Source organism: uncultured Pelagibacterium sp., assembly GCF_963972885.1.
In the GTDB taxonomy this organism is placed as follows: Bacteria; Pseudomonadota; Alphaproteobacteria; order Rhizobiales; family Devosiaceae; genus Pelagibacterium; species Pelagibacterium nitratireducens.
In genome coordinates this window covers 1-55,676 of the sequence record NZ_CAXAXY010000006.1, presented here as the reverse complement: position 1 = coordinate 55,676, position 55,676 = coordinate 1, and the positions used below count along the sequence as shown (strand labels likewise).

Annotated in this window: 57 protein-coding genes and 1 riboswitch (1 of these 58 running past the window's edge); of the genes, 18 read left to right on the top strand and 39 right to left on the bottom strand. The window is 61.4% G+C overall.

The genetic code is table 11. The features are described 5' to 3' along the window. The 5 genes from AACZ55_RS02335 to AACZ55_RS02315 all read right to left on the bottom strand — a co-directional run. Positions 1 to 441, bottom strand: the 5' portion of a protein-coding gene (locus tag AACZ55_RS02335; protein WP_338607981.1) for a type II and III secretion system protein family protein. Its footprint begins 888 nt before the window's first position; only the first 441 of its 1,329 coding nucleotides appear in the window; its start codon is at positions 439 to 441; its stop codon lies beyond the left edge, outside the window. A 45-nt stretch (positions 442 to 486) separates the two neighbouring features. After that, entirely contained in the window at positions 487 to 1,392 is a 906-nt protein-coding gene (cpaB, locus tag AACZ55_RS02330; protein WP_339642623.1) for a Flp pilus assembly protein CpaB, read from the bottom strand. A gap of 279 nt (positions 1,393 to 1,671) precedes the next feature. After that, the gene (locus AACZ55_RS02325; protein WP_339642620.1) at positions 1,672 to 2,217 is read right to left on the bottom strand and encodes a prepilin peptidase; all 546 of its coding nucleotides are present in this window, start codon (positions 2,215 to 2,217) and stop codon (positions 1,672 to 1,674) included. Positions 2,218 to 2,233: 16 nt separating this feature from the next. Next, on the bottom strand, positions 2,234 to 2,410 hold the full coding sequence (locus AACZ55_RS02320; RefSeq protein WP_339642618.1) for a Flp family type IVb pilin: 177 nt from the start codon (positions 2,408 to 2,410) through the stop codon (positions 2,234 to 2,236). Between the two features lie 128 nt (positions 2,411 to 2,538). Beyond that, entirely contained in the window at positions 2,539 to 2,739 is a 201-nt protein-coding gene (locus AACZ55_RS02315; RefSeq protein ID WP_339642616.1) for a Flp family type IVb pilin, read from the bottom strand. Between the two features lie 303 nt (positions 2,740 to 3,042). On the opposite strand from AACZ55_RS02315, the gene AACZ55_RS02310 reads away from it, so the two are divergent. From AACZ55_RS02310 to AACZ55_RS02295, 4 genes are all read left to right on the top strand, one after another. After that, positions 3,043 to 3,522: a pilus assembly protein N-terminal domain-containing protein gene (locus tag AACZ55_RS02310; RefSeq protein WP_339642614.1), complete on the top strand. Its 480-nt coding sequence runs from the start codon at positions 3,043 to 3,045 to the stop codon at positions 3,520 to 3,522. Positions 3,523 to 3,654: 132 nt separating this feature from the next. Then, on the top strand, positions 3,655 to 4,209 hold the full coding sequence (locus tag AACZ55_RS02305; RefSeq protein WP_338607986.1) for a TadE/TadG family type IV pilus assembly protein: 555 nt from the start codon (positions 3,655 to 3,657) through the stop codon (positions 4,207 to 4,209). A gap of 2 nt (positions 4,210 to 4,211) precedes the next feature. After that, positions 4,212 to 4,982, top strand: a complete 771-nt coding sequence (locus tag AACZ55_RS02300) for a TadE/TadG family type IV pilus assembly protein (protein ID WP_339642612.1) — start codon at positions 4,212 to 4,214, stop codon at positions 4,980 to 4,982. Between the two features lie 139 nt (positions 4,983 to 5,121). After that, positions 5,122 to 5,739, top strand: a complete 618-nt coding sequence (locus AACZ55_RS02295; protein ID WP_339642610.1) for an HAD family phosphatase — start codon at positions 5,122 to 5,124, stop codon at positions 5,737 to 5,739. Here the strand turns inward: AACZ55_RS02295 and upp are convergent. The 13 genes from upp to AACZ55_RS02230 all read right to left on the bottom strand — a co-directional run bounded on the left by upp (position 5,736) and on the right by AACZ55_RS02230 (position 19,466). Next, positions 5,736 to 6,365 carry a uracil phosphoribosyltransferase gene (gene upp / locus AACZ55_RS02290; RefSeq protein WP_338607989.1) on the bottom strand — a complete coding sequence of 210 codons (630 nt, stop codon included), beginning with the start codon at positions 6,363 to 6,365 and terminating at the stop codon, positions 5,736 to 5,738. The two genes, AACZ55_RS02295 and upp, sit on opposite strands and share 4 nt — an antisense overlap. Before the next feature lie 21 nt (positions 6,366 to 6,386). Next, positions 6,387 to 7,604 (bottom strand): phosphopentomutase, encoded by a 1,218-nt coding sequence (locus tag AACZ55_RS02285; RefSeq protein WP_339642607.1) that lies wholly within the window; start codon positions 7,602 to 7,604, stop codon positions 6,387 to 6,389. Next, positions 7,604 to 8,923, bottom strand: a complete 1,320-nt coding sequence (gene deoA, locus AACZ55_RS02280) for a thymidine phosphorylase (RefSeq protein ID WP_339642605.1) — start codon at positions 8,921 to 8,923, stop codon at positions 7,604 to 7,606. The genes AACZ55_RS02285 and deoA overlap by 1 nt, the downstream gene beginning before the upstream one ends. A gap of 6 nt (positions 8,924 to 8,929) precedes the next feature. Further along, on the bottom strand, positions 8,930 to 9,220 hold the full coding sequence (locus AACZ55_RS02275; protein ID WP_339642603.1) for a hypothetical protein: 291 nt from the start codon (positions 9,218 to 9,220) through the stop codon (positions 8,930 to 8,932). 3 nt (positions 9,221 to 9,223) lie between these two features. Then, complete coding sequence (locus AACZ55_RS02270) at positions 9,224 to 11,593, bottom strand: aldehyde dehydrogenase family protein (RefSeq protein ID WP_339642601.1); 2,370 nt, start codon at positions 11,591 to 11,593, stop codon at positions 9,224 to 9,226. 154 nt (positions 11,594 to 11,747) lie between these two features. Continuing rightward, on the bottom strand, positions 11,748 to 12,737 hold the full coding sequence (deoC, locus tag AACZ55_RS02265; RefSeq protein ID WP_338607993.1) for a deoxyribose-phosphate aldolase: 990 nt from the start codon (positions 12,735 to 12,737) through the stop codon (positions 11,748 to 11,750). Beyond that, positions 12,734 to 13,528: a purine-nucleoside phosphorylase gene (locus AACZ55_RS02260; protein ID WP_339642654.1), complete on the bottom strand. Its 795-nt coding sequence runs from the start codon at positions 13,526 to 13,528 to the stop codon at positions 12,734 to 12,736. Before AACZ55_RS02260 ends, deoC begins: the two co-directional genes overlap by 4 nt. 164 nt (positions 13,529 to 13,692) lie before the next feature. Beyond that, entirely contained in the window at positions 13,693 to 14,106 is a 414-nt protein-coding gene (locus tag AACZ55_RS02255; protein WP_339642599.1) for a cytidine deaminase, read from the bottom strand. Next, positions 14,106 to 15,068 (bottom strand): ABC transporter permease, encoded by a 963-nt coding sequence (locus AACZ55_RS02250; protein WP_339642597.1) that lies wholly within the window; start codon positions 15,066 to 15,068, stop codon positions 14,106 to 14,108. Before AACZ55_RS02250 ends, AACZ55_RS02255 begins: the two co-directional genes overlap by 1 nt. A 3-nt stretch (positions 15,069 to 15,071) precedes the next feature. Further along, entirely contained in the window at positions 15,072 to 16,181 is a 1,110-nt protein-coding gene (locus tag AACZ55_RS02245; protein WP_338607995.1) for an ABC transporter permease, read from the bottom strand. A gap of 8 nt (positions 16,182 to 16,189) precedes the next feature. Then, positions 16,190 to 17,782, bottom strand: a complete 1,593-nt coding sequence (locus tag AACZ55_RS02240; protein ID WP_339642594.1) for an ABC transporter ATP-binding protein — start codon at positions 17,780 to 17,782, stop codon at positions 16,190 to 16,192. Between the two features lie 31 nt (positions 17,783 to 17,813). After that, positions 17,814 to 18,821: a BMP family ABC transporter substrate-binding protein gene (locus tag AACZ55_RS02235; protein ID WP_339642592.1), complete on the bottom strand. Its 1,008-nt coding sequence runs from the start codon at positions 18,819 to 18,821 to the stop codon at positions 17,814 to 17,816. Between the two features lie 177 nt (positions 18,822 to 18,998). Further along, positions 18,999 to 19,466, bottom strand: a complete 468-nt coding sequence (locus tag AACZ55_RS02230; RefSeq protein WP_339642590.1) for a carbon monoxide dehydrogenase subunit G — start codon at positions 19,464 to 19,466, stop codon at positions 18,999 to 19,001. A 158-nt stretch (positions 19,467 to 19,624) separates the two neighbouring features. On the opposite strand from AACZ55_RS02230, the gene AACZ55_RS02225 reads away from it, so the two are divergent. The 5 genes from AACZ55_RS02225 (at position 19,625) to AACZ55_RS02205 (ending at position 24,264) form a co-directional block, all read left to right on the top strand. Next, positions 19,625 to 20,830: a cell surface protein gene (locus tag AACZ55_RS02225; RefSeq protein ID WP_339642588.1), complete on the top strand. Its 1,206-nt coding sequence runs from the start codon at positions 19,625 to 19,627 to the stop codon at positions 20,828 to 20,830. Between the two features lie 17 nt (positions 20,831 to 20,847). Further along, positions 20,848 to 21,798 (top strand): DUF6384 family protein, encoded by a 951-nt coding sequence (locus AACZ55_RS02220; protein ID WP_338608000.1) that lies wholly within the window; start codon positions 20,848 to 20,850, stop codon positions 21,796 to 21,798. Positions 21,799 to 21,805: 7 nt separating this feature from the next. After that, positions 21,806 to 23,302, top strand: a complete 1,497-nt coding sequence (locus tag AACZ55_RS02215; protein WP_339642585.1) for a hypothetical protein — start codon at positions 21,806 to 21,808, stop codon at positions 23,300 to 23,302. Between the two features lie 107 nt (positions 23,303 to 23,409). Beyond that, positions 23,410 to 23,757, top strand: coding sequence for a metalloregulator ArsR/SmtB family transcription factor (locus AACZ55_RS02210; protein WP_339642583.1), 348 nt, complete (start codon positions 23,410 to 23,412; stop codon positions 23,755 to 23,757). A gap of 15 nt (positions 23,758 to 23,772) precedes the next feature. Then, positions 23,773 to 24,264 carry an SRPBCC domain-containing protein gene (locus AACZ55_RS02205; protein ID WP_339642580.1) on the top strand — a complete coding sequence of 164 codons (492 nt, stop codon included), beginning with the start codon at positions 23,773 to 23,775 and terminating at the stop codon, positions 24,262 to 24,264. An 81-nt stretch (positions 24,265 to 24,345) separates the two neighbouring features. Here the strand turns inward: AACZ55_RS02205 and AACZ55_RS02200 are convergent, their stop codons facing one another. The 3 genes from AACZ55_RS02200 to AACZ55_RS02190 are packed head-to-tail and all read right to left on the bottom strand — an operon-like array spanning position 24,346 to position 27,328. Then, a complete protein-coding gene (locus tag AACZ55_RS02200) occupies positions 24,346 to 25,383 on the bottom strand; it encodes a histidine kinase dimerization/phosphoacceptor domain -containing protein (protein WP_339642577.1) in 1,038 nt (345 codons plus the stop codon). Positions 25,384 to 25,388: 5 nt separating this feature from the next. After that, entirely contained in the window at positions 25,389 to 25,832 is a 444-nt protein-coding gene (locus AACZ55_RS02195; RefSeq protein ID WP_338608005.1) for a response regulator, read from the bottom strand. Continuing rightward, complete coding sequence (locus AACZ55_RS02190; RefSeq protein ID WP_339642574.1) at positions 25,829 to 27,328, bottom strand: ATP-binding protein; 1,500 nt, start codon at positions 27,326 to 27,328, stop codon at positions 25,829 to 25,831. Before AACZ55_RS02190 ends, AACZ55_RS02195 begins: the two co-directional genes overlap by 4 nt. 137 nt (positions 27,329 to 27,465) lie before the next feature. Between AACZ55_RS02190 and AACZ55_RS02185 the strand changes: the two genes are divergently transcribed. The 3 genes from AACZ55_RS02185 to AACZ55_RS02175 all read left to right on the top strand — a co-directional run bounded on the left by AACZ55_RS02185 (position 27,466) and on the right by AACZ55_RS02175 (position 31,051). Further along, a complete protein-coding gene (locus AACZ55_RS02185) occupies positions 27,466 to 28,191 on the top strand; it encodes a VWA domain-containing protein (RefSeq protein ID WP_339642572.1) in 726 nt (241 codons plus the stop codon). Continuing rightward, complete coding sequence (locus AACZ55_RS02180) at positions 28,188 to 28,928, top strand: DnaJ domain-containing protein (protein WP_338608008.1); 741 nt, start codon at positions 28,188 to 28,190, stop codon at positions 28,926 to 28,928. The genes AACZ55_RS02185 and AACZ55_RS02180 overlap by 4 nt, the downstream gene beginning before the upstream one ends. 122 nt (positions 28,929 to 29,050) lie before the next feature. Continuing rightward, positions 29,051 to 31,051, top strand: coding sequence for a BCCT family transporter (locus AACZ55_RS02175; RefSeq protein ID WP_339642568.1), 2,001 nt, complete (start codon positions 29,051 to 29,053; stop codon positions 31,049 to 31,051). A gap of 33 nt (positions 31,052 to 31,084) precedes the next feature. Here AACZ55_RS02175 and AACZ55_RS02170 read toward each other — a convergent pair whose 3' ends face one another. From AACZ55_RS02170 to AACZ55_RS02150, 5 genes are read right to left on the bottom strand one after another with little or no spacing between them, the layout of a single operon-like run. Continuing rightward, the gene (locus AACZ55_RS02170) at positions 31,085 to 31,522 is read right to left on the bottom strand and encodes a GNAT family N-acetyltransferase (RefSeq protein WP_339642565.1); all 438 of its coding nucleotides are present in this window, start codon (positions 31,520 to 31,522) and stop codon (positions 31,085 to 31,087) included. Continuing rightward, the gene (edd, locus tag AACZ55_RS02165; RefSeq protein WP_339642562.1) at positions 31,522 to 33,336 is read right to left on the bottom strand and encodes a phosphogluconate dehydratase; all 1,815 of its coding nucleotides are present in this window, start codon (positions 33,334 to 33,336) and stop codon (positions 31,522 to 31,524) included. Before edd ends, AACZ55_RS02170 begins: the two co-directional genes overlap by 1 nt. Positions 33,337 to 33,387: 51 nt before the next feature. After that, on the bottom strand, positions 33,388 to 34,086 hold the full coding sequence (pgl, locus tag AACZ55_RS02160; RefSeq protein WP_339642559.1) for a 6-phosphogluconolactonase: 699 nt from the start codon (positions 34,084 to 34,086) through the stop codon (positions 33,388 to 33,390). Between the two features lie 18 nt (positions 34,087 to 34,104). After that, complete coding sequence (gene zwf, locus AACZ55_RS02155; RefSeq protein WP_339642556.1) at positions 34,105 to 35,586, bottom strand: glucose-6-phosphate dehydrogenase; 1,482 nt, start codon at positions 35,584 to 35,586, stop codon at positions 34,105 to 34,107. A 24-nt stretch (positions 35,587 to 35,610) separates the two neighbouring features. Then, on the bottom strand, positions 35,611 to 36,486 hold the full coding sequence (locus tag AACZ55_RS02150) for a BadF/BadG/BcrA/BcrD ATPase family protein (protein WP_339642553.1): 876 nt from the start codon (positions 36,484 to 36,486) through the stop codon (positions 35,611 to 35,613). Between the two features lie 169 nt (positions 36,487 to 36,655). Here AACZ55_RS02150 and cobU point away from each other — a divergent pair, with 169 nt between their 5' ends. Beyond that, positions 36,656 to 37,186, top strand: coding sequence for a bifunctional adenosylcobinamide kinase/adenosylcobinamide-phosphate guanylyltransferase (gene cobU / locus AACZ55_RS02145; protein WP_338608015.1), 531 nt, complete (start codon positions 36,656 to 36,658; stop codon positions 37,184 to 37,186). Here cobU and cbiB read toward each other — a convergent pair. The 4 genes from cbiB to cobA all read right to left on the bottom strand — a co-directional run bounded on the left by cbiB (position 37,183) and on the right by cobA (position 42,136). Further along, complete coding sequence (gene cbiB / locus AACZ55_RS02140; protein ID WP_339642549.1) at positions 37,183 to 38,139, bottom strand: adenosylcobinamide-phosphate synthase CbiB; 957 nt, start codon at positions 38,137 to 38,139, stop codon at positions 37,183 to 37,185. The genes cobU and cbiB overlap by 4 nt on opposite strands. Further along, a complete protein-coding gene (locus AACZ55_RS02135; protein ID WP_339642546.1) occupies positions 38,136 to 39,602 on the bottom strand; it encodes a cobyric acid synthase in 1,467 nt (488 codons plus the stop codon). Before AACZ55_RS02135 ends, cbiB begins: the two co-directional genes overlap by 4 nt. Continuing rightward, positions 39,599 to 41,002, bottom strand: a complete 1,404-nt coding sequence (locus AACZ55_RS02130; RefSeq protein WP_339642543.1) for a cobyrinate a,c-diamide synthase — start codon at positions 41,000 to 41,002, stop codon at positions 39,599 to 39,601. The genes AACZ55_RS02135 and AACZ55_RS02130 overlap by 4 nt, the downstream gene beginning before the upstream one ends. Positions 41,003 to 41,278: 276 nt before the next feature. Beyond that, on the bottom strand, positions 41,279 to 42,136 hold the full coding sequence (gene cobA / locus AACZ55_RS02125; protein ID WP_339642540.1) for a uroporphyrinogen-III C-methyltransferase: 858 nt from the start codon (positions 42,134 to 42,136) through the stop codon (positions 41,279 to 41,281). 33 nt (positions 42,137 to 42,169) lie between these two features. On the opposite strand from cobA, the gene AACZ55_RS02120 reads away from it, so the two are divergent. Then, on the top strand, positions 42,170 to 42,934 hold the full coding sequence (locus tag AACZ55_RS02120; protein ID WP_339642537.1) for a cobalt-precorrin-6A reductase: 765 nt from the start codon (positions 42,170 to 42,172) through the stop codon (positions 42,932 to 42,934). Here the strand turns inward: AACZ55_RS02120 and AACZ55_RS02115 are convergent. Then, on the bottom strand, positions 42,909 to 43,898 hold the full coding sequence (locus tag AACZ55_RS02115; protein WP_339642534.1) for a cobalamin biosynthesis protein: 990 nt from the start codon (positions 43,896 to 43,898) through the stop codon (positions 42,909 to 42,911). The genes AACZ55_RS02120 and AACZ55_RS02115 overlap by 26 nt on opposite strands. A 386-nt stretch (positions 43,899 to 44,284) precedes the next feature. After that, complete coding sequence (locus AACZ55_RS02110) at positions 44,285 to 45,304, bottom strand: LacI family DNA-binding transcriptional regulator (protein ID WP_338608022.1); 1,020 nt, start codon at positions 45,302 to 45,304, stop codon at positions 44,285 to 44,287. A 120-nt stretch (positions 45,305 to 45,424) separates the two neighbouring features. Here AACZ55_RS02110 and AACZ55_RS02105 point away from each other — a divergent pair, with 120 nt between their 5' ends. Then, positions 45,425 to 45,916, top strand: coding sequence for a hypothetical protein (locus AACZ55_RS02105; protein ID WP_339642530.1), 492 nt, complete (start codon positions 45,425 to 45,427; stop codon positions 45,914 to 45,916). A 159-nt stretch (positions 45,917 to 46,075) separates the two neighbouring features. On the opposite strand, the gene cobO is transcribed toward AACZ55_RS02105, so the two are convergent. From cobO to AACZ55_RS02075, 6 genes are read right to left on the bottom strand one after another with little or no spacing between them, the layout of a single operon-like run. Further along, positions 46,076 to 46,720 carry a cob(I)yrinic acid a,c-diamide adenosyltransferase gene (cobO, locus tag AACZ55_RS02100; protein ID WP_339642527.1) on the bottom strand — a complete coding sequence of 215 codons (645 nt, stop codon included), beginning with the start codon at positions 46,718 to 46,720 and terminating at the stop codon, positions 46,076 to 46,078. Next, positions 46,717 to 50,436, bottom strand: a complete 3,720-nt coding sequence (cobN, locus tag AACZ55_RS02095; protein WP_339642524.1) for a cobaltochelatase subunit CobN — start codon at positions 50,434 to 50,436, stop codon at positions 46,717 to 46,719. Before cobN ends, cobO begins: the two co-directional genes overlap by 4 nt. Next, complete coding sequence (locus tag AACZ55_RS02090; protein WP_339642521.1) at positions 50,436 to 50,882, bottom strand: hypothetical protein; 447 nt, start codon at positions 50,880 to 50,882, stop codon at positions 50,436 to 50,438. The genes cobN and AACZ55_RS02090 overlap by 1 nt, the downstream gene beginning before the upstream one ends. Before the next feature lie 4 nt (positions 50,883 to 50,886). Further along, positions 50,887 to 51,939 (bottom strand): cobalamin biosynthesis protein CobW, encoded by a 1,053-nt coding sequence (gene cobW, locus AACZ55_RS02085; protein ID WP_339642518.1) that lies wholly within the window; start codon positions 51,937 to 51,939, stop codon positions 50,887 to 50,889. Further along, positions 51,936 to 52,625, bottom strand: a complete 690-nt coding sequence (locus tag AACZ55_RS02080; RefSeq protein WP_339642516.1) for a CbtA family protein — start codon at positions 52,623 to 52,625, stop codon at positions 51,936 to 51,938. Before AACZ55_RS02080 ends, cobW begins: the two co-directional genes overlap by 4 nt. A gap of 23 nt (positions 52,626 to 52,648) precedes the next feature. Next, positions 52,649 to 52,828, bottom strand: a complete 180-nt coding sequence (locus AACZ55_RS02075) for a CbtB-domain containing protein (protein ID WP_338608029.1) — start codon at positions 52,826 to 52,828, stop codon at positions 52,649 to 52,651. 45 nt (positions 52,829 to 52,873) lie between these two features. Beyond that, positions 52,874 to 53,096: riboswitch (cobalamin riboswitch) on the bottom strand. A gap of 89 nt (positions 53,097 to 53,185) precedes the next feature. Between AACZ55_RS02075 and AACZ55_RS02070 the strand changes: the two genes are divergently transcribed. After that, positions 53,186 to 54,163, top strand: coding sequence for an aldo/keto reductase (locus tag AACZ55_RS02070; RefSeq protein WP_339642512.1), 978 nt, complete (start codon positions 53,186 to 53,188; stop codon positions 54,161 to 54,163). Between the two features lie 15 nt (positions 54,164 to 54,178). Here AACZ55_RS02070 and AACZ55_RS02065 read toward each other — a convergent pair whose 3' ends face one another. Next, positions 54,179 to 54,844: an alpha/beta hydrolase gene (locus AACZ55_RS02065; RefSeq protein ID WP_339642509.1), complete on the bottom strand. Its 666-nt coding sequence runs from the start codon at positions 54,842 to 54,844 to the stop codon at positions 54,179 to 54,181. 80 nt (positions 54,845 to 54,924) lie between these two features. Here AACZ55_RS02065 and AACZ55_RS02060 point away from each other — a divergent pair, with 80 nt between their 5' ends. Together AACZ55_RS02060 and AACZ55_RS02055 are read left to right on the top strand one after the other, a co-directional pair. After that, complete coding sequence (locus AACZ55_RS02060; RefSeq protein WP_339642506.1) at positions 54,925 to 55,341, top strand: helix-turn-helix domain-containing protein; 417 nt, start codon at positions 54,925 to 54,927, stop codon at positions 55,339 to 55,341. A 111-nt stretch (positions 55,342 to 55,452) separates the two neighbouring features. Beyond that, on the top strand, positions 55,453 to 55,676 hold a 224-nt coding region (locus tag AACZ55_RS02055; RefSeq protein WP_339642503.1), incomplete at its 3' end, for a DMT family protein.

Genomic DNA, 55,676 nt, shown 5'->3' with positions numbered 1-55,676 from the left:
CATGTCATCGCCGGACTGAACATCGCCCGAAAGAATGACAGAATTGGCAAAGGACTGCACCTGAACGCGAGAGCCAGGCAGCAGCCGATTGATGGTTGCCGCAAGGCCCGAGGAGTCCTGGGCAACCGAGATCTCGATCACCGCAATGCCTGCACCCGAGGAATCGAGGAACAAAATATTGGTTTCGCCGGGGGCCATGCCCTGAATGACGGCACGGGTCCGTGTCCGCATCAGGGCGTTAGCCACGTTTGGCTGGGAGACGATAACCTCTCCGGCCTCAACCGGCAGATCGATGATGATCGATTTATTGACCCCGATTTCCACGTATTGGGTGCGCCCCAGCTCGCTCTGGGCAATTCGCAGATGCGGCGAAGTGGCCCCCAGGGCCTGTGTGGCACCAAACAGGGTGGCCAGCAGCAAGCCTGCAAACAGGGCTCGCATCAGATCAACTCGAGCGGCGAAAGGCTGTTTCGGAACGAAGAGCATCTATCTGACCTCGATGACGGGCGACAACGGCTGGGCCGGCACCGTTGGATCGGCTGGATTGTCCAGAGCCGAGACCGACGTGCCGGAGGACGGAGTAGTACGTTGCGCGCTGGATGTAACGGATTGGGACTGTCCGTAGCGGACGAGCCGTACGGTCTGGCTGCCGCCATGATCGTCCGCTGCGGTCTGCCCGAAATCGACAACCGAGCGCAGAACAAGCGCCAGCCGCCCCACGGACCCGGACTGCAAAATGGTTTCCGACTGGGCAGGCGTGAGCTCGAGCGTGGCGATCTCGGCTTTTTCAAAGACCTGGGAAGAGGGGTTATCGGGATCGACCTGCCCGCCGGTCGTACCGACCTCACCGAGCCGTGTTCCAATTGCCAGAACGCGAACATTTGAAAGGATGGTTTCGGAGTAATCGCCGCCCGAAGGGGTGAGAACGACATCGACACGGTCGTTGGGCACGATGTATCCCCCCGACGCCGAATCAGGGTTTACCGAGACCGACACGGCCCGCATGCCTTGTCCGATGACCGCCGAGAGATAGCCTTGGGTCGAATTGACGAGTTTGGCTTCGCGGATCGGTTCGCCGGCGAAAAATTCGAAGCGGGCCACAGAGCCCGTCACCTGCTGGGGCGCATCGGGTACGGTACCGGCTGTGATGAATTCGGAGCGCACCCCGCCTTCGGGCCAATCCTGCCAGCCCACGTCCGCTTCGGTCAGGCGCTGTCCGAGGCCGATTGCCCGCGTCGCGACCAGAACCTGGGCGCGCGCCTCGGTTTGCACTTCGAGCGCCGCGGATTCGGTCTCTTGCGGTCGGGGATTGTTGCCGCGTGTCGCCAGGAACGCCGCGAGCCCGCCCGCGACGATGGCAACCACGATGAGCAGAATACGCGCCGGTTTCATCTGACCCTACACTCCCACTAGCCCATGCCTGTCGCGGCACCTGCATTGTTTTCGGGAGACAGCACGCCTCAGCGCTTTGAGCCCCCGCAACGATCAGCCTTGGCGCGCCATATTTTGGATGCGCTTACGGCCTGATGGGGCAACTATTGCCGGTAAAGGGTCAAAACTTGGTTAATTGATGCTTTTTTGCAAAGGTTAACCAATGGTTTAGAGGAAGAGCTTCCTGCCCAACGCGAAACCTTGTGCTCAACGAGCGCACGGCGACGGCCCGGCAAGACTTCAAAGTGTGCCCAGTTGATCGAGCAGGGTCTGCTGGACAGCCTGATTGGTGACCAGACGCTCATAGATCAGGGTCTGGGGATAGATCAGCATGGCACCGATCGCCAGAGCAATACCATAGGGCACCCCGGTCTTGGGATGGTGCAGGCGCTGTATCCAGCCAACACTCAGGAGCGGGGCCGGTAGCACCCAGCGGCGACCGATGACAAGGGCCAAGGTCAAAACACCGCCCAGAACGGCCGCGTAAAGAAGAAAGGGCAGCATGAACTCAAAGCCCATCCACATGGCGATCCCAGCCGCCAGCTTTGCATCCCCGCCACCGATCCAGCCCAGAGCAAACAGGGTGAAAGTGACGGCCAGTACCAGTGCGCCGGCGGCCAGATGCATGCCGATCAGGGTCGGGCTCATGCCCACAATCAGGGCAACGATGATGAAGCCGACAACGACAGCGGCCACGAGCACGTTGGAAATGCGCATCGTGAGCAGATCTGAACAGGCAGCCAACGCCATAAGTGTTGGGAAGATGAGGGCGAGTGTCGTGTTCATTACAGCAACAAATCTGCTAACCGTTGGATGCTAGACTGGACGTGATACTATCCGAAATATACTGGAACATGCCGCTCATTGAGCCTTGGAATGCCAATAAAGCTCCGATAATGGCAATCGAAATCAGAGATGCGATCAAGGCATACTCGATTGATGTCGCCCCTCTCTGATCGGATATGAACCTATCAAACATGGTCGGCGCCCTCTTCGACCCCAAGTTACATCTATGCGTCAGCCTAGTGCAGTCGACTTAACAAACCCAAAAGAAGAGGGCCCGAAATTCGGGCCCTCCAATGTTTTTCAAATGCCAGTAACGGTGGCTTATCCCTCTGCCGCGCAATCTCCGCCGGCCCCGCCTTCGCCAGCAAGGCTATCGGCAATGCTACAGAAGGTGTCCGTCAGTTGCCCGCCGAGCAGTGTCAGGGCCGCAATGACCACAACGGCAACGAGCGCCGCGATGAGGCCGTATTCGATGGCAGTAGCGCCGGAATCATCGGCGATGAATTTCTTAAAAAGGTTCATGACTAAGCTCCTTGTTCGTGCGTCCTCAAGTGACTGCATCGTTCGACGCGTCACACATCGAACATGGGGCAAAGCTAGTCCCGGCCAGTTGAAATAGAGTTAATCTCAAGGCTCAAAACCGGCCGTTCAAAGCCAATACTCAATATGACTAGCAAATGGTTTAACTGACTTGTAAATCGCTAACTATTATCGCCGCAATCAACTCAATATATATACCGACGCCGGACCCGCTCACGTTTGCCAAATCGTAACCATTGCCGTCCATGATCGGGTAACCATGCCAATCGGGACGGGAAGCCAGTCATGCCGGGTCAATTGCGCAGCACCCTGATTGCTGCAGTATTATTAATCAGTGGATATGGCCTTGGTCCCGCCATCGCTCAGGACCAGGATGCCATTTCGGCTGACGCCATTACGGTTACTGTCAATACCAACATGGCCCGGGTGCTTCGTATCAACGCGCCAGCTGCCACGGTGATTATCGGCAACCCGGCAATCGCCGATGTCACCATACAGGACCCCCAGACCCTGATTCTGACCGGCAAGAGCTTTGGCCGGACCAACATGATCATCCTCGATTCCAATGGCGACCCCATAGCCGATACCATTGTCGAAGTGGCCCAACTCACCTCCGACACCGTTACCGTGTTTATGGGCGCCCAGCGGACATCTATGGCGTGCGCACCCAATTGCCAGCCCGTTATCATGCTGGGCGACGACACCAGCTATACCTCGGACGTGGTCTCTTCGAGCACCATCATCGACAGCGCGGCCAGCCGATAGGTCGAAATCTCCCCAGCTCCTTAAGGTCCGGTTTACCGTGGCCTCAGATGCGCGGTCACGCGATCCAAACCCTAACTATTGGTTAGGAGAGCTTTGCGTATTGTGCCCAGCGATTTCAGACGGAGCGCGGGCATGGGGACTACCGCAACACGATTATCGAGACGGAAATGGCTGGCCCGCAGGTTGGCGCGCCGTTTTGCCCTGTCCGATCGGGGAGTGACAGCCATCGAATTTGCGATTGTCGGTCCGGCGTTTCTTGCCTTGATTGGGGCAACGTTGGAAACCGCCCTCGCCTTTTTTGCAGGTTATGCCCTCGACACAGCGGTTATCGACTCCTCGCGGCTGATCCGTACTGGGCAATCGGCCTATATTTCCTCGGAAGCCGACTATAGGGAAGCGCTCTGCGGGCGCCTGTATGGCATCTTCGATTGCGAACAGGTGCGTATGTCGGTGCGCCCTATCGACGATTTCGCCAGCTTTTCGATGTCCGGACCCATCGACACCGACACGGGCGAATGGACGATGGACAATTTTTACACCGAAGCAGGGCCGCTCGAAACCATGATGATTGAGGCCTATTACAAATGGCCGACATTCTTCAATATTCCGGGCCTGAATGCCGGACAGACAGCCGATGGCAAGCGCCTTCTGGCCGCGACGCACGTCTTTCGAACGGAGCCCTTCTGATCATGTACGAACCGCGACAGGGCATAGCCGGGGCATTGGCCAGATTACTCCGCAACCAGAAGGGAATAGCGGCAGTCGAGTTCGCGCTGATCGTGCCCATCCTGTTGCTGAGCTATCTGGGGGCAACAGACGTAACGCAGGGCCTGGCCATTGACCGTAAACTGGGCCAGGTCGCCTCCACCGTATCGGATCTGGTGGCCCAGGAAGGTTCAATCACACGCGACGAGGTTCATGCGTTCTTTCAATCCGGAATCGCAATCATGCGCCCGTTTGACTTCGAGAACACGAAGCTTCGGCTGACCATCGTCGAAGTGAACGGCAGTTCTACCGAAGTAACCGGCGCGACCGCGCGCAATTGGGAGATCGACGCCAGCAACGGAGAGACATATGAGTTGCCAAGCGACCTGCTGACGCTTTCAGATGAGCGCTATGTGGTGGTTGCCGAAGTAAGCTACGATTATTCTCCCATGTTCGGAACCGTCTTTAACAGCACAGTCCCCCTCGGGCAGCGTTCCCTTCACGTAACCCGCAAGGACGTCGGCGAATTCGGTTTTCCACCGGACGGCTCTCCGACCGGCGGAGGGCTCATCGAAGATGTTGTCGATGCGGTGGACGATGTCGTCGACGACGTCGCAGGCGACGAGGATGAAGAATCCGGAGAGGATGATGGCGGTTCCGCTGGCGATGGCGATGACGATGGACCAGGCGGTCCTGGCGGTGGATGGGGCGGCCCCGGTGGATGGGGTGGCGGGTGTTGGGGTTGGCGCTGCTAGCCTCAGCCAGCAGCCCTTGCCGCGACGCCCGCAAATACCGGATCGCCCTTTTCTCTTGTCTCAGCGCGCCAGCGCCATGGGTGGTTGCAAATCACGCATCTGCCTGACATGACATCGATCGAACCCTGGAGCGATAGCGATGTCCGACCCCCTCATTCCCGTTTTCGATCTTGGCGGCGTCTTTGTCGACTGGGATCCGATGTATCTGTTCCGCAAGCTGTTTGCGACCGAAGAAGAGGCGCGGTGGTTTGGCGACACCATCTGCACCAAGGATTGGAACCTTGAGTTCGATGCCGGGGATATCTATGCCGAAGGCGTGGCCAGGCTGATTACCCGCTTCCCCCGCTACTGGCGTGAAATCGGGGCCTATGACACCCGTTGGAAAGAGACCATCGGCGGCATTTTCCAGGGCACAGTCGATATCCACAACGAGTTGATCGAAGCGGAAATCCCGACCTTTGCGATCACCAATTTCTCATGGGAGAAATGGGTTTCGGTGCTCGACGAGTGGAGCTTTCTCGAAAAGTTCGACGGGGTGGTGGTCTCGGGACTTGAAAAAATGGTCAAGCCCGATCCCCGCATCTTCCGTCTGTTTTGCGACCGCTATGGATTGGCGCCGGAATCCTGTGTCTTTATCGACGACAACGAGGCCAATGTGGTTTCGGCCCGCGCGGTCGGCATGGAGGCGATCCATTTTTCATCGCCCGAGGCGCTCAGGGCCGAGCTTGTCGGTCTTGGATTGCCGCTCAAAAGCTAGCGTGTGCCGTACATCCGATCGCCCGCGTCGCCCAGACCCGGAACTATGTAGCCATGCTCATTGAGCTTTTCATCCATGCTGGCCGTGAAGATCGGCACATCGGGATGGGCTGTTGTAAACCGCTCCACCCCCTCTGGCGCGGCCAGCAGGCACAGGAAGCGGATATTGTTGGCCCCACGATCCTTGAGTTTTTGTACCGCCGAAATGGCAGAGTTCGCTGTTGCCAGCATAGGGTCCACGACGATCACCAACCGGTCGGCGGCGTCTGAGGGTGCCTTAAAATAGTATTCGACAGCCTCCAAGGTTTCGGGGTCCCGGTAAAGCCCGATATGGGCGACGCGTGCCGAAGGAACCAGATCGAGCATGCCAGCCAGAAGCCCCTCACCGGCCCTCAGAATCGAGGCGAATACGAGTTTTTTTCCCTTGAGGGTTGGAGCCCGGGTGGGCCCGACGGGGGTTTCGATATCGATATATTCGACCTCAAGGTCGCGAGTGACCTCGTAGCATAGAAGATGCGCGATCTCGCGCAGAAGCCTGCGGAAGCTGGCGGTCGAGGTGTCCTTGCAGCGCATGATGGTGAGCTTGTGCTGGACAAGGGGGTGATCGACGATGGTCAGGTTCTGCATGAGGCCGCTCTTTGTTTATGGTTATAGGGCGCTGGAGCCGTGCTTGCCCGGCGCGATGCCCAGCCAGTGGGCAATTGTTTCGCCAATATCGGACAAAACGGGGCGCAGGCCAATGCTGCCCTTGTCCAAAGCGCGGCTAAATAACAGGATTGGCACCTGTTCGCGCGTGTGGTCGGTGCCGGGCCAGGTTGGATCGTTGCCGTGATCGGCGGTGATGACCAGAAGATCGTCGTCGCGGAGCCTGGCGATGAGTTCGGGGAGACGGCGATCGAACTGTTCGAGGGCGTCCGCATAGCCGCCCGGGTCGCGCCGGTGACCGAATTCTGTATCAAAATCAACGAAGTTCGTGAAAATCAGAGCGCCATCGGTTGCCATATCCATGGCTTCGAGCGTGCGGTCGAACAGCACCATGTTGCCCGATGCCTTGATCTTGTGGGTAATGCCGCGCGCTGCGTAGATGTCGGAGACCTTGCCGATGGCATAGACCTGCCGGTCGGCCGATTTGAGGCGATCGAGCACCGTATCTTCGGGGGGATCGATGGCGAAATCGCGCCGGTTTCCAGTGCGTTTGAAGCTGTTGGCGTCCTCGCCGAGGAAAGGTCTGGCGATGACGCGACCGACCTTTAGGGGGGCTGTGAACTTGAAGACCGTTTCGCAGAGCGCGTAGAGGTTTTCGAGGCCGAAATGCTCCTCGTGGGCGGCGATCTGGAAGACTGAGTCCACCGAAGTATAAAAGATGGGTTTTCCGGTGCGAATTGACTCTTCACCGAAATCCTCAATGATCTGCGTGCCGGAGGCGTGGGTGTTGGCAAGGGAGCCTTCAAGTCCTGCCGCTTCGTAGATTTTTGCAAGCAATTCCAATGGGAAAGCCGGATTTTCGTTAGGGAAGTAGCCCCATGCGAAGGGAACCGGGACACCGGCGATTTCCCAGTGGCCGGACGGAGTGTCCTTGCCGATCGAGACTTCGCGCCCAACGCCCCAACGCCCGCCGAGGGGGGTGTTGCTCAGGCCGGGCGGGACCGTGCCGGTGGAGAGCTCGGCTGCGGCGCCGAGGCCGAGACCGTCGAGATTTGATAGATATAACATACCCTTACGGGTGCCCTCGATATCGCCACGGCCATCGGCGCAGGCCTGGGCGATGTGGCCGAGGGTGTCGGCCCCTGCATCGCCGAAATCGGCGGCGTCGGGGGCACCACCGATGCCGAAACTATCGAGCAGACATAAAATGGCGCGGGGCATCACTGGCCTCCCTTGGGAAGAATTTCACTATAGATAACCGGATGTTCAGGCGCATCCTCATCGATCACGTAAGCCGCGAGAAGGCGCCTTTCGGCCGCTGCGGCAGTGGCCTCGTCCCGGGCATGGATGCGGGCGATGGGGGTTTGCGGGTCGACTTTCATGCCGATGCCGGCGAGGCGATCAAAGCCCACATGGTAGTCGAGCTTCTGATTTGGATCGGTGCGTCCTCCCCCAAGAACGACCACCGCCATGCCCAAGGCACGTACATCGATCCGGACCACACGCCCAATGGACGCAGCATACACTTCCCTTACCACACCCACTGGACCGGGCACATATTTTTCCAAATCGTGCCAGGATCCCAGCGCATTTGCCATGGCAAAAAACTTCTCGGCGGCAGCACCGCTATCGAGTGCTATTTTGGCGCGGATAAACCCGTCATCATAGTCGAGCGCCATACCCCCGAGGATCAGTCCGTGGGCACAAAGGGCGAGCGTTACCTCTTCGAGGCGCGGGTCGCGATAGGCGCCGGTGAGGAAATCGATGGCGTTTTTCACCTCCAGCCAATTGCCCGCCGCAGAGGCGAGCGGTTGGTTCATGTCGGTGATCAGCGCACCGGTTTTCAGCCCCGCTCCATTGGCGACCGATACCAGGCTTTCGGCCAACCCGACGGAATCCTCGAGCGTCTTCATGAAGGCGCCCGAGCCGGTCTTGACGTCGAGGATGAGAGCATCTAGCCCGGCGGCGAGCTTTTTGGAGAGGATGGAGGCTGTAATGAGCGAGATGTTTTCGACAGTCGCTGTGACGTCGCGGATGGAATAGAGCCGCCGGTCGGCGGGGGCGAGATCATCGGTCTGGCCGATAATGGCGCACCCCACGTCCTTGACCACCCGGCGCAGGGTGTCGATGTCGGGATTGGTCATATAGCCAGGTATGGAATCGAACTTGTCGAGCGTGCCGCCGGTGTGTCCGAGACCGCGGCCGGAAATCATGGGAACGTAGGCGCCGCAGGCGGCCAGGATCGGCGCGAGCATGAGGGACACGTTATCGCCCACTCCGCCGGTCGAGTGCTTGTCGATCGTGGGGCCATCGAGATCGGACCAATCGAGCACGCGGCCTGAATCGCGCATGGCGAGGGTCAGCGCCACGCGCTCATTACGCGTCATGTTCTGGAAATAGACGGCCATGGCAAAGGCGGCGGCCTGCGCGTCATTGACAGCGCCGGAGGTGAGCCCGGCGACGAAACCGGCAATATCGGGTGTATCGAGTTCCAGACCGTCGCGTTTTCTGGCGATCACTTCCTGTGGAAGAAGCGGCATGCAGGATCAGACCTTGTGGAGCCGGACAGGCGATTTGGGCGCGCGTTTCAATATGCCCTTGGCCTCAAGATCGAGCTGGACGCATTTGAACCACCAGCCGGCCTTTTCGCCGCCGGGAAACAGGTCCTGGGGCAGGTCGGGCTTGATGGCGGCGATCAGATCGGCCGGAGTGGCGCCCGGTTCGGTTGCGGGGATGTGTTTCATCACCGCTTCGCGGACCGCCATGTATTTGGCCTTGTCGACCCGGGTCTTGTGGTTGGGGGAGGTGAAGTTTTCGACTTCGATCTTCTCATTCATGGTTCAGGCTCCGTAGGGCACCCAGACGTTCTTGATCTGGGTGGCTTTGCTCAGGAGATAGTCGCCTTCCAGCGCCGCATCGGCCCAGTCGAAGGCCAGTCCGCGCGTGGTCCAGCTTTGCTTGACGTTGCCTGCCGAGAGCTTTTCGATTTCGGTGGAGTCTGCCAGAGAGCCGGCGAACCAGATGCCATCGACGCCATCATGTTCGGCCAGGGTTTTGGCCAGTGATGTTGCATCGCCGGTGACGATGTTGACGACGCCGGAGGGGACGTCGGAGGTTTCGAGCACCTGATAAAAGTCCGTCAGGGCCAGTGGATGGGCTGAAGACGGAATCAGGACCGTAGTGTTGCCCATGGCGATGGCCGGGGCGAGCAGGGCAACAGCACCGAGAAGTGCGCTTTCGATCGGGGCGGCGATACCCAGAACGCCGACCGGTTCCACCATGGCCACTGCCATCATGCGGGCGGGCGGATTGTGTACGGCACCATCGAACTTGTCGGCCCAGCCGGCAAAGGCAAACAGCCGCTCGACGGAAAGATCGACCTCGCGCCGCGCCGCATTGGCCGAGGCGCCGGTCATCGCGCGGATGCGGTCGGCAAATTCGGCTTTGCGGTAGTCGAGATTTTCACCGAGATAGTAGAGCACCTGCGCGCGGTTATGGGCCGTGGCATTGCCCCAGCCCGAGGCGGCACGCGCCGCTTCGACAGCGTTGCGGATGTCCTTGCGGTTACCCTCTCCCACCTCGCCCAGATGTTTGCCATCGGCCGACAGGACGGGGCGGGCATAGCCTGAATCGGGGCGAGCCTGTTTGCCACCGATATAGAGCTTTGCCGTGCGGTCGATGCCGGTTGTTTCGCTTCCTTCTGCCGGGGTGGGCAGTTTCAGGTCCGGGGCGGGTTTGAGTTTTTTCTCCCAGGCGGGCTTGAGGTAGGCGGCCATGCCTTCCCTTCCCCCTTCGCGGCCAAAGCCGGATTCGCGATAACCGCCGAAGCCGACCGCTGCGTCGAACTGGTTGGTGGAATTGATCCACACGACGCCGGCCTTGATCTGAGGGGCGATATCGAGGGCGAGATTGACGTTTTCGGTCCAGACCGATGCTGCGAGACCGTATTTGGTGTTGTTGGCCAGCTCTACCGCCTCTTGGGGTGTGCGGAAGCTCATGGCGACGAGGACGGGGCCGAAGATTTCTTCGGACGCCAGCGTGTGGGCCGGAGAAACGCCGGTGACCAGCGTGGGGCGGACATAGCACCCCTTTTGCGGCATATCGCCATCGGGCGAATAGAACTCGCCACCCTCGGCCTTGCCGGTCTTTAAGAGATCGAGAACCCGTTCGACCTGAACGGGGGCAACGAGCGCGCCGATATCGATGGATTTATCCAGCGGATCACCGACGCGCAGGGTTTTCATGCGCTGCTTGATCTTGGCGATGAAGGCGGTTTCGATCGATTCCTGGACAAGAAGGCGCGAGCCCGCGCAGCACACCTGCCCCTGATTGAACCAGATGGCATCGACCAGCCCTTCGACGGCGCTGTCGAGATCGGCATCCTCGAACACGACGAATGGCGATTTGCCGCCCAACTCGAGCGAAAGACCTTTGCCCGAACCGGCAGTGGCGCGGCGGATGATCTTGCCCACCTCGGTGGAGCCGGTGAAGGCGATCTTGTCGATATCGGGGTGGGTGACAATGGCCTCGCCGGTTTCTCCGGCCCCGGTGACGATGTTGACGACGCCCTTGGGCAGGCCGATGCGAGTGCAGATTTCGGCGAACAGCAATGCGGTCAGCGATGTGAATTCGGCGGGCTTGAGGACAACCGTGTTGCCCGCCGCGAGGGCCGGAGCGATCTTCCAGGCCAGCATCAGCAGCGGGAAATTCCACGGGATGATCTGACCGCAAACGCCATAGGGCACATGGTCGGGGAAGGATTTCCCCAAATGCTGGGCCCAGCCGGCGTGATGATAGAAATGGCGGGCGGCGAGGGGGATATCAATGTCGCGGGTTTCGCGGATCGGCTTGCCATTGTCGAGGGTTTCAAGAACGGCAAACAGCCGGCTTTCCTTCTGAATCTGGCGCGCGATGGCATAGAGATATTTGGCGCGCCCAAAGCCGCTCAGTTGCGACCAGCCGGAGAACGCGGCGCGGGCCGCCTTTACGGCCTTGTCCACATCGGCTTTGCCTGCTTCGGAAATGTCGGCCAGCTTTTCGCCATTGGCCGGATTGGTCGAGGCGAAGGTTTTGCCCGGCCTGGTGAAATCACCATCGATGAAATGGCCGAATTTCCTGCCATGGGCCGCCAGCCAATCGAGGGCCGGGCCGGGCGCTTCGGGGGCCGGGCCGTATTCGAGGGTTTCAAAGATTTCCGCCACTTTGGTCATTTTCTTTCTCCGGGCTTTGGAGCCCCTAAACTCGGCGTGTTATCCCAGACCGGACCACTCAAGGGGCCGGTGTCTGGAGAAACGTACACTGTCACCCCGGGAATGAATCCCGGGGTGACAGTGGGGATGGGTGAAGCGCAGGGAGCCATGGCGCTCAGGCCATCGCGAAGCGGTAATCGGCGGCGTAGTGGCCGGTGATGCCGTGTTCGATCTGGCGTTCGATATCGGTCAAAAGCGAGGAGGCGCCAAAGCGGAACAGGTGCGGTTCGAGCCAGTTGCGGCCCAGTTCCTCGCGCATCAGCGCCATATAGGTCAGCGCGTCCTTGGCCTTAGAAATGCCGCCGGCCGGCTTGTAGCCGATCTCGATGCCGGTCTGCTCGTGAAACCAGCGGATCATGCGGACCATGGCCAGAGAGGTGGGCAGGGTCGCGTTGGTCTTTTCCTTGCCGGTCGAGGTCTTGATGAAATCGGCGCCGGCCAGCATGCAGACCAGCGAAGCCTTGGCGACATTGGTGAGCGTTGCCAACTCGCCGGTGCCAAGAATGGTCTTGATATGGGCTTCACCACAGGCGGCGCGCATGGCACGAACCTGATCGTAAAGCCCCTGCCAATCGCCGCTGAGCACCATTCCGCGCTCGATGACGATGTCGATTTCCTTCGCGCCGTCTTCGACCGAGGCCTCGATTTCCGCAAGGCGGATCTTGAGGGGGGTCAGCCCGTGGGGGAAGGCGGTGGAAACCGCGGCGACGGGGATATCTGTGCCCTCGAGCGCTTTGACGGCGGTCGCAACGAAATTGTGGTACACGCAGACCGCCGCCGGAGTAACGCCCAGTTTTTTGACGCCCATGGCTTCGACCAGATCAGCGCGGATGGGATTGCGGGCCTTGGCGCACAGGCGCTCGACCCGGCCCGGCGTATCGTCGGAATTGAGCGTGGTCAGATCCATCAGTGACACGGCCTTCAAAAGCCAGGCCAGCTGGTGGTCCTTTTTGACCGAGCGGCGGGCGCCGATCGTTCCGGCGCGGCGTTCGAGCGCCGAGCGGTTCATGCGCACGCGTTCGACCCAATCGAGATCGAGCGGGAAGCCCGGATTGCGCTTGTGGCCGGTGGCGTGGCTCTGGCTGTCGACGATCTTGAGACTCATATCTCCTCCATCAGCGCCGGGATGAGGCGCTTCAATTTCTCGGCCCCGTATTTCGCCACGTCCTTGGTCTGGGTGTGGGAAATGACCTCCTGAGCCATGCCGGCGCCCATATTGGTGATCGAGGAACAGGCCCAGACCTTAAGGCCCAGGAACCGCGCCAGAATCACCTCGGGGACCGTGGACATGCCGACCGCGTTTGCACCCAGGGTCTGAGCCATGCGGATTTCGGCCGGCGTTTCGAAGCTGGGGCCAGAATACCACATATAGATGCCCTCCTTGAGAGCGATTTCGAGGCGGGCGGCGACCGCGTGGGTCGTGGTGCGCAACTCGGGATCATAGGCATCGACCATGTTGACGAAGCGGGCGTCGGTATCCTCGCCGATCAGCGGATTGACGCCGGCGTAATTAATGTGATCGGAGAGCAGCATCAGATTGCCGGGCGGGGCGTCGTGATCGAGCGAGCCGGCGGAATTGGTCAGGAGCAGCGTTTTGGCACCGAGTTCGGCAATGGTTTGAAGCGCCGGGCGCATGGCGGCGGGGTCGCCATGCTCGTAATAGTGCTGACGGCCGGTGAGGATGGCGAGACGCCTGGAGCCCATCTGGCCGATGAGCAGATCCTTGCCGTGGCCGGAAACGCCGCCCTGGGGGAAGCCCTTGAGATCGGAAAAGGGGATCGTGACCTTGTCGGTCAGCAGGTCGCCGATGTCCGACAGGCCCGAGCCCAGGATCAGCGCGGCATCGATCGGGGTATCGCCCGCCAGATTGCGGATGGTCTTTAGTGCCTTGGCCATTCTCAGTGCCTTATGGTTTTCGCGTTTGCTCCGGTGGACCTCCCCATCCGATATCCAGAGCTGGAGCAGTTTCAGCATTTCTCCGAACCGCTGAAACTGCTCTAAGTCTTTGTTTTGTCGCGCTTCCGAACCAGATAAGTGGTACCCACCTATCCTGGAAACGCTCAGCGGCCCAGAAACTCAGGGCCGAAAGAGTGGGGCAGAAGTTCGCCCAGCGTCGTAAAGAGCGGTTCGCACTCGATCCCGAGGCAGATGATTGGGGTGGTTTCGGAGGCAAATTCGCGGATGCGCTGGCGGCAACCGCCGCAGGGGGTGACCGGGGTTTTGCCGGGGCCCGTCACAAAGATCTTTTCGATGCGCCTGCCGCCGCCGGCCAGCATGGCGGCAATGGCCGAGGGTTCGGCGCAATTGCCCACGGGGTAGGCAGCGTTTTCGACATTGCAGCCCGAATAGATGTTTCCATCATCGGCAAGAATGGCGGCGCCGACATGGAAGTTCGAATAGGGCGCGTACGCGCGAGCGCGGACGGCCTCGGCGGCGTCGAGCAGGGTTTTATCCTGCGGCGAAAGTGTTGCCATCACCGTTCCTTGACATAGGGCTGACCGGCCGCCTTGGGCGCGATGGCGCGACCGACAAAGCCGGCGAGCAGCAGGATGGTGAGCACGTAGGGCAGAGCCTGCATGGCCTGGGTGGGGACAGCGCCGATCAGCGGGAGTTCGACGCCTTGCAGGCGGTACTGCATGGCTTCAAGGAAGCCGAACAGGAGGCAGGCGCCGAGGGCTGGATAGGGTCTCCATTTGGCAAAGATGAGTGCCGCGAGCGCGATATAGCCGCGGCCCGAGCTCATTTCACGCGAGAAGCTGGCGGCCTGGGCCGTCGAGAGATACGCTCCGCCAGTACCAACCAGAACGGCGGTTATGGCGAGGGCCTTGTAGCGCAGGAAGCTCACCGACATGCCGGCCGTGTCCAGGGCCTTTGGGTTTTCGCCCACGGCGCGCAGGCGCAGCCCGAAGCGGGTGCGCCAGAGCACCCATGCGGTCAATGGCACGGCGAGGAAGGCGAGATAGGTGAGAATCGTGTGCCCGGACAGGAGTCCCGAATAGATGGGGCCGATGACCGGAACGCCGGCCAGCTCGCGCGCGAAGGGCAACTCGATACCGTAAAAGCGGGCACCGCCGGACAGGGCGGGCGTGTTGCCGCCACGGCCGAACCAGGCGGCGCCCAGGAAGACGGTGAGGCCCGAGGCGAGGAAATTGAGCGCCACGCCGGAAATGATCTGATTGCCGCGGAAATTGATCGAGGCGAGGCCGTGTACGGCCGAAAACATCAGCGACACGCCGATGCCGGCCATGAGCCCGAGCCAGACACTGCCAGTGACCGAGGCCACGACGGCGGCGCCGAAGGCCGAGCCGAGCAGCTTGCCCTCGAGCCCGATATCGACGATTCCCGAGCGCTCGGAATAAAGGCCGGCGAGGCAGGCAAGGATCAGCGGGGTCGAGACGCGGATGGTGGTGGTGAGAACCGAGATGATGTCTTCCATCGCCTATGCCCCCTTCTCTTGCGGCACGGGATCGGGATCTCGCTTTTGCCGCGTTGCCATAAAGGCAAATTCGACCGGACGGCGCAGCATGTTGCTCATGGCGCCGGTAAACAGGATCACAAGGGCCTGAATGGTGACGATCATTTCGCGGGTGATGGCGGGCATGGTAAAGGCCAGCTCCTGCCCACCCTGATAGAGCACGCCGAAGAGCAGCGCCGAGAGCCCCACCCCGATCGGGTGGGCCTTGCCCATGAAGGCCACGGCGATGCCGACAAAGCCGGTGCCGGCTACGTAACCCAAAATCAGGCGGCCATGGGCACCGGCAGTGTCGTTGACCGCGACCATACCGACAAGCGCACCGGAAATTGCCATGGTGGCCATGATGAGCTTTGCGTTGGACATACCCGCATATCGCGCGGCGGTGCTGTTATGTCCCATAGTGCGCAGGGCGTAGCCGAACTTGGTATGCCAGATCAGGATATAGACGCCGATCAATGCGAGAATGGCGAGAATGAAGGAGATGTTGACCGGCGTGTTGCGAAGCAGCGGTATCCATTCAGCAAGGAACGGCACACGGGTGACTTCAGCGATGCGGGCGCTCTCGTCGGAATTGATTTCTTCCGGCTTCAGGATGCGCGAGATGATGTAGCTCATCATCGAGGTGGCGATGAAGTTCATCATGATTGTGGTGATGACGACGTGCGACCCGCGTTTGGCCTGCAGATAGCCCGGAATAAAGGCCCATGCGCCAGCGAAAAGCGCCGAGGCGATCATGATGAGCGGCAGGGCGAAGGCCCAGTGCAACCCGCCAACGGCAAGCGCCACAAGAATGGCGCCGAGCCCGCCAACATAGGCTTGCCCTTCGCCGCCGATATTGAACAGCCCGCCGTGAAAGGCGACCGCAACGGCCAGGCCCGCGAAAATGAAATTGGTGGTGTAATAGAGCGTGAACCCGAAACCGTATCCGTAGCCGAAGGCGCCGTAGATCATGATGCGGACAGCTTCGATGGGGTTTTCACCCACGATCAGGACGACGATACCACCGATGATGAAGGCCAGGGTGACGTTGAGCACCGGCAGAAGGATGATATCGACCCAGCGGGGCAAGGGCATGGACGCACTCATTGGCTCGACTCAGTGGATCTGGTTTTTTCGCCGGCCCCGACACCGGCCATAAGCAGGCCCAACTCGCCTTCATCGGCGGTGGCCGGATCGGCCTCGCCAACGATCTGGCCGTCGAACAGGACGACAATGCGGTCTGACAGCGAGCGGATTTCATCGAGCTCGACGGAAACCAGCAGAATGGCTTTGCCTGCGTCACGCATCTTGATGATCTGGTTGTGGATGAATTCGATAGCGCCGATATCGACACCGCGAGTGGGCTGACCGACGATCAGGACGTCGGGATCGCGCTCCATTTCGCGGGCCAGAACGATCTTTTGCTGATTGCCACCGGAAAAATTGGCGGTCTTGAGGTCGGTATTGGCCGGACGGATGTCGAATTTTGCGATATGGCGCTCGGCCTCGGCCCTTGCGGCCCTGACATCGAGTGTCAGTCCTTTGCCATAGTTTTCATGGTAGCCGAGAATGGCGTTTTCCCACTCGAAGAAATTGGTGACAAGGCCCATCCGGATGCGGTCCTCGGGCACATGGGCCAGACCGTTTCGCCGCAGCATGGCGGCGCTGTCCTCGTTGACGGCGGTCACATCGTGGCCGTTCAGGGAAATGCTGCCCGATTTTGCGGCGCGCATGCCGGCTATACATTCAAGCAGTTCGGACTGCCCATTGCCAGCAACGCCGGCCACGCCAAGAATTTCTCCAGCCCGCACCTTGAGTGATATGCCCTTGAGGCGTTCGACCCCTGCGTCGTCGGTGACGACGAGATCGTCGACATCGAGGAGCACATCGCCGGGGCGGGCCTCTTCCTTGTGGACGCGCAGCAGAACGCGGCGCCCCACCATCAACTCGGCCAGTTCTTCAGGACTGGTCTCCGAGGTCACCAGCGATTCCACCATCTGGCCCTGACGCATGACCGAAACAGTATCGGTGATGGCCATGATCTCGCGCAGCTTGTGGGTGATGAGGATTATGGTCTTGCCCTCGTCGCGCAGCGTCTTGAGCACCTTGAACAGGTGATCGGCTTCGGCCGGGGTCAGCACGCCGGTCGGCTCGTCGAGGATCAGGATATCGGCGCCGCGATAGAGCGCCTTGAGAATTTCCACCCGCTGCTGCTGGCCGACTGAAAGGTCCTGGACCAGCGCATCGACGGGAACATTGAGCCCGTAGTCGTCAGCAAGGCGCTGCAATTCGCGGCGTGCCTTTTCGACGCTGGGGCCCAAAAGCGCCGAATCCTCGGCGCCCAGAATGACGTTCTCGATGACCGAAAAATTGTCGACCAGCATGAAGTGCTGATGAACCATGCCAATGCCGAGCGCCAACGCATCGGAGGAATTGTGGATGGTTACTGGCGTTCCGTTGACCACGATCTCGCCGCTGTCTGCGTGATAAAAGCCGTACAGAATCGACATCAGGGTCGATTTTCCGGCTCCGTTCTCGCCCACGATGCCATGAACCGTGCCTCGCGTAACAGCGAGGTCGATATCCTTATTCGCGTGAACCGGCCCGAAGCTCTTGTTGATCTTTTTCAGTTCGATCGCCAGAGAGGTTTCAGCGGCCGGAGCCGGCCGCTGAACGTTTTCGGTTTGCGTGTCCATTGTCGGACCCTTCCCTTAAAGGGGTAACGAATCAGACCGGGCAGGACTCGTCTTCGCGGTAGTCGTGAACGACGATTTCGCCCGATACGATCTTGGCGGTAATGTCGTCAACCATAGCGCGCATATCATCGGTGATGAGCTCGGCGTTGTTTTCGTCGAATGCTGCGCCCACACCGTCTTCGGCAAGGCCGAGGACCTCGACGTCGTTGGTCCATTCGTCATTGGCAAAGTCTTCGAAGGCGTCGTAGACGGCGACGTCGACGCGCTTGAGCATCGAGGTCAGCACCTGTCCGGGATGGAGATGGTTCTGGTTGGAGTCCACACCGATGCCGAAAACGCCGGCATCGGCGGCAGCCTGGAGAACGCCGACACCGGCACCACCTGCAGCGTGATAGATGACGTCTGCGCCGCGGTCGATCTGGCTACGGGCAACTTCAGTGCCGCCGCCGGGATTGTTGAAGGCGTCAAAGCCAGTGCCAATGGCCGTTTCGATCACTTCGATATCGGGGTTCACATAAGCGGCGCCCTGCTTGTAGCCGCAGCCGAAAGCCTGGAGCAGCGAGAAATCGAAGGCCGGAATAAAGCCGATGGTGCCTGTTTCGGTTGCCATGGCAGCAAGCGCGCCCACGAGATAGGAGCCTTCATGCTCCTTAAAAATCACCGAGCGCACGTTTTCGATATCGTCAACGACGGTGTCGATGATGAGGAACGAGGTGTCGGGGAAATCCGGAGCAACCGCGCGCAGCGCGGTTTCCCAGCTAAAGCCCGGCAGGACGATGGGATTGTTGCCCCGCGCCGCAAACTGGCGGATAGCCTGTTCGCGCTGGGCATCGCCCGAAATTTCGAGATCCTGGTAGTCCTGCCCCGTATCTGTCTTGAACAGTTCGGCGCCGTTATAGGCCGCTTCGTTAAACGAAGCGTCGAACTTGCCGCCGCCATCATAAACGAGCGCGGGATCGGCAAGGGCCGTGCCGGCCAGGAGAGTGGAGAGGGCTACGCCTGCCAGGGCGGCGATGCCAGTCTTTGTTGTTTTGGACATGATTGATGCTCCCTATTCACGGGCTGCAGAAAGGGGCCCGGCGACGGCCGGTGCATTTCCACGCGCGATGGCTTCAGATACAATCGCGCAAACAAAGCGGACGCAATAGAGAATTTCGATTTTTTGACCATTTGGGCAAAAAATTTTGGGGATGCGGTAAACCACGCAGTTGCCCGTCTAGACCTGAGGCTCCAACGGGACAACCCTGGCGCCCATGGCCTCGCCGAAGCGCTCGAAAAATCCGTCGATGATCTTCTGGGCGGAATTGCCAACGATGGCCCTGCCCAGTTTCATGATCTGGCCAGACGCTCCACCGGTGGCCGAAAAGCTCAGGAGCGTTGAAGAACCGAGATCGATCAGTCTGATATCGGCCGAGGCCTGCGCCTTGCCGAGCAGCCCACCCCTACCCTGTCCGGTCAGCGTATAGCTTATGGCCGGGTCGATATCGGACAAGAACAGATCGCCTTTGAAAACGGGTTGAACCACGCCAAGATTGACAGTGATCTCAAGCTCGAGCGCGGTGTCGGACACCCAGCGAATCGCCTTGCAACCGGGTATACAGGCCTTGAGCACTTCGGCATCGTTGAGCGCGTTCCAAACCGCGAGCCGATTGGCATCGACCCTGTAGCGTCCACCGAAATCCAAGCCATCTTCCTCTTCATTTAACTCAAACACCGTGTATGCGGCTTTTTGGCACCAATGGCGAGAAAACAGCGCCATGTGGTGCATGCGCAATTGTCTTATCTCTTGCCAGGCGGAATCATGTCACCACATCTGCAAAAGTTGCAACAGGGACGTGGGCAATGAGCACCGAGATTACCCAAACCGAAGCTCCCCAGCTTATGGACAAGCCTCTGCAATATCTGGACAAGGCCGTGGCGGCGATCAAGGATCTTGGGCTCTGGCCCGAAGGTGAACCGGGCGAGGCACCGATTACAGGGCTTCTGGCCGAAATCACGCATCTCGACGACACCAGGGTCATCCTGATCGGGCGTGTTCTGACCCAGGCGAGTGCCTTCAACGAAGTGGTGCGCACCCAAGTTGCGGCGATGAATGTGGGCGAGCGCTACGAGGACATTACCAAATCCTTCAACTCGATCCGCGACGACGCCAAGGGCATGGTCGACCAGCTCGAGGACGGCAAGATCGATATTTTCGAGCGCGCTTCTAACGTTTGGATGAAGGTCTCGCGCGGCGATATCGCAGCACGATTCGACAAGATTCGCGACACCTATCTCGACGTCTCGAAAGACACCAAGGACCAGATCGACCGCGAACATACGATTCTCGAAGCCTATCGCGACTTTCGCGGCGCGCTCAAGCAGGCCGAAGTGATGGCGCTCGAAGTGCTGGACATCGCCAGCGCGCAGCTCGAGCAGCGCAAGATCGACCTGCAGGGGGCAACCGATGCGCTCAACGCGTTCACCGAAGGGACCCCGGCCGACCGCGCACGACTGGAAATGGCGCGGGACGAGCGGGTGCGCGATCTGCAGAACGAGGAGCGTCGCTACCAGATCGCCAAGGATCTGTCGGACAACCTGACGATTTCCTACTCGACCTCGGAAGTGATTATGGCGCGGCTCATGCAGACGACCAACGCCAAGGAACGCGTCTATCAACAGTCCATCTCGTTCTTTTCGACCAACGAAACTGTCCTCACAGCGCTTTCGGCCTCGTTTACCGGCCTGTTCGGGCTCCATGAATCGACCGAAACCCTCAATGCAATGAAAGAGGGCATGAGCCAGAGCCTGGAGACACTTTCGGAGATCGGCGGCAAGGTTCAGGAGGAAGCGCTAAGAGCGGGGTACGGTCCGACCATCCGCGCAGATGCGGTAAAAAAGCTTGTCGATAGCGTGGTCAGCTATCAGGAAAAAAGCATCACCATCATCGCCGAAATGCGCGATCAGGCCACCAAAAATTCGGCTGAAATCCGCGACGCTGTCGAAGACGGCAAGAAGCGGCTGGCAACGCTCGCCGCTGAAGGCAACGCCCTCGTTTCGGCCCGTTAGGATGCGATAACCCGATTATGGCAAGCGGTGGGGCAATAACGGGACAGACAGGCAAGGCGCCGCTGGACGATGTGATGCTGGCCATGGACGTGGTGGATACACTGCGCCATGAGCAAAATCTCGTGGCCCGCGAACTGGGGGCCACCGCCCGCGAAGCCGAACTGATTGAGCGCCTGCGCAAGATCTATCACGACCAGGGGATCGAGGTTCCCGACCATATCCTCAAGGAAGGCGTCAAGGCGCTGGCCGAGAGCCGGTTTACCTATACCCCGCCGCCCGATACATTCTCCACACAGCTGGCCCGGCTCTATGTGAGCCGGCAGCGCTGGGGACGTACGGTGCTCATCGGGGTTGTAGTGCTGGCGGTGGTGCTGGGCGGGTATTTCCTTGCCTACCGTCCCTATCAGGCGGGCATGGAGGCGGCGGCGCGGATCGAGCTGGCCGAAGAACTTCCGGCGCGAATCGACGCCGCCTATCAGCAGATTTTCAACGAGACCAAGGTGCAATCGGCCCTCGAGGTGGCCGAGCCCTGGGTCGAGCGCGGCAAGGCGGCCGCCGAGCGAGGTGATCGCGAGGACGCGCTGGCGGCCATCGAGCAGCTTGAGGCCATCCATGCGACATTGCTGGCAGAATATTCTATCCGCATCGTCAACCGGCCGGGGGAATCCACGGGGATCTGGCGATTCCCCGAGAGCAACACCGAAGCGACCAATTATTACCTCGTTGTCGAGGCCGTGGGGTCCGATGACGACCTGGTGACACTGCCGATCACCAATGAGGAAACCGGGCAAACCGAAGAGGTCTCGACATGGGCCATAAGGGTGCCGGACGTGACCTATGAATCTGTCCGGGCCGACCGGCAGGATGACGGGATCATCCAGCGCAATATCTTGGGCATAAAGCAGTACGGGTTCCTCGATACCGACTACACGATGCCGGTTCTCGACGGGGCAATTACGCAATGGTGAGGCTGCAATGAGCGTAAGCGGACCTCAGGCCATGCGGGCGCTAGACGATGCGCTACGCGACATCCGGCGCGAGGAAGATGACATAACCAAGCGCATCGCGCGGGCCAATGAACGTGTGGGTAAGCTGCGCGAGACCGAATTGGGGCAATTGCGGGCGGTGGCAAAGGTGCGGCTTTCGCCAGAGGTTCAAAAAGACCTGGCCGGCACTCTGAGCCAGGCCGAGAGCCGGGCGCGTGAGCTGCTCAAGAGCCATGCCGCCGCGATGGCCGACATGGAAAGGGCGCTGACCGGCAAAGAGGCCGATCTTGCAAAACTCAGCGCCGAGCGGCAGGAGTTGCTGGAAAATACGCAGAAATGGCAGGCCGAAATCGACGCTCTGGAGGCGCCCGTCAAGGCGGCACTGGCCGATGATGCAGCTTATGTTGCGTTGATTGCCGAGCGGGCCGAGACCGAAAAGGTGGCGACCGAGGCCGATCGCAAGGCCGATATGGCCGAGGCGGATCGTGAAGAAAAGGGCAAGCCCTATCGCGAAGATCCGCTGTTTTCCTATCTGTGGGACCGGGGATATGGAACGGGGGCTTACAAGGCCGGCACCTTAACGCGCATGCTCGACGATTGGGTGGCGCGGCTGGTGCGTTTTGCCGATGCGCGGCCCAATTATGCAATGCTGATCGCCATACCCGAGCGCCTGCGCGAGCATGCCGAGAAACTGGCCGCCGACGCCGATGTGCTCGACGAGAATGTGCGGGCGCGCGAGAACGCTGCGCTGGACGCCGCCGGTGGTGGGAAAGCGCTTGCGGCGCTGGAAACGGCACAGGCGCGGGTTGAGGCCATTGACGCGGAATTGCTGGCCATCGAGGACGAGCGCGAGAACCTGACCGAAAAGCAAAAACAGATTGCAGATGGCGGTGATCCGGCCTTTGCCCAGGCAGTGGAAATGCTGGCAGAGGCGATAAGCGACACCGGTATCGAAAGGCTTCTGGCCGAGGCGCGCGCGACGCGCACCGAAGAGGACGACGCGATCGTCGTGCGGCTCGAGGAGACGCGGCGGCGCATTGCCGAAGAGCAGCTCGAACTCGACGATGAACGCAGCCGGCTCAAGGTGCTCGAGGCGCGCCGGCGCGAGCTCGAGGACATCGAGTTCGAGTTCAAGAAATCGCGCTATGACGATCCGCGCTCCCGGTTCGGAAATGAAAGGCTGGTCGGCGATCTTTTGACCGAATTTCTCAAGGGCGGGATGACAGCGGCGGCCTACTGGGGGCAATGGCGTGACTCCCAGGACTGGACCGGCACCTCCGGACCGATCGTTCCGACGTCGCCGCGCCGGTCGAAAAAGTCGAAGGGCGGGTTTTCCGTGCCACCGGGGGGCTTTTCGCCGCGACCGCCTTCGGGCGGCAATTGGGGCGGATTCTCGCGTCCTCGCAGCGGCGGCTTTGGCGGCGGCGGGTTCACGACCGGTGGCGGGTTCAAGGGCGGTGGATTCAAGACCGGCGGCGGATTCTGATCTTTTCATAACGGTCCGGCTTTGGAGTGCTCGGCAAACGAGCGCTTGACAGATTCTGGCTTCGCCCTTATTAAACCAAATAGTTTAAAACTAAATGGTTTAATTTGATGTCTGCCACCGACCCTCTCAGTCAGGTTTTTGGGGCCCTCGCCGACCCCACGCGCCGTGCGATCCTTGCTCGTCTATCATCGGGCGAGGCGAGCGTTGGGGAGTTGGCAGCGCCGCACGAGATGAGTCTGGCTGCAGTCTCCAAGCACATCAAGGTGCTCGAAAATGCCGGGCTGATCAGCCGCAAGAAGGATGCCCAGTACAGCTACTGCACATTGGTGGCCAGCCCGCTCAAGGATTTGCATGGTTGGCTCGATGCCTATCGGAAGTTCTGGGACGAAAATCTCGACCAGTTCGAAACCTATCTCGCCGAGCTTCAGCGCGGCGATCCCAAATCAAAACAGTAACCAGGGAGCAATCGTGTGAGCGAAACAATCATCGCAACCCCAACCGACAAGCCGATCATCACCTTCACCCGGACATTCAAAGCGCCCCGCGCGCTGGTCTGGAAAGCCTATACCGAACGCGAACACGTTGCGCGATGGTGGGGTCCGAGGTCCATCGGACCGATCGAAATACTGGAACACGATTTCAAGCCCGGCGGGAGTTGGCGCTATGTGCAGGACGTGCGGGATGTTGGCCAGGTCACCTTTTTTGGCCGGTTCATCGAGATCGATGCGCCCGAGAGCTATGTGAACACTTTCGGATTTGAAGGCCCGTTCGGATCGACCGAAGGCAATGAGGGACGCGAGACCCAGCGCTTTGAGGATCTTGGCGAGACGACCCTCTATACCGGCACGTCCCATTTCGACGATTTTGCGAGCCGCGACGCCGTTGTCGCCTCGGGCATGGAGAGCGGCGCGCGCGAGCAGATCGAGCAATTCGCAAATTACGTACTGGAAATGGAGCAGTAGCCCAGACGAGCGAGGTCAGCGAGCCGATTGTCTTATCCGGCTGGGCGTTGTTCAAACCATAGTGGCCGCCCGCCCCCCGGATCAGATTTCGATCTGCAGGCGCGCGCGCGTACCCTGAGGCACCTTGTCATAGGCCAGCGTCGCACCAAGGCCCGTCGCCGTTGCGGCAATGACGCGAGACCCCACACCGGTGCCGTGAATTTTGCCCTCACCCATCCAGCCCACACCGTCATCTTCGACGATAATCTCACAGGTGCCGGGCTCTATCTGGCTGGCTCTGACGCGAATTTCGCCGACCTCGCGGTCCCGATAGGCGTATTTGGCGGCGTTGGTGACCAGTTCGTTAACGATAACGCCGACCGAGACCGCCTTGTCGGTGGGAATGCGAATGGGCTCGGCCACGAGCTTGATGTCCGCTGCTGCGCCGTCAAGGCTCATGGACATCTGAATCTCGCTGGCCAGATTGCCCAGATAGGCATCGATTTCGACGAAACGTACGTCGTCGGTGGTATAGAGTCGCTTGTGGATGCCGGCTATGGCCGAGATGCGCCCCTGGGTTTCGGCAAGCGCTTCTTTTGCCGCCGGGTCCGCAACCGCCGAAGCCTGCAGCCTCACAAGCGCTGCAACCAGCGCCAGCGAATTGGCAACGCGATGATTGACTTCAGCCAGAGCCAGTTCGGCGCGCTCCTTGGCAGCGCGCAGTTCGCGTTCGGCCTGTTCACGTGCCTTGCGCAGGCGCGATGTCGTGATGGCCTGCTCGACCGCATTGCTCAAAAGTTCAAGAAAATCTTCGCCCACAGTCTTGAGCACATAGTCGGCAGCCCCGGCCTTGAGCGCGGCAACGGCAATTGCCGCTTCGGTCGAACCGGTGACATAGACGACCGGCGGTGAATCTTCGTTGGCGGCGACCTGTTCGAGCATGCCAAGGCCGGTGCCGTCGGCCAGATAATGATCGAGCACCAGAACATCGATATCGCCTTCGCCGAGCCGTTCGAAGCCCTTTTCGGCGCAGGTGACATGGATAATCTCGCGCCCCTGCCGGCCCAGCACCTTCTGGACCAGCCGTCCGAGAGCGGGATCGTCATCGACATAGAGAATTTTGGCGGGTCTGTTGGGCATCGGCGTTACGCGGTCTCCGGGACCTGCATGACCGAAAAGAACATGCCCAACTGGCGGATAGCGTTGGCAAAGCCGTCGTAATCGACCGGCTTGGTGATGTAGACATTGGCCCCGAGATCGTAGCAGCGCTGAATCTCGCGCTCGTCGTCGGTGGTGGTCAGCACGACGACAGGCGTACGCTTTGTGTGGGGGTTTGCCTTGACCTTTTCGAGGATGGAAACCCCGGTCATGTCCGGCAGATTGAGATCGAGAAGGATGAGATAGTGGCGGTTCGTGCTCACTGTGCCGCTGCCGTCCTGGCCGAACAGATAGGCAAGAGCATCGGTGCCGTTCACAAACGGAATGATTTCATTGTTCACCCCGGCGCGACGGATGTTTTTTTCGATCAGGCGTGCGTGACCATCGTCGTCCTCTATCATAAGGATGGTGACGGGTTTGGCGTCGGTCATGGTCGGTCCTTGATTTTAGCAATGGCGCGCAGATCAGGCGCCACGATCACTGTAAATGTGGTCCCATGATCGGGATTGGATTGCAATTGGATATCGCCGCCGAGGTTGCGGGCCATTATGCGCACATGGGCGAGCCCGATGCCCTCTCCGGGGACATTCTGGTTGCCCGATCGCCGGAACAGTTCAAACACGCGGTCATGGTCTTCGGCAGAAATTCCGCGGCCATTGTCGATCACATCGATCACGATGCGGCCGTCGCGCTCCTGCCGTCCCTCGATGGTAATGGCGATGGGGCGCTCTGGATGCCTGTACTTTATGGCATTGTCGAGAAGGTTGCCCAAAATCTGTTCGAGCGCCAGGCGGTCGGAAAACACCGGCGGGGTTGCAACCTTTATGACGACATCGCCATCTGTTTCCGCAACCTGATGGCGGACGGCCGATACCGTCGACTCCACGAGCGCTTCGAGATCTATGCGCTCGGCTTTGAGGTCTCGACGACCCTCGCGGGAAATCTTGAGAATGGCGTTGATCAGCCCATCCATCTTCTTTGTCGATGAGCGAATGAACCCTATTGCCTCCGGCAGGTCCTCGGTTGCGGTCTGACGCGCTTCGACAACAACAGGGTCGTCGGGATCACCGGCGTGGCTTTCAACGAGTGCGTTGATGGGCCCCAGAGAGGCTTCCAGCTCGGAGGTAAAGCCCATGATGTTGACCAGCGGCGCGCGCAGATCGTGGGTGACGATATAGGCGAAGCGCTGCACTTCCTCGTTGGCGCGCATGAGATCGCGGGTACGCTCGCCGACCCGGGCTTCGAGATCGCGATTGACACTCTCGACTTCGGCGCGCGCGGTATCGATTTCGCGGGTGTAACGCAGGACCAGCCATGCGGCCCCCCCCACCACGGCGATAATCACCAGCGCGCCGATAATTGCGATGATGCGCAGTGCGCCGACCGCGCCGCGTTGTTCGACCACGCCGTTGAAGGTTCTCTCATCCGCTGCGGAGACGATGGCATCGAGAAACGTGCGCATGCGCTCCATGATGATTTCGCCCTGATCGGTGCGCACCAGATCCAGCGCCGACTGGAGATCGCCCTGCTGGGCCAGTTCCAGCGTCCTGTCGAGTTCGGCCAATTTGGTCTCGATATCGGAGCGCATCTGCACCATGGACTGCTCTGCTTCCGGATAGGGAATGAGCAACTCATTGAGCAACTCGTAAGCCGGGACGATGCGGTCGACGACGTCGCGATAGGGTTCGAGATAACGGTCATCGAGGGTCAGCAGATAGCCCCGCTGGCTCGACTGTGCGTTCTGGAGCAGATTGCGCAAATCGACGGCGGCGATGCGGGCCACACGGGCTTCGGTGACCTCGTCGAAATGGGCCCTGTTGCGCTCGACCAGCCAGATGGTCGTGCCTACGATGCCGATCAGCGCCATAAGGCCAACAATGATGAGCGCAAGGCTGGACCGGGCGAAGCCCTTTGACGATATTGGCATTTTTGGTGATGAAGCCCGGAAATCAAAGCGTCGAAGTTCACTTTTGCCGGAAAATTGAACCGAACACAAGCAGCGCGGGCCGCACAGACTTGCGGGGCGTGGTGGCACGGCCCATATTTGCAGAGAAAGGAGAGCACGTGGCCGAAAAGACCCCGACCAAGACCCCGAGCACCCCTCCGACCGATGATCGCGCATCGCATGCGGAGATTGCAGACTTCGTTGCCAAGGTGGGCGCAATGAGTGCCACCAGGACGGCAAGCACTGACCAGCGCGGTCGGCTGCTGTTTGCCATGGACGCAACGATGAGCCGCCAGCCAACATGGGATCTGGCCTGTCAGTTGCAGGGAGAAATGTTTGAGACGGTGGCCAAGACCGGCGGGCTCGACGTTCAGCTCATCTATTTCCGCGGCTTTGGGGAATGCCGGGCCTCGCGCTGGGTTTCCGACGCACGGGCGCTGGCGGGCCTGATGACCGGCATCGACTGCCGGGGCGGACATACGCAGATGTCCAAGGTGTTTTCCCACGCCCGAAACGAGCACAACTCCAAAAAGATCAACGCCGTCGTCTATGTGGGCGACGCCATGGAAGAAGACATTGACAAGCTGGCCCAGAAGGCGGGCGAACTGGGGCTTTTGGGTTGCCCGATGTTTCTGTTTCAGGAAGGGCATGACCCGGTGGCCCAAACCGCGTTCAAGGAGTTCGCAAGGCTCACCAAAGGTGCCTATGCGCGGTTCAACGCCGGTGCAGCTGCGGAACTGGCGGCACTGCTACGAGCAGTGGCCGCCTATGCGAGCGGTGGACGCGCGGCGCTCAAGCTCCAGCAGGGCGGGCCAGCGAAACTGCTGCTCGAACAGCTTTCATGATCTGGTTTGTGCTTGCCGGCGCGGTGGCGCTGATTGCGCTGTATCTGTACGCACTGTTTTTACAGGGCGCGATCCGGCAATTGGTGCGCGCATTGCGCTGGATCGTCGGTGGCGTTTTGGTGATCGGCGCAGCAGTGCTTGGCGTGCGCGGCCAAATGCTTTTGGCCAGCTTCATGGCGGCGGGCGGGCTGGGCGTGTTGATGCGCGGACGGCTCGGCCCCATCGATTTTGGGGCGGGCCTGTCGAACCCAAACAATGTTTCAAGAGTGTCTTCGGTCTATCTGGATATGGCACTCGAGCACGAGACGGGAGCGGTTTCGGGCACCGTACGTTCAGGGCATTTTGCCGGGCGCGGACTGGCGGACCTGTCTGCAGAAGAGTGCTGGGCGCTCTATGACGAATTGAGCGACGATGCGGACTCGCTGGCGCTGTTCAAAAGCTGGCTCGACGCCAACCGGGCGGGCTGGCGGGACTATTTTGCCAGCGAATTCGGCATGGAAACCGGCGAGGAGGACGGCCAATCCGAAAGCCAGAGCACTGCCGGCGTCAGCGGGCTCGAAGAAGCCTATGAAGTGCTGGGGCTCAAGCCCGGCGCGGGCCCGGACGCCATCAAGGCGGCGCACCGGACGCTGATGAAAAAGGTTCATCCCGATACGGGCGGATCGGCCTTTCTGGCCGCCAAAATCAATCAGGCCAAGGACTTGCTGCTCAAGGAGACCGCCTCGCGCAAATCCTGAATGCCAAGCGCGTTGTTTTCCACAGGCGGTTGTAACAACGCCACGCCCTGATAGACTTTACTCAAGTCAATTGCCTCGGGCCGCCGTTGTCCGGGCAAAAAAACAAGAAATGAGTGGGGTTCATGTTTTCGGGTTTCGTCATCAATCCACCGGTCTTTTTCGGCGCCGTTATCATTATTGCCGTTTTCCTTTTGATCGGGGTCGTGGTGCCCGATCAGGCAGCCGATATCTTTTCCGCATTGCAGGCCGGTATTCTTGGCAATTTCGGCTGGCTGTACCTGCTGTCGGTGGGTATTTTCCTGGCGGCGGTGCTGCTGTTTTCGCTGGGACGTTTCGGATCGCTCAAGCTGGGGCCCGACGATGCGACGCCGGATTTCAAATATCTCTCCTGGATAGCGATGCTGTTTGCGGCCGGGATGGGAATCGGGCTGATGTTTTATGCCGTCGGCGAACCTATGACCCATTTTTATGCGCCACCGACCGCCGAGCCGGGCAGTATCGCTGCCATGCGCGAATCGATGGCGGTGACGTTTTTTCACTGGGGCATTCATGCCTGGGCGATCTATGCCGTGGTGGGGCTGTCGCTGGCCTATTTCGGCTATCGCTACAATCTGCCCCTGACCATACGGTCCGGGCTCTACCCGTTGCTCAAGAGCCGGATCAACGGCCCGATCGGACACGCTGTCGACATCTTCGCCATTGTGGGGACTATGTTCGGCATCGCCACCTCTTTGGGGCTCGGGGTCAACCAGATCAATGCCGGGCTGAACTATCTGATCGGCGTGCCGATCGGACCGCAGGTGCAGGTTCCGTTGATTGCGATCATCACTGCATTGGCGACCGTCTCGGTGGTCACGGGGCTCGACAAGGGTGTGCGCATCCTTTCTGAAACCAATCTGGTCGTGGCCGTGCTGCTGATGGTGTTCGTGCTGCTGGTCGGACCGACGGCGGATCTTTTCAGGGATTTCGTCCAGAATATCGGTCTCTATCTCGATACGCTGCTGCTACGGACCTTCAATATCTATGCCTATGAACCCACGCCCTGGGTTGATGGCTGGACGCTTTTCTACTGGGCCTGGTGGATTTCTTGGTCACCGTTCGTTGGCATGTTTATCGCGCGCATTTCACGCGGGCGGACGGTGCGTGAATTCATCGTCGCGGTGCTGTTCATCCCGGCCGGTTTCACATTCTTCTGGATGACGGTGTTCGGTAATACGGCAATGTTTGTGGATACGGGGGTGGCGGCCGGAGAATTGGGCACGGCAGTTGCCAACGACGTGGCCGTGGGACTGTTCCAGTTCTTCACTTACCTGCCGCTTCCGGCCGTGACCTCGACGCTGGCGGTCATTCTCGTCGCGGTATTTTTCATTACCTCATCGGATTCGGGTTCGCTGGTTGTGGACACCATCGCGGCTGGCGGGGAAACGGAAACCTCGACAGCCCAGCGCATCTTCTGGTGCGTCATGGAGGGCGTTGTGGCGGCCGGCCTGTTGCTGGCGGGGGGCCTCGGCGCACTGCAATCGGCGACCATCGCAAGCGCCCTGCCCTTCACATTCGTAATGCTGGCGCTGGTGTGGTCGCTTTATGTCGGCATGCGGGCCGACCTCGCCCAGCAGGACGCACAAGCGGCCTCTCCCCATTCCGGTCCGGCCCATCCTGCCTCAGGCTTGACCTGGCAAAGGAGGCTGGCCCTGATGCTCAAGGCGCCAACGCTCAAGGAGGTCAAGGCCTTCATCAACGGCGACGCCAAGGCAGCGCTCGAACAGGTGCGGGACGAACTGGCCAAACGGGGCTGGAACGCGAACCTGGAGGAAGACGAGGCCGCCGGGACCATCGCGCTGGTGGCCCCTTCCGAAGGGGTGCGTAACTTCGTTTATGGCCTGCAGAGTTCCGAGCAGCGGCTGGCGGCTTTTACCGCCTTTGAGGCCAGCCGCCCCGAAGTGCGCCACGAGGCGCGGACCTATTTCTCGGACGGGTCGAAAGGCTATGACGTCATGGGGATGACGCGCGAGCAGCTCATAGCGGATGTGCTGGTCCAGTTCGAACGCTACCTGGCGCTGGTCCAGATGCCAGCGTCCCAACTCGTTACTGCAGCGCCAGAGCACAGCGTCGAGACGAACTGAGTGGGTTGGGGGCAACGCCCCCAACCCACACTTTCAATAATTCTTCATCTTGAGGTGGGGAATGCCGGCGTCCATAAACTGGTCCCCATAAGCCATGAATCCGAGCCGGGCATAAAAGCCCGTCTTGTCAGCCTGGCTTTCGAGATAGCACCGAGGCTGACCATTTTCACCCGCTAGCTGCACGGCAAATTCAATGAGCCGGGCACCCAGCTTCTTGCCACGGTGGGACGCTGCAATAGCAACGCGACCGATCTTGGCGTGTTCGGGCTTGAACAGGATGCGGGCAACGGCAACTACCGCTCCTTCGGCGATGCCAACGATGTGGGTCGCTGTCATGTCATCGGCATCGTGCTCGAGATCTTCAGGCACGTGCTGCTCGATGACAAACACCTCGCGGCGCAGGGCAAAGCCAAGATTGCATAGCGGCGAGAAGACAGGCACCGCAAGCAGCGTAAGGTTCGACTGTTCCATCAGGCAAAAACGCTCGCGCCGCGATCTGCGGTTCCCACCAATTGCCGGAAGCCGGCGAACAATTCACGGCCCATGCCGTAATGCTGATCGGTCAGATCTTCGGTGGCCGCCGGGCGGGCTGCGAACTCCTGGGCATCGCCCAGAAATTCAAGCGTTCCGGTTTCAGCGTCGAGGCGAAGCAAGTCGCCGTCCCTCACTTTGGCGATGGGTCCGCCATCGGCCGCTTCAGGGGTCATGTGGATGGCGGCCGGTACCTTGCCCGAAGCGCCCGACATGCGTCCATCGGTAACAAGCGCGACCTTGATGCCACGATCCTGAAGGATGCCCAGAGCCGGGGTGAGCTTGTGAAGTTCTGGCATGCCAATAGCCCTTGGGCCCTGAAAGCGGATGACGGCGATGAAGTCGGACGTCAACTCACCAGCCTTGAAAGCATCCTGGAGGCCCTGCTGGGAGTGGAAGACCCGTGCGGGTGCCTGGACGAGACGATTTTCCGCCTTTACGGCGGAAATCTTGATGACCGATTTGCCCAGATTACCCGAGAGCAGCTTTAATCCACCGGTCCTGGCAAACGGCTCGGACGCCACTGTCAGCACCTTGGGGTTGCCGCTCTGGGCGGGAGCAGGCTCAAAAGTCAGCTCTTCTTCGATATAGCGCGGCTCTTTGGTGTAGGCGTCGAGCCCCTTGCCCCAGACCGTGGTCACATCGTCGTGGAGGTATCCCGCGTCGCGCAGTTCGCGGATGAGGAAACCCATCCCGCCGGCAGCGTGGAAATGGTTCACATCGGCCAGCCCATTGGGATAGACGCGAGCCAGAAGCGGTACAGCATCGGACAGTTCGGACATGTCATCCCAAGTGATTTTCAAGCCCGCCGCGTTGGCCATGGCGACAAGGTGCATTGTGTGGTTGGTCGAGCCGCCCGTGGCGAGCAGGCCGACGAGACCATTCACTATGGACTTTTCGTCAATGACATGGCCGGCCGGGGTATATTCATTGCCCTGTGCCGTTATGGCCAGCGCCCGTTTGGTGGCCGCCTTGGTCAGCGCGTCGCGCAGCGGGGTGCCCGGATTGACAAAGCTCGCACCCGGCAGGTGCAGGCCCATGATTTCCATAAGCATCTGGTTGGAATTGGCCGTGCCGTAAAAGGTACAAGTGCCCGGGCCGTGATAGGATTTGCTTTCGGCCTCGAGCAATTCGTCGCGCCCAACCTTGCCTTCCATGTAAAGCTGGCGGATGCGGGCCTTTTCGTCATTGGGCAGGCCGGTGGTCATGGGGCCAGCGGGGATGAAAATGGCAGGCAGATGCCCGAAGGTAAGGGCCGAAATCACGAGGCCGGGGACGATCTTGTCGCAGATGCCGAGAAAGACTGCTGCATCGAACATGTTGTGGGACAGGCCGACGGCAGCGGCCATTGCAATCACATCGCGGGAAAACAGCGAGAGGTCCATGCCGAGCTGACCCTGGGTCACGCCATCGCACATCGCGGGCACGCCACCGGCGACCTGGGCGACACCGCCGGCCTCGCGCGCTGCCTCGCGGATGATGGCAGGATAGGTCTCATAAGGCTGGTGGGCCGAAAGCATGTCATTGTAAGAGGTGATGATGCCCAGATTGAGCGCCTGATCGCCAGCGAGTTGGGCCTTGTCGGACGGTCCGCACGCCGCAAAGCCGTGAGCGAGGTTGCCGCAGGACAGAGCCGAGCGATAAACGCCCTGCGCCCGCGCCTTGTCGAGACGGTCGAGATAGGTGCGGCGCGAGGCTTCCGAACGCCTCGTTATGGCATCGGTCACGTCCTTGATTGTGGTCTTTACGGTCATGGTCGCCTCCTTAGCGAGGATGAAGGAGGTGACCCTGGGTCAGGTTGGGCCTCAGGGACACCAGAAGAGGGAAACAGGAATATGGTTTTGCGACAGCACGGCGCGCACCGGCATGGTTTCGACCGGCCCGGTTTGAAGCGCTTTGTCGAGCACATGGGCCTTTTCATCACCTTCTATATGCAGATAGAGCGCACGCGTGGCCAGCAGACGCGGCAGCGTGAAGGTGACGCGCGGTTCGCCCGCACCAGGCGCGTTGATCGCGATGACCGGACCGTCGGCATTGAGAGCATCCTGAAGCGTGTCGCCGCCGGGAAAGAACGAAGCTGTGTGCCCGTCATTGCCCATGCCGAGGACGACGGCATCGAAGGGCATGGGCAGGCAATCAAGAGCGGCGTTGGACTTTGCTATCCCAGTCGCGTCGGGTTCGGGCGTGCCGGCGTAAAGGGGCACAAAGGCCGCGACGGAGGCGGGGCCGGCCAGGAGATGTTCCTTTACCAGCCGCGCGTTCGACCGTTCCGAATTTTCGTCCACCCAGCGCTCGTCGACAAGGGTGACCGCAACGTTTTCCCAATCGACGTCCTCGCGCGCTCCGAGCACTTCGAAAAAGCGTTTGGGGGTCGAGCCGCCCGAAACGGCGAGCGAAGCCGTGCCGCGTTCATCGAGCCCGGCATTGAGGTTTTCGGCTATTGCGTCGGCAAGGGTTTCGGCCAAACGCTCCTTTGTCGAAAAGACGTTGCGCTCGATGGTCATTGTATTCTCCAGACTGTTTCAGGCGTCGCCTTCGTGCCAGGTGCGCCCGTCACGTTCGATCAACGCGACCGACGCTGTAGGACCCCATGTTCCCGCAGTATAGGTCTGGGGGGCATCTGACGCATTGTCCCATGCCTGGCGGATGGGATCGATCCAGCGCCACGCGGCCTCAAGCTCGTCACGGCGCATGAACAGGGTCTGGTTGCCGCGAATGACATCCATTAAAAGCCGTTCATAGGCCTCTGGGGTGCGTTCGGAGAAGGTTTCGGCAAAGGACAGGTTCAGAGGCACTTCGCGCAGGCGCATACCGCCCGGACCGGGGTCCTTGATCATCAAGAACAGCTTCACGCCCTCGTCGGGCTGCAGACGCAGGACGAGCTTGTTGGGCTTTGGGGCGCCCTCGGCATGATCGAAGATCGAATGAGGGATCGCGCGGAACTGGATGACGATTTCGGAAACACGCGAGGGCAGGCGCTTGCCGGTGCGCAGATAGAAGGGCACACCGGACCAGCGCCAGTTTTCGACCTCAGCCTTGATGGCTACGAAAGTCTCGGTCTTGGAGCCCTTTTTGTCGTCCGGCAATTCATCCTGATAGGAAGTGACCGAACCACCATTGACCGCGCCGCCCTTATATTGGCCGCGCACCGTAAACTTGGAGACGTTGTCGCCGGTGATCGGCTTGAGGGACCGCAGGACCTTGAGCTTTTCGTCGCGCAGGGCGTTGGCATCGTCGGAAGCCGGGGGCTCCATGGCGACGAGGCACAAAAGCTGCATCATGTGGTTCTGGACCATGTCCCGCAGGGCGCCGGAATCGTCGTAATAGCCGCGCGTGCCCGCCCCAACATCCTCGGCCACCGTGATCTGCACATGATCGATATGGGCCGCGTCCCAGATGGGCTCGAACAGGATATTGCCGAAGCGCAGAGCCAGAAGGTTCTGGACCGTTTCCTTACCGAGATAGTGATCGATGCGGTACACCTGATCTTCGGCGAAGACCTCCGAGATCGCATCGTTGATTTCCATCGACGATTCAAGATCCTGGCCGAGCGGCTTTTCGACAACCACGCGGGCATCGCGCCGCCAGTAGCCCTTGTTGTCGAGATATTCGCAGATGGGGCCGAACAGCCCCGGGGCGACGGCGAGATAAAAGGCGCGTTCGATCTCGGGATCGGTGCGCAGGGCCTTTTCGAGATCGGCCCAGCCATCCTTGTCGGTGACGTCGTTGGCGATGTAGGAAAAGCACGAGACGAACCGGGCGACAACGTCCTTGTGCTGATCGACCTTATCCACAAATTCGCTCACGGCATCGCCGGCAAATTTCTGAAAATCGGCATCGGAAAGCTCCGAGCGCGATACACCGATGATGCGCGAGCGCTCATCGAACTGGCCATCGGCAAAGCGATGATACAGCGCCGGGATCAGCTTGCGCCGGGTCAGATCGCCAGTGGCGCCGAACACCACATAATCGAAGGGCTGGACCGGAATAATGCGTGCGGACAAGGACGAGCCTCCGTCATTAAAAAATTAGCGGGCGGCGTTCTGGCGGGCCAGAATCACCGCTCCGTGCAGCGGTTCTGCGCGGGGCAAGGAAACGTAATCGCCGTAGCGGATCTGAAGCAAAGGCATGAGCCTTTGGCCAAAGCCGCCGACAATGGCGAGTCTGTCTGCACCACAGGATTTGAAGTAAGACACATAGCGATCGATATAGCCAAGCTCGATTTCCATGAGTTCGGCCGCTACAGGATCGCCTTTTTCAAAATATTCAATGAAAAGCGGCATCAACGCGCCGTAGTCTGCCGGCTGGCGGCTGTCGAAGCTCCAGGCCATGACGGCGTTGAGATCGCCACCGAGCTGGGCGATGACGGCATCGGTCAGAGGCGAGGTATCGACGAGGCCGTCGGTGGCTTCGACGGCGTAGCGGACGAGTTCTCGACCCAGAATGGCGCCCGACATCTGATCGCCGATGTGAAAGCCCCAGCCGCCGACCTGAAAGCGCTCCCCGTTCACCAGCGCCATGCCAGCCGAACCGGTGCCCACGATAATGACTGCGCCATCCTCGCCCTCATGGGCGCCGGCACGGGCGATGTCGATATCGTCATAGACTGTGACATGGGCGAACGGCCAGGGGCGCAGCGCGAAAGCCTCGCGTGCCGAGGGCAGCCGTGCGCCGGCCATGCCGAAACACACTTCGGTGTTGGCTGTTTGGGCATAATCGAGCCCGGCCAACGCAAAGACCTGCCGCGTGCCTTCCTGGATGGACGCATAGGCCGGATCGCCACCCTCGAGCTGGAGATTGGAGCGTCCGCCACGGGCTTCGGCAAGCGTTTCAAGGTTGGCATCGGCGAGACGGATGCGGCAATTGGTGCCGCCGCCATCAACGCCGAGGAAGTATTTGGGCACGATCGGATCAGCTCCCGGTTTTCGCGGCGGACCATACTGCGCTTGCGCATAGGACGAAAGTATTATGAGGTCAAATCGTAAATCGGCCCGATGAAGCGATCAGGCTGGTTGAAGAGCTGAACGGGCGCAGCCATTTTTTGCCCGGACACAGACTGCGGAGGGCATAAATTTGGCTGATCACATCCTGGTTCTGGGCGGAACGCGTTCGGGCAAGACGGCGCTGGCCGAACGGATCGCCCTGCGATCGAGCACCTCGCCCGCCTATCTGGCCACCGCCGAGGCGCTGGACGATGAAATGATCGAGCGGGTCTCGGCGCACCAGCGTGCCCGCGAGGGACGGTTTGCCACCATCGAGGAGCCGCTGGAATTGCCGCAGGCGCTGTTTGCGGCGGCGCAGGCCCATGACGTGATTCTGGTCGATTGCCTGACCTTGTGGATCACCAACCTCTTGAGCATGGAGCGCGATGTGGCCGAGGAGGTCGATCTGTTGGTCGAAGTGCTTGAAAACATTACCGACACTCAGGTGATCCTGGTCTCCAATGAAGTGGGACTGGGGATCGTGCCCGACAATGCGCTGGCGCGGACCTTTCGGGATCTGACCGGGGCGGCGCATCAGGAACTGGCGGGGATTTGCGAGCACGTCTATTTCGTCGTCGCCGGGCTGCCCATGGTGGTCAAGGGCAAGGCGCCCAAGCTTTAGAAGACCATCGAAAATAGCGCCCAGACGGCAAGGATGCCGAGCGCGATGAGCATGGCCCTGTCGTAAAGGCTTATGGCGGTTGCGATATCCTCGGCGGTGAGGTTTCGCTTGCCCTTACCCATTTTCGGCAGATCGAGCGTCTCGCCCTTGTAGGCGCGCGCGCCGCCGAGACCGAAGCCCAGGGCCCCGGCCATGGCGGCTTCGGGCCAGCCGGCATTGGGGGAGGCGTGATTGGGTGCGTCGCGGCGGGCGGCTTCCCAGGCGGCTTTGGGCTCGGCTTGTGGCATGGTGCGGGCGGCGAGGGCGAAGAGGCCGGCCGTGAGGCGCGCCGGGATAAAATTGACCAGATCGTCGAGCTTTGCTGACCCCCAGCCAAAGGCTGCGTGGCGCTCGGAGCGATGGCCGATCATGGAATCGGCGGTGTTGATTGCCTTGTAGATCGCGGCGCCGGGCAGGCCGAACAGGGCGAGAAACAATAGCGGCGCGATGACGCCGTCGGAGGTGTTTTCGGCCAGGGTCTCGATGGCAGCGCGGGAGATTTCGGCCTCGTCGAGCTCGGCTGTGTCGCGGCCCACGATGTGGGCGACTTCGCGGCGGGCACCTTCGATGCCCTGTTCGCGCAGGGCGCGGGCGACGGCGAGGACGGCGTCGCGCAGGCCTTTCTGGGCGATCAGGGTTGAGGCGAGGAGGATTTCTATGAGCCAGCCGAAGGGCAGAAAACGCAGGACCTGCTGGAGGCCGAGGGTGACGATGAGAACGGCGAGAACCACGATGGCGATGGCGAGAACGCCGGCTATCTTGCGGGAACCAGAGGATTTTTCGGGGTCGTTCTGGCGGCTGTCCAGAGCGTCGATCAGCCTGCCGATCCAGATTACGGGATGGCCGATCCTATCGGTGAGCCAGGCGGGATAGCCCACGAACCGCTCGAGGATTGCGGCGAGAAAGGCGATCAAGGCTGCGGCTCCCGGGCGAGGGCGAGAACGGCATCGAGGTCGAGATGGGTTTCGAGATGGGCGGCGAGATCGTCCAGGGTTCGATCGATCGTCGCGTCGAAATCGAGCAGCGGATCGGTGGAAATGCCAAGGTTTGCAAGGAATTGGCGGCGGAAGGCGTCGGCGGCGAAAAGGCCATGCAGATAGGTGCCCATGATCTTTCCATCGGCGGAGCGGGCGCCTTCGGGTGCGCCGTCGACATGGGCGAAGGGGCGGGATGTGTCGGGGCCGATAGTTGTGCCCATGTGCATGTGGTAGCCGGTGAGCGGTAACTGGGAGATGGCGTCGGTGGCGGTTTCGAGGCGGAGTTGCTTTGTGCCTTCGAGGCGGGTGGTGGCGGCGAGGTGGCCAAGTCCTTGGGATTGACCGGCTTTCCCCTCGATGCCGTCAGGGTCGGCCACCCAATCTCCGAGCATCTGGTAGCCGCCGCAGATGCCAAGGACGTGGCCGCCGGCGCGGATGTGGGCGGCGATGTCGATGTCCCAGCCCTGGAGGCGGAGGAAATCGAGATCGGCACGAGTGGCTTTCGAGCCGGGGAGAATGACGAGTTTTGCTTCGCGCGGGATGGGCTGTCCGGGCTGAACGATGACGAGGCGGACGCCGGGTTCGGCGCGCAGGGGATCGAGGTCGTCGAAATTGGCGATGCGGGCCAGACGCGGCACGGCAATGACGGTTTCGGCTGAATTTTGTTCAATATTTTCAAGGGCTAAGACGTCTTCTGCTGGAAGACGGCTGGCGGGTGCAAAATGGGGGACGACGCCGAGACAGGGGCGGGCTGTACGGGTTTGTACGAAGGTCCGGCCAGCATCGAACAGCGATGGATCGCCGTGGAACTTGTTGACCAGCGTTGCCGCGATCAGATCGGCATCTTGGGGCGCGATGACGGCGAAGGTGCCGACCAGCGCGGCGATGACGCCGCCGCGATGAATATCACCGACAAGGATCACCGGAATTTTTGTTTCCTGCGCGAAACCGAAATTGGCGATATCGCCATCGCGGAGGTTGATTTCCGATGCACTGCCGGCGCCCTCGACGATGATGAGATCGTTTTGAGCTGCAAGGAGTTTAAACGCATCGATGACGGCGGGCATAAATTGGCTGCGGGACGCGAAATAGTCGCGGGCCGACATGGAGGCGACGCGCTGTCCCCTTATAACCACTTGAGAACCCGTGTCTTTTTCCGGCTTGAGCAGGACGGGGTTCATCAGGGTGGTGGGTTGTTTGCGGGCGGCTTTGGCCTGGAGGGCCTGGGCGCGGCCGATCTCGCCGCCATCTGATGTGACGGCGGCATTGTTGGACATGTTCTGGGGCTTGAAGGGCGAAACCGAAAGGCCGCGATTGGCAAAGGCGCGGCAAAGTCCGGCCACTATCAAGGACTTACCGACATCAGACCCGGTGCCCATGACCATGATGGCGCGGGTCATTGTGCGGCGCCTTCGATGATATGGGCGTAGGAGCCCATGACATTTTCAAGGACGCAACCCATGGGATCGAGGGCGGTTCCCAGGGCGTCAACCGCGCCAAACAATGGCGCTAAAAGGTATGGAGTTGAGCGTTCGGTGACCCCAGATTGCTCAACATTGGGGAAATATTGTTGGGAATAATGAAATTCGTGCGCGCACAGTTTTTCCGGCCACGGCAATGGCGAGGCATGGGTGAGGCGGCGATAGCCGAGGACGCGCCTGGGGCGGTCGATGGCGGTTGAGACCGGCAAAAGACCGGCCATGGGGTAAGTGGCCCCCGATTTGTCGGTCAGGGTTTGCCCCAGGACCATATAGCCACCGCATTCGCCATAGATCAGCGCGCCACGGTCGCGGGCGTTGATAAGGCCCGATTTGAAACTCGACGCATTGGCGAGGGTGGCGCCATGCAGTTCAGGGTAGCCGCCGGGGAGGAAAACCGCGTCGGCATCTGCATCGGGCGCTTCGTTTGCCAGGGGCGAAAAAAAGTTCAGCGATGCGCTGGCATTGTGCCAGCTTTCGAGCAGGTGGGGATAGATAAAGGCAAAGGCCGCGTCGTGGGCGATGGCGATGCGCTGGCCCAGCGGCGCAAGGCTGGCGATTTGCGCGGCGGGCGCGACGGGTGCGGCGATGGCGCCAAGCAGGCGGAAATTGAGATGGGTGGTCATGATCGACCCGGCGCGGGCCAGATGGTCCTCGATGCCTTCGATATCGCCGGGGAGGACCAGACCGAGATGGCGTTCGGGGAGCGCGAGGTCGGCGCGGCGGGGGATGGCGCCAAGGCAGGGGATGGCTGTTTTGGCCAGCGCATCGCGCAGCATGGTTTCGTGACGGTCGGACGCGACCTTGTTGAGGATGATGCCGGCGATCGTCACGTCGTTTCGCCATGAGGCAAAGCCGTGGACCAATGCTGCGACGGACTGGGCCTGACGGTCGCAATCGACAACGAGGATGACCGGCAGGTCGAGCGTTGCGGCGAGATCGGCCGTGGAGCCTTTGCCATCGATGGCGGAATCGAACAGGCCCATGACGCCTTCGATGAGCAAAATGTCGTGGCGCTCGGCGTGTTGGGCGGCGCGCGCCGTAAGGGTTTTGGCGTCCATGGCCCATGGGTCGAGATTGATGGCGGCCGTGCTTTTTTGTGTCGCGGCTGCGAACGGCGAACCGGTTTCCACTTCGCCTGCATCCGCTTGAGCCGCCCTGGAGAGAAAGGCGGGATCGATATAGTCCGGGCCGGTCTTGGCCGGGGCGACGCGATAGCCCGCATTTGTGAGCGCGCGGGCGATGCCGAGCGTTACGGCGGTCTTGCCCGAGCCCGAGCGGGGGGCGGCAATGATGAAGCCGCGGGGGGACGGGTCAGTCACGAGGCGCCTCCTGGAGCGTCAAACGCTGCCGGTGCGCAGGTCTGCAGCCTCGCTGCCCCGGTCCCGGCTTTCGCCGGGATAAATTTCAGCCGGGTGCCAGCGGCATTGGCCCAAGCTCTGATATTGGCCGAGGCGTACATGGGCCCCGGCTTTCGCCGGGGCAGCGATGGGGGGTGGGAGGGCTTGGGGGAAGCCACGAGCGCAGGGGAGTGCGAGGGTTGGGAGGTGAGACCGGGGACCGTGGGAGCAGGAGACGCGTTGGTGGCGTGGAGCGCTTCAGCCAATGGTGTTCTCCCGCAGGCTTCCGGCGTACCAGTCGAAGGTTTCGCGATAGCGTGAGACAGGGCCGAGGACGATGACGGCCGGGGTGGGGACACTGGCGTCGGCCAGCTCCCCGGCCCGGCCCAAGCTCGTTTCGAGAACGGTTTGATCGGGCAAGGCGGCGTTGGAGACGATGGCGAGGCGATCGGCGGGGTCGCGGCCGGCGGCGATCAGCTTTTCGGCAATCGAGGGGAGATGCTTGACGGCCATATACATGACGATGACCGGGGAGGCGGTGGCGATGGAGGCCCAATCCACGCCCTGGGGGATGCCGCCCTTTTCGTCGTGGCCGGTCAAAAAAACCACAGTGTGGTTGGTGTCGCGATGGGTGACGGGGATGCCGGCATAGGCCAGCCCGCCAATGCCGGCGGTAATGCCGGGCACGATGCGGAAGGCGATGTTCTCGCGGGCAAGGGTCTGGACCTCCTCGCCGCCGCGCCCGAACATCATGGGGTCGCCCCCCTTCAAACGCAGCACGCGTTTTCCCGCTTTGGCGTGTTCGACCAGTTTTAGGGTGATATCGGCCTGTTTGGGCGAGGGCTTGCCGCCGCGTTTGCCCGCATAGATCTTTTCGGCCTTCGGGTTGGCCATATCGAGCAGGCCCGGGCCGACAAGGGCGTCATAGACGATGACATCGGCCTGGCCCAGGGCGTGATAGCCCAAGAGAGTGATGAGGCCGGGCGCGCCGGGGCCTGCGCCGACCAGCCAGACCGAGCCGGGCGCAAAGACCGGAAAGCGCGCGGAATCGAGGGCGGCAAAATGGCCCTTTTCCACCGGTTTGCGCCTGAGCCAGCCGAACACGCGAATCCCCATTTCCTTTTTCGTAGCGCTGTATAAATCTATGCCATGGATATGGGCAATCGCGACACCATTGGCAGGCGCATATTGATCGTTGGCGGCACGACCGAGGCGCGCGAACTGGCAGGCCTTTTGGTCGATGCCGGCTACGAGGTCATCACCTCGCTGGCCGGGCGAACCGACACGCCGCGGTTTCCGGCCGGAATCGTGCGCATCGGGGGATTTGGCGGCAAGGAGGGGTTGGCTCGATATATCGGGGAGAACTGTATCGATCTGCTGGTCGACGCCACCCACCCCTTTGCGGCGCAGATTTCGGCCAATTGCGTTGCCGCGGCGGCGGACGCCGATGTGCCGCTGATTCGGCTCGAGCGCCCGGCCTGGAAAAAGCCCGAGGGCGCGACCTGGATCGAGGTGGGCACGGCCCAGGACGCCGCCGACGCCCTGCCCCGCGGCGCGCGGGTTCTGCTGACCGTGGGCCGGCAGGAGCTGGGACCGTTTCTGGCCTATACAGGATGCCATTACACAGCGCGGATGATCGAGGTGCCGGCGGGGCTTCCCGACGATTGGCGCGTGATTGCGGCGCGCGGGCCGTTTACCCTCGAAGATGAGCTGCACCTGATGCAGGAACGCGGCATCACCCATCTGGTGACCAAGAATTCGGGCGGGACGCAGGTGGCCGGCAAACTGGAGGCGGCGGTGCAGCTTTCCATCCCGATCATCGTGATAAAGCGCCCCCGGTTGCCCAAGGCGAATGCCGTGGATTCGGTTGTCTGGGCGCACCAGAGCGTTACGCGGATTTTCCGAACCGGCTGACGTCTAGGGGCGTATCGGCCCGGCCCAGCGCGCAGGTGACATTGCCCGCAATCTGCTTGGGCACGATGAGCGTGCCTGCCTTTATCGCCACCGCTTCGCACACGCCCGAAAGACCGATTGCCGCCTCGACACTGGCGGAAGGGGTGACCAGGCGTTTTTTCTCACGGTCGATCTCGCGGCGGGTGAAGGTGCGCAGGGGCACGCCGAAATGGGCGGCCGCTTCGATGAGCGCGGGGGTTTTGCCATGAGTGTGGATGGTGGCCAGCGCGGCGAGGGCTTTCGGGGCGATGCCGGCGGTTTCCAGGGCAGCTTCGAGAAGGGTTATGACCTCACGCGTTTGGGCCTTGCTGGTGCAGCCAATGCCGCCGACCACGGTTTTGGGATGGACGAGCAGGCCGGGGCCGGGCGCGGGGCTTTCGGTGAGGCGCAAAAGCTGGCTGCCATGGCGCGAGACGGGATAGCCCGCCAGCTCCAGCCAGCCCGACAGGCCCTCGACGCGCAGCTTTTCGCCCTTCAAAAGCGCTGCCATGAGCGGGCGCACGGCATCTGGATTGGCCACCACATAGCCCGGCGGCGGGTCATCGAGGGAAAAATCGTAAAGCGTATCGGAGGTGGCGGTGACAGCGGCAAAGCCGCGAAAGCCATCAGCGATCCAGCGGGCCAGCGCGTTGGCGCCGCGATGGCTGCCAAGCAGGGGGACGGCAACCTTGCCATCGGCGGAAACCGCGACCACGGGCGGCTCGGACATCTTGTCGCCCAGCGTGCCATCGAGCAGCCGGATCAAGGCGCCGGTGGCGCATACGCCCACAATGGGGGCGCCCTGGCGATAGGCATCGGCGACCAGCGGTGCCGCATCGATCCGCCCCGGACCGCACAGATGCACCGGCGCACCCAGAAGCTGGGCCACGTGGCGGGCGATTTCATCGCCGCGAGGCGAGGTGGAAAATACGAGCGGGGTCTTCAACGCCAAAATTTAAGTTGAGTGAGGCAGTTCGGTTTTTTCGCCTAGCATGGTTGGGGGGAATGGGCAATGTGTTGGGGGCGGGAAGAGAGGTTGGGGGTACTGGATCCCGGGTCTTCGCCCGGGATGACGGTGGTGGGGGGAGGGGTTGGGGGCAATAGGCAAGGTTGGGCGGGTGGTGAACGATGAAGCTGGTTCGCACGGGCTCGTCTCGCCTCCACGGTCATCCCGGACTTGTTCCGGGATCCAGTACACCCAGCGGTGTTGCAGTTGCAGGGGGTATGAAACGAGATGAAGACTGCTGGCTCTGCCGGGTACTGGGTCCCGGGTCTTGGCCCGGGATGACGGTGGTTGGGGGGAGGGGTTGGGGGACAGCCTCGGCCTGGTGGTCAGGTGATGCGGGTAACCGACTCGCGGGGGACGAGGTGGACGGGCAATTCGATGATGGGAAGATCGGACTTAGTGCGGGCCTCGATGATGTCGAGGACCAGGTTCATGGCGTGGCGGCCCATTTCCTCCTTGGGCTGGTGCACTGTGGACAGGCCCGGAACGTATGTATCGGCCAGCACGATATCGTCGAACCCCATGACCGAGAGATCGCCGGGCACCGAGATGCCGTAGCGGTGAAGCTGGGATATGAATCCCATGGCCGCCTCGTCATTGGCGCAGAAAACGGCGGTGGGGCGGTCCTTGAGCGAAAGGAAGCTCTGGGCGGCGGCGCGCCCGCCGATGGCCGAAAAGCCGCCTTCGAAAAACCATGTGTCATTGATGGCGACACCGGCTTCGGTCAGCGCCCGGCGCAACCCGTTGGCGCGGGCGCGGCGCACAGGGGTGCGGTGGGGGCCATAGGCGTGGCCGATGCGGGTGTGGCCCATTTCAATGAGGTGCCGGCCGGCGATATAGCCGGCCCGTTCATTGTCGATGAGGATATGGGGCACGCGCATATAGCCGCGCTCCTCGCTCATGGCGACGATGGGCGGGGTGCCCGAATAGAGCTGTTGCAGCAGCGAAAGATCGTGATCGGCGATTTCGTGGCCCGAGAGGATGATGACGCCATCGACCTTGGCGTTGCGCAAATTGGACAGGATCAGATCCTGGGTGCCGCCGGGGCTGGGATTGGCAATGATCGTGGAATAGGACGAGGCTTCGGCCCGGCGCTGAACGCCGCGGAAGATTTCCGAATAGTAGATATTGCCGATATCGTTGGCGACGACCAGCACGGTGTTGGCGCGCTGCTTTTTGAAATTGCGCGCGGTTTCCGATTGCACATAGTGAAGCGCGTCAACGGCCTCCTGCACCTTGCGGCGGGTCTTTTCGGTAACGGTTTCGGGCGCGTTGATGGCCCGTGACACAGTTGCCGTCGACACGCCGGCCTGGCGCGCCACGTCTCCAATGGATGGTCTTTTCACTTGCCCCTGCCCCAAGCGCCGGTTTTGTGGCCATTGTTTACGCCAATTGTGGCCCGAGCGGAACCATGGCAGCCCAGAGATGGCTTGCGAAAGCCACAATCGGTGGGCAATCATCGCCAAATGTTGCGCTCACTTGTCCTCGCCATTGCCTTTTTTTCCAGCGTTTCCGGCAGCTTGCCGGCGGCGGACTGGACACGCTATGTCAATCCGCGATTCGGGGCGGCTGTCGATGTTCCGGCAGATTTCGCCGCCGATGGTCCGGCCCAGGTGGCCGGCGAAGGCAAACGGTTTCGCGCATCGAACGGGCGCGCGGTGATTACCGTATGGGGCGGTCCGAGCCAGGGCGCCGATTTTCTGACCGAAATGGGTCGCCGGATCGGGGCGGAAGAGGACGAGGGCTGGGCGATCACCTATCGCTCGGAAACCCCCGATTGGGCCGCGTGGGGCGGAACGCGCGGCGGGCACGTCTTTTATGCCAAGACCATCCTTGTCTGTAACGGGCGGCAGACCGCCAATGTGCGGCTCGACTATCCGGCGATGGACGTTCCGGGGTTCGACGCGGTGGTCAACCGGCTGGGGCAGAGCCTGGCCCAGGACGGGGCCTGCTTTTAGGACCAATCGACATTCAGCCCATGGTGGCCTGCAAATGGCGGTTTTCTGCGCTTCCGGTGCTCGCGTACATAAGTACGCTCCGCTCCAGTTCTCGAAAACCATCATTTTCGGCTCACCCTGAGCTGAATCTCGACTGGTCCTGGGGCCATTTAACCCAATTTAGAATTCAATTCCCGCCTGGGCCTTGATGCCCTGTTCGCGGAAGGGGTGTTTGATCTGGGTCATTTCGGTGACCAGATCGGCGATTTCGACAAGCTCGTCCTTGGCGTTGCGGCCGGTGACGATGACGTGCTTGTCGACGGGGCGGGATTTGAGGGTTTCGATCACTTCATCGAGCGGCAGGTAATCGTAGCGCAGGCAGATGTTGAGCTCGTCAAGCAGGACCATCTGATAGTCGGGGTCGGCGATCAGTTCCTTTGCCCGGTCCCAGGCCTTTCGGGCGGCGGCCAGATCGCGCTGGCGGTCCTGGGTTTCCCAGGTAAAGCCATCGCCCATGGCGTTGATCGAGACCTGATCGGGGAAATGCTCGAGGATGTCGCGCTCGCCGGTGTGCCATTTGCCTTTCACGAACTGGACGATGCCGACATTGAAGCCGTGGGCGATGCCGCGGAAGACCATGCCGAAAGCGGCTGTGGATTTGCCCTTGCCCTTGCCGGTGTGGACGATGAGCAGGCCCTTTTCATTGGCGTTGGCCTCGACCAGCTTGTCGCGGGCCGCCTTTTTCTTTTTCATCTTTTCGGCATGATAGGCGTCGCGCTCCGCCTCGGACATGAGGTCGGTCTTTTTGGGCTGGCGTTCGGTCATGTCTCGTCCTCGAGATAAGCGTAGGCGGAATTGGAGCGGGGGGTCCAGAAGCCGCGGGTGCGGGCTTCGGAAAACTTTTCGATCAGCTCGTCATAGCCGAAGCGGTTGGCGGCGATGAGGAAATCGCGGGTGGCGTCGTCCTCGATGAAGGCGGCAAAAGCCATGTCGAAATGGTGGGATTTGACCGCGCCCGTGGTGGCGGCAAAGCCGAACATGAAATCGACCGTCGCGATGATTTCAAAGGCGCCGCGATAGGAATGGCGCTTCATGGCATCGATCCATTTGGGATTGACGACCCGGGCGCGCATCACCCGGGCGATTTCTTCCTCGAGCGTGCGCACTTTCGGCGTTTCGGGTCGGGAGGTGTCGAGATGGTAGGCGGCGGGCTTGTGGCCGGAAAGGGTTTCGACGGCGGCGGAAAGGCCGCCTTCGAACTGATAATACTGGTCGGAATCGAGCAGATCGTGCTCGGCATTGTCCTGAACGTGGACGACGGCATCAGCCGATTTCAGGCGCGCGGCGAACAGCGTTTTTTCGGGCACGCCTTCGGTTCGGGCGCCATAGGCATATTGGCCGGTGGCGAGGACGGCTTCGGCAAGGTCGGATTTTTCGGCCCATTTGCCGGTCTCGACCAGCTTGCCAAGGCCGGTGCCATAGCCGCCCGGCGCGGCGCCGAAAATGCGGTGGCCGGCGCGCAAACCCGCTTCGTCCTGTGTGGTGCCACGTTCCATCATGGCCAGAGCATCGGTGCGCATGCGGGCGGCGATGGGGTTATCCTCGATGGGCTCGTCGAGCGCTCCGATGGCGCGGATTGCGCGGTCGAAGAGAGCAATCTGGGCGGGGAAGGCATCGCGGAACAGGCCGGAGATGCGCAGGGTGACATCGACACGGGGGCGGCCGAGTTTGGCGAGCGGGATGATCTCGTATCCCGAAACGGTGAGCGAGGCGCCCTGCCAGACCGGTTTGGCGCCGATGAGCGCTAGCGCCTGGGCGATGTCGTCGCCGCCGGTGCGCATGTTTGCGGTGCCCCAGACACTCATGGCGAGCGAGGTGAGCCAGAGGCCGTGATCCTGATAGTGGCGTTTGAGGAGATTTTCGGCGGCCTTGCTGCCCAGAGCCCATGCAGTCTGGGTGGGGATGGCGCGGTTATCGACCGAATAGAAATTGCGGCCAGTGGGGAGGGTATCGACCCGGCCTCTTGTGGGGGCACCCGAAGGGCCGGGGGCAACGAATTTTCCCGCAAGGCCATCGAGGAGCGATTTGATCTCGTTGGGGCCGGACGCGGCCAAGCGCGGGCGGATGGTGGTTTGGATGGTGTCGAGGACGGCGGCCGTGGCGGTCCAAGCCGGATCGGGGGCGCGGCCGGTGACGAGATCGGCGGCGAGGGCTTCGAGGCGATCGATGGTATCGCCGTTGGAGCGCCAGACACCGGGCGTATCGAGCGCCTCGGGTTTTGGGCCGGTCCAGGGGGCGGAAAGATCGAGCGAGAGGGGATCGATGCCGAGTTTGAGATCGTCGGCCAGGGCGCGGATCAATGAAGCATCGCCCCCCTGCCCTTGCCCGCGCGGGACGCGGGCGAAGGCGACGAGCAGATCGCGCTCGAATGTGCCGGTGGGCGATTGACCGAAGATGTGCAGGCCGTCGCGGATCTGGGCCTCTTTGAGTTCACACAGGAAATTGTCGATCTGATTGAGGGCTTCGGTTTCATCCTCGGGCAGGCGCAGATCGAGATCGAGCCGCGCATCGCGGGTGAAATCGAGGATCTTGCGTTTGAGGCTTTCAAGCCGGCGCTGGTCCATGCCGAGCGCGGCGTAGTATTCATCGAGCAGGGCTTCGAGGTCTTTCAGGGGCCCATAGGTTTCGGCGCGGGTGAGAGGCGGGACCAGATGGTCGATGATGGTGGCGCCGGTGCGGCGCTTGGCCTGGGTGCCCTCGCCCGGATCGTTGACGATGAAGGGATAGAAATGGGGGAGCTGGCCCCAGAGGACCGAGGGGTAGGATTCTGAATCGAGGGCATTGGCCTTGCCGGGCAGCCATTCGAGATTGCCGTGCTTGCCATTGTGGATCAGCGCGTCGATGCCAAAGGCGTGGCGCAGCCAGAGATAGGAGGCGATATAGGCGTGAGGCGGCACGAGATTGGGGTCGTGGAAACTGATCTCCTCAGCCACATCGTAGGCGCGGGCGGGCTGGAGAAGGATGGCGATGTTGCCGAAGATTTTTATCGGCAGATGAAAGGCGTCGCCGCGCACGAAGGGATCGGCTTCCGGGGCGCCCCAGCGTTGGGGGACGTCCTCGCGTATGCAGGGGTGGAGGGTTTCGAGCCAGGCCTTGTAGGTTTTAACCGGCAGGATGGCGTCGGAGATGCCGTTGTGCGGGCGGGCATTGGTGGGGCCGGTCTGGAGGTGCTCGATAAGGGCGGTGCCCGACGGCAGAACGGGCTCAATATCATAGCCCGTTTCAGCGAGGGTTTTGAGAATCTCGACGCTCGATTGGGGGGCGTCATAGCCGACGCCGTTGGCGAGGCGGCCATCCTTTAGCGGGTAGTTGGCGAGGACGAGGGCGATCTTGCGCTCGGCGGGCGATTTGGCGCGCAGGCGGGCGTAGTTTTGTGCGAGGTCGGTGGCGCGGGCGATGCCGTCGGGTTCGGGGGTGAAGGCGGTGAGCGGGCATTGGGTGCGCTCGTGCCAGACCGCTTCGGCCTTGTGGCCGACGATCAGCGCGCCGACGCGGCCATCGATTTCGGGCAGGACCACCTGCATGGCGAGGTCCTTGGAGGTCAAACCGCGCGGATCGGCTTCCCACATGATGGGCGGGCGCGAGCCCTGGACGAGCTGGATGACCGGCGCGTCGGTCAGTGCGAAGGGGTTTTTCTCGGGCGTGAGATCGTTGATGCCCAGGGCGAAGCCGGTGAGGTTGAGAATCGCGGCGGGCTCGATGTCACCCAGTGCCTGGCGCACGAACGCAGCGCATTCGGGTGCTTTGAGCGAGGAGATGACGATGGGGACCGGCGCAAGGCCCTGACGTTCCAGCCCGCTTGTCAGTGCTTCGAGGGTCGCTGTGCCCGATCCTTCGAGCACGGCGCGGTAAAACAGGATGGGCACATGGGCCGGCTTTTTATGCGGTGTGTCGATTGGTTCGGGACAGACACCGCGCGCCGGCGCGCTGACGATGCCGCGTTGGCGATCCCAGAAGCCGAAGGCGGGGAAGGGATCGGGGGCATGGGCGATGGGATTGCCCGCAGCGAGGGCGCGAAAGGCCGATAGGATCGCGTCCGCATTGTCGGGACCGCCGGTCAGAAACAGTTTGTGGAGAGCATACCAATCGGCGTCAGCAATGGTCGAGCGGGCCAATAGGATCGGGTCGGGGGTGGCGTCGCCGGGCAGGAAGGCCAGAGGAATCGATTTTTGCCGCGCCAGCATTTCGATTTCATCGCAGCCATAGGGCCAATAGGCCGAACCGCCGATCAGGCGGATGACAATCAGTTTGGAATGAGCAAGGGTATCCTGGCACCAGAGGTCGACCGAGAAATTGTGGGTCAGCCGCATGAGATTGGCCAGCCGCAAGCCGTCCTCGCCGGCCCTATCGGCGGCGGCGGCCAGCATGGCCAGTTCGCTATCGGCTGAGGAGGCAAAGGCAAAATCGCCCGGGGTTTGGGCAAGATCGATGGCCTCGCCCTCCTGCTGGAGGGCGCCGGCCTGGGCGGCAAGCAGATGCATCAGTGGTCGCTCCAGGGCAGCGCAGTGGCGGCAAGGGCGACCGCTCCACCGACACCACCCAGAAACGAAAACGCACTGAAGGGCGCGAAGCTGTGGCCGAAAAGAAGCAGCACTGGCCAAATCAACACCGCACCGGAAATGCCACCGATTATGAGGGCGGCGATCGTACGCGCGAGTGGGTGGCTCAAGCGGCATCCAACGCTGAACCACACGTATGCCGAAACCAGCGCCGGCAAGAAGCCGACAAACCAGCCGAAGAACAGAAAATATCCTAGATCCGACCAGAAACTGGTTGTGAAATCGCTCGAGAGCCATATGCGCTCGGCGAGCATCACGCTGGCAAAGACGGTAAGCGATCCGACAATTGGGCCTAAAAAGCCGATCGCCGCCGATCTCCGTGAGGCGCGACGGGTCGATGGGCTTTTCAAGTCCGGCAAGATCAGCATGACGCTACGCCGCCTCGGCCATCTTTTTCATGCTCGCTTCAATCGCATCGCGGGCCAGGGGGCTTTCGCCGATGACCACGAGGCGGGTTTCGCGGGTTTCGCCCTCTTGCCAGTCGCGGTCGAAATAGGCGTTGACGCGGGGGCCGACGGCCTGGATGGCGAGGCGGGCGCGGGCGCCGGGGATGGCGGCGAAGCCTTTGAGGCGCAGAACGTCATGGGTGGCGATGGTATCGGCGATGGCGGCAAGGAGCTGATCGCGGCCGGGGCCGGACGGGATGGTGAGCGAGAACGAATCGAAATCGTCGTGCTCATGGCCTTCACCGTCATGCTCAAGCTCGTGATGGCTTTCGCGGCCTGCCAGATTGTCCTCTGTGGACGTGCCAAGACCGAGAAGCGCGATTGTATCGACGTGGCCGTTGGCGGCGCGCACGATCTGGGTGCCCTTGCGCATGTGTTTTTTGAGTTCTGACTCCACCGCTTCCAGGGCGGCGGGATCGACCAAATCGGTCTTGTTGAGAACGATCATGTCGGCGGCGACCATCTGGTCTTCGAAGAGTTCGCCGAGCGGGGTTTCGTGATCGAGCATTTCGTCGAGCCGGCGCTGGGCGTCGACGGCCTCTTCATTGGCGGCGAAGCGGCCTTCGGCGAGGGCGGCGGCATCGGCGACGGTGACGACGCCATCGATGGTGACCTCGGCCTTGATCTCGGGCCAGTTGAAGGCGCGGATCAGGGGCTGGGGGAGCGCCAGGCCGGAGGTTTCGATGACGATGTGATCGGGGCGGTCGGGGCGCGCGAGGATCTGTTTCATCGTGGGGATGAAATCATCGGCAACGGTGCAGCAGATGCAGCCATTGGCAAGCTCGATCATATCCTCCTCGCGGCAGGTTTCATCACCGCACCCGGCCAGGACGTCCTTGTCGACACCGATATCGCCGAACTCGTTGATGATGAGCGCTATGCGCTTGCCTTTGGCGTGGGCGAGAAGATGGCGGACCAGCGTTGTCTTGCCGGCGCCGAGAAAGCCCGTGATGACGGTTGTGGGGATTTTCGAGGTCATGAGACCCTCCGTGAAAAGCGTGACGTGAGAACACCATAGCTGACACCGAGCACCACCCAGAAGACGAGCCCGTTGGCGAGAACGGCGGACGCAAAGGACGCAGCGAGGCCGGCGGGAACGCCGGTCTCCTCGAGCGGGGGCCGGGGCGCGCCGACGACGTGCGGCAGAACGATGAGGATCGCGGCCAAAGCGAGGGCCCACCATGTGCGCCATTTGGCAATCGCCAGCAGGCCGAGCGCCGTGGAGACGGCGGCAAAGACCCACCAGATCTGCCGCGCGCCGGTTTCGGCGACCGGCATGCCGGGCAGGCCCGGCGGCAGGCCAAGGGCGGGCGCGAGGGAAAAGGCGATGAACCCGCCGACCCCCCAAGCCAGCCCCGTCTGTGGGGTTACGGGCAGGTTGAAGATGAGCGAAATCGCCGTGATGACGAAGGCAAAGCCGGCGGCCATGAGCAGATTGGCGGCCACGGTGAAAGCGGTGCGCTCGAACCCGTCGGCGGGCATCCATTCGCCTTCGTCGTGGGAATGGGGCGCGACGGTTTGTTCGCCGTGATCGTGGGGGGCTTCGCCCTCATAGCTTTCGGCGGCGACGATCAGGGGGATCAGCCGGAAATGCTGGATGATGGATGTGGCCAAGCCGGCACACAACGCGGCGATGAGCGCCGCGAAGAACAGATTTCTAAACATGTGATTGAATCCCCGATCCTGCCTTAATGGCAGGGAAAGCCCATGGAATGGCGGGTATCGTGGGCCCCGTTATGGGCACGATAATCGCCGGCAAAGCCCGTGCCCGCGACGAACACCGCGCCGAGGACGAGAAACAGGGCTCCAAGGAGCAGTCTTTGGGAAACAGATAGCGGACCAGCCGCCGAAACAGTTGCAGTCGTCATGGCAACACCCTCCGTGTGCGAACGCGATATGCCGGCCCCCTCATGGGGCCGGGCCGGTGTGCTGGCAGGTCTCCTGGCTGATCGCTTTATCGGTTCCCGGATGCCTTCCCGGCCTTTGGGCCAGTGGATAATTCCGAAATCCATCGCGACTTACAGTTGCGGGGGCAGCCACGGCATTGGCCCCTTTTGGGTCGTCCGCACCGTGTTCCCTTTTGCTTCCCGTTTCGACTCTTGCAACGAAAGGGGAACCAACACGGTTCTAGATGTGCCACGCGCAATGACCTCTCGTCAATTGCATCGGATGGCATGCTCGCTTATCACCAAAGAGAACCGGACAACCCGAGAGGCAGGACAAAGATGAAAACGCGGCGATTGGGCAAAACCGACTTTCTGGTTTCCGAAATCGGATTGGGCACCTGGCAACTGGGCGGCGATTTCGGCCCGATCGAGGATATGGACGCCTCAACCATCCTGGCCAATGCGGCGCGGCTGGGGGTCAATTTCTGGGATACGGCGGACGTTTACGGCAACGGGCTGTCCGAGCACCGGATCGGCACGTTCTATGGCAAGCCCGACGGGCTGGTGGTGGCCACCAAGGTGGGCCGGACGGCGGCGCTCTATCCCGACAAATACACAAAGGGCGGGGTGCGCGAGAGTCTCGAAGAGTCGGCGCGGCGGCTGTGTGTGGAGAGCATCGATCTCGCCCAGCTCCATTGCGTGCCGCGCGAAGTCCTCGAAGCGGGCGAAATCTTTGGCTGGATGGACGAGATCAAGGCCGAGGGGCTGATCAAGAACTGGGGCGCAAGCGTGGAAACGATCGCCGAAGCGGAAATCTGTCTCGAGCACGAAGGGCTGGCGACGCTGCAGATCATTTTCAACATCTTCCGTCAGGACGCGACCGAAAGCCTGCTCGATAAAGCCATGGAGCGCGACGTGGGGGTGATCGTGCGCCTGCCGCTGGCCTCGGGGCTGCTGTCGGGCAAATATACGCGCGACACCGAATTTTCCCCTACCGACCACCGCAGCTACAATCGGGACGGGCAGGCGTTTTCAGTGGGCGAGACGTTTGGCGGCATTCCGTTCGAGGTCGGGGTGGAGCTGGCCGACGAATTGCGCGGCTATGTGCCCGAGGGCCAGCGGATGAGCCTTTTCGCGCTGCGCTGGATTTTGGACCACAAGGCGGTCTCCACGATCATCGCGGGGGTTTCGCGGCCCGACCAGATCGGGGTCAATGCCGAGGCGGGCGATCTGCCCGAACTTCCGCAGTCCGTGCATGAAAAGCTCAAGGCGTTCTATGCGGAAAAAGTGCGGCCGGCGATAAGGGGCGAGGTCTGAGCCAGGGCGGGCACGTCAGGCCCTTTCCAGCAGGTCTGCCAGTTCATCGGGCATGAGCAGCGGGACGTCGTGACCGCAGGGCAATTCGTGGACGCTCCAGGCGGGATCGTTGCGGAGCGGGGCGGCTACAGAGCCAAAACCGTCCCAGCCGGTGGCGAGGATGAAACTCTTGCGGGCGATCTTGAGATAGGCGCCGGTGAGTTCGAGGCGTTCGATGAAGGTGCCGGTGGGCTGTGGCGTGGCCAGCGCGGCTACCCGGTCGGTTTCGGCCTTTGTGGCGTATTCGCCATCGCCGATTTCGGGCACCGGCACGACGGGGCCGGTCAGCTTTTCGCCCATGATGTCTTCGAAGGACTGGCCATCTTCAGGGATGAAAGCGTCGAGATAGACGATCGCGGCGATGCGCTCGAGCGCACGCTCGGCCACGCCCGTTGCGACGAACCCGCCATAGGAATGGGCAACCAGAACCACATCGGTCAGCTCGTGCCAGATCATCTCGTTGACGATGTCGTCGATATGGGTGCTCAGGGTGATGGGCAGCAGGGCCAGGTGCGAGCGTTCGCCCAGCCCGCTCAGTGTCGGCACGTAAACGTCATGGCCCGCCGCGCGCAGCCGCTTTGCCACACGGTCCCAATCCCATGCGCCTGTCCAGGCACCGTGCACTACCACAAAAATCGTCATCGCCTCCTCCTTACGATTGCAAAATGCAATCACTTGTTTTTTGCAATCATTGGACCTAGAGTCAACCCATGGACTCATCAGTGTTTCGTTCCGGCTGTCCGATCAATCTCGGTCTTGAAGTGTTCGGGGACAAATGGACCCTTTTGATCATCCGCGACATGATGTTTGCGGGCAAACGGCATTTCCGCGAGTTCCTGGGCTCGGACGAGGGCATCTCCACCAACATTCTGGCGGACCGGCTGGCCATGCTGACGCGCATCGGCATTATCACCCGGGCGGACGATCCCCGTCACCGGCTCAAGGCCATCTATTCGCTGACGGAAAAAGGCATTGAATTGCTGCCGGTGATCGCACAGATCAGCCGCTGGAGCCGCAGCCATATGCCGGTCGATCCTGCGCTTGCGGCAACGGGCGAGGCACGCGATCGCGCCGGGCCGGGGGCCGTGGAGGCACAGATGGACGCGTTGCGGGCGGTGCATCTGAACACCGGCGGCTGACGGGGCCAGCTAAGGGCGGTGTTGGTTACAAAAGATTGGACTTGATTTTGGCGCGGGAAGCGCGCTTTCGATTTCGGTCCGCCAATCGTGGCGGCGTCCGAGACCTCAGCCATGACCGCACTTGCCGCAGCGCCCTCGCTCCTATCCCTTGCCGCCCCGATCGTTTTGTTGATTGCCTCGAACGTCTTCATGATTTTCGCCTGGTACGGGCATCTGAAATTTCCCGGCGCGGCGCTGTGGGTCGTGGTGCTGGTGAGCTGGGGGATTGCGTTTTTCGAGTACTGGCTGGCAGTGCCCGCCAACCGGATCGGGTATGGCACCTATTCCGCGGCCGA

Excerpts from the sequence above, each read along its gene's own strand:
- AACZ55_RS02255 (WP_339642599.1), bottom strand. The coding sequence starts at position 14,106 with ATGGCAACACTTTCGCCGCAGGATAAAACCCTGCTCGACGCCGCCGAG.
- upp (WP_338607989.1), bottom strand. The coding sequence starts at position 6,365 with ATGCAGAACCTGACCATCGTCGATCACCCCCTTGTCCAGCACAAGCTC.
- AACZ55_RS02120 (WP_339642537.1), top strand. The coding sequence starts at position 42,170 with ATGGATATGGGCAATCGCGACACCATTGGCAGGCGCATATTGATCGTT.
- AACZ55_RS02215 (WP_339642585.1), top strand. The coding sequence starts at position 21,806 with ATGAGCGTAAGCGGACCTCAGGCCATGCGGGCGCTAGACGATGCGCTA.
- edd (WP_339642562.1), bottom strand. The coding sequence starts at position 33,336 with ATGACCGTAAAGACCACAATCAAGGACGTGACCGATGCCATAACGAGG.
- AACZ55_RS02180 (WP_338608008.1), top strand. The coding sequence starts at position 28,188 with ATGATCTGGTTTGTGCTTGCCGGCGCGGTGGCGCTGATTGCGCTGTAT.
- AACZ55_RS02310 (WP_339642614.1), top strand. The coding sequence starts at position 3,043 with ATGCCGGGTCAATTGCGCAGCACCCTGATTGCTGCAGTATTATTAATC.
- AACZ55_RS02075 (WP_338608029.1), bottom strand. The coding sequence starts at position 52,828 with ATGACGACTGCAACTGTTTCGGCGGCTGGTCCGCTATCTGTTTCCCAA.
- AACZ55_RS02105 (WP_339642530.1), top strand. The coding sequence starts at position 45,425 with ATGTTGCGCTCACTTGTCCTCGCCATTGCCTTTTTTTCCAGCGTTTCC.
- AACZ55_RS02260 (WP_339642654.1), bottom strand. The coding sequence starts at position 13,528 with ATGGCCAAGGCACTAAAGACCATCCGCAATCTGGCGGGCGATACCCCG.
- cobN (WP_339642524.1), bottom strand. The coding sequence starts at position 50,436 with ATGCATCTGCTTGCCGCCCAGGCCGGCGCCCTCCAGCAGGAGGGCGAG.
- deoC (WP_338607993.1), bottom strand. The coding sequence starts at position 12,737 with ATGAGTCTCAAGATCGTCGACAGCCAGAGCCACGCCACCGGCCACAAG.
- AACZ55_RS02090 (WP_339642521.1), bottom strand. The coding sequence starts at position 50,882 with ATGCTGATCTTGCCGGACTTGAAAAGCCCATCGACCCGTCGCGCCTCA.
- AACZ55_RS02065 (WP_339642509.1), bottom strand. The coding sequence starts at position 54,844 with ATGACGATTTTTGTGGTAGTGCACGGTGCCTGGACAGGCGCATGGGAT.
- AACZ55_RS02285 (WP_339642607.1), bottom strand. The coding sequence starts at position 7,604 with ATGCCCCGCGCCATTTTATGTCTGCTCGATAGTTTCGGCATCGGTGGT.
- AACZ55_RS02315 (WP_339642616.1), bottom strand. The coding sequence starts at position 2,739 with ATGAACCTTTTTAAGAAATTCATCGCCGATGATTCCGGCGCTACTGCC.
- cobA (WP_339642540.1), bottom strand. The coding sequence starts at position 42,136 with ATGGGGATTCGCGTGTTCGGCTGGCTCAGGCGCAAACCGGTGGAAAAG.
- AACZ55_RS02300 (WP_339642612.1), top strand. The coding sequence starts at position 4,212 with ATGTACGAACCGCGACAGGGCATAGCCGGGGCATTGGCCAGATTACTC.
- AACZ55_RS02135 (WP_339642546.1), bottom strand. The coding sequence starts at position 39,602 with ATGACCCGCGCCATCATGGTCATGGGCACCGGGTCTGATGTCGGTAAG.
- AACZ55_RS02245 (WP_338607995.1), bottom strand. The coding sequence starts at position 16,181 with ATGCCCTTGCCCCGCTGGGTCGATATCATCCTTCTGCCGGTGCTCAAC.
- AACZ55_RS02305 (WP_338607986.1), top strand. The coding sequence starts at position 3,655 with ATGGGGACTACCGCAACACGATTATCGAGACGGAAATGGCTGGCCCGC.
- AACZ55_RS02275 (WP_339642603.1), bottom strand. The coding sequence starts at position 9,220 with ATGAATGAGAAGATCGAAGTCGAAAACTTCACCTCCCCCAACCACAAG.
- AACZ55_RS02240 (WP_339642594.1), bottom strand. The coding sequence starts at position 17,782 with ATGGACACGCAAACCGAAAACGTTCAGCGGCCGGCTCCGGCCGCTGAA.
- cpaB (WP_339642623.1), bottom strand. The coding sequence starts at position 1,392 with ATGAAACCGGCGCGTATTCTGCTCATCGTGGTTGCCATCGTCGCGGGC.
- cobW (WP_339642518.1), bottom strand. The coding sequence starts at position 51,939 with ATGACCTCGAAAATCCCCACAACCGTCATCACGGGCTTTCTCGGCGCC.
- cobO (WP_339642527.1), bottom strand. The coding sequence starts at position 46,720 with ATGACCGAACGCCAGCCCAAAAAGACCGACCTCATGTCCGAGGCGGAG.
- AACZ55_RS02080 (WP_339642516.1), bottom strand. The coding sequence starts at position 52,625 with ATGTTTAGAAATCTGTTCTTCGCGGCGCTCATCGCCGCGTTGTGTGCC.
- AACZ55_RS02320 (WP_339642618.1), bottom strand. The coding sequence starts at position 2,410 with ATGTTTGATAGGTTCATATCCGATCAGAGAGGGGCGACATCAATCGAG.
- AACZ55_RS02235 (WP_339642592.1), bottom strand. The coding sequence starts at position 18,821 with ATGTCCAAAACAACAAAGACTGGCATCGCCGCCCTGGCAGGCGTAGCC.
- deoA (WP_339642605.1), bottom strand. The coding sequence starts at position 8,923 with ATGCCGCTTCTTCCACAGGAAGTGATCGCCAGAAAACGCGACGGTCTG.
- pgl (WP_339642559.1), bottom strand. The coding sequence starts at position 34,086 with ATGACCATCGAGCGCAACGTCTTTTCGACAAAGGAGCGTTTGGCCGAA.
- AACZ55_RS02225 (WP_339642588.1), top strand. The coding sequence starts at position 19,625 with ATGAGCACCGAGATTACCCAAACCGAAGCTCCCCAGCTTATGGACAAG.
- AACZ55_RS02210 (WP_339642583.1), top strand. The coding sequence starts at position 23,410 with ATGTCTGCCACCGACCCTCTCAGTCAGGTTTTTGGGGCCCTCGCCGAC.
- AACZ55_RS02220 (WP_338608000.1), top strand. The coding sequence starts at position 20,848 with ATGGCAAGCGGTGGGGCAATAACGGGACAGACAGGCAAGGCGCCGCTG.
- AACZ55_RS02325 (WP_339642620.1), bottom strand. The coding sequence starts at position 2,217 with ATGAACACGACACTCGCCCTCATCTTCCCAACACTTATGGCGTTGGCT.
- AACZ55_RS02190 (WP_339642574.1), bottom strand. The coding sequence starts at position 27,328 with ATGCCAATATCGTCAAAGGGCTTCGCCCGGTCCAGCCTTGCGCTCATC.
- AACZ55_RS02175 (WP_339642568.1), top strand. The coding sequence starts at position 29,051 with ATGTTTTCGGGTTTCGTCATCAATCCACCGGTCTTTTTCGGCGCCGTT.
- AACZ55_RS02295 (WP_339642610.1), top strand. The coding sequence starts at position 5,122 with ATGTCCGACCCCCTCATTCCCGTTTTCGATCTTGGCGGCGTCTTTGTC.
- AACZ55_RS02250 (WP_339642597.1), bottom strand. The coding sequence starts at position 15,068 with ATGGAAGACATCATCTCGGTTCTCACCACCACCATCCGCGTCTCGACC.
- AACZ55_RS02070 (WP_339642512.1), top strand. The coding sequence starts at position 53,186 with ATGAAAACGCGGCGATTGGGCAAAACCGACTTTCTGGTTTCCGAAATC.
- AACZ55_RS02195 (WP_338608005.1), bottom strand. The coding sequence starts at position 25,832 with ATGACCGACGCCAAACCCGTCACCATCCTTATGATAGAGGACGACGAT.
- AACZ55_RS02200 (WP_339642577.1), bottom strand. The coding sequence starts at position 25,383 with ATGCCCAACAGACCCGCCAAAATTCTCTATGTCGATGACGATCCCGCT.
- AACZ55_RS02270 (WP_339642601.1), bottom strand. The coding sequence starts at position 11,593 with ATGACCAAAGTGGCGGAAATCTTTGAAACCCTCGAATACGGCCCGGCC.
- AACZ55_RS02170 (WP_339642565.1), bottom strand. The coding sequence starts at position 31,522 with ATGGAACAGTCGAACCTTACGCTGCTTGCGGTGCCTGTCTTCTCGCCG.